The organism is Aquiflexum sp. TKW24L (assembly GCF_023502205.1).
GTDB lineage: Bacteria > Bacteroidota > Bacteroidia > Cytophagales > Cyclobacteriaceae > Cognataquiflexum.
Window position 1 is genome coordinate 1 of sequence record NZ_JAMFLG010000004.1, and the last position, 57671, is coordinate 57671.

Annotated in this window: 53 protein-coding genes (1 of these 53 running past the window's edge); 14 read left to right on the plus strand and 39 right to left on the minus strand. The window is 40.3% G+C overall.

What is annotated here, in order from left to right:
- Nucleotides 1-229: 229 nt before the first annotated feature.
- On the plus strand, nucleotides 230-1132 hold the full coding sequence (locus tag M3O96_RS03830; RefSeq protein ID WP_249718925.1) for a cation diffusion facilitator family transporter: 903 nt from the start codon (nucleotides 230-232) through the stop codon (nucleotides 1130-1132).
- Between the two features lie 371 nt (nucleotides 1133-1503).
- Nucleotides 1504-1983 (plus strand): thermonuclease family protein, encoded by a 480-nt coding sequence (locus M3O96_RS03835; protein ID WP_249718926.1) that lies wholly within the window; start codon nucleotides 1504-1506, stop codon nucleotides 1981-1983.
- A gap of 122 nt (nucleotides 1984-2105) precedes the next feature.
- Here M3O96_RS03835 and M3O96_RS03840 read toward each other — a convergent pair whose 3' ends face one another.
- The 23 genes from M3O96_RS03840 to M3O96_RS03950 form a co-directional block, all read right to left on the minus strand.
- Entirely contained in the window at nucleotides 2106-2573 is a 468-nt protein-coding gene (locus M3O96_RS03840; protein WP_249718927.1) for a ferritin-like domain-containing protein, read from the minus strand.
- 378 nt (nucleotides 2574-2951) lie between these two features.
- A complete protein-coding gene (locus tag M3O96_RS03845; RefSeq protein ID WP_349630831.1) occupies nucleotides 2952-3521 on the minus strand; it encodes a helix-turn-helix domain-containing protein in 570 nt (189 codons plus the stop codon).
- Between the two features lie 17 nt (nucleotides 3522-3538).
- Nucleotides 3539-3991 carry a response regulator gene (locus M3O96_RS03850; protein ID WP_249718928.1) on the minus strand — a complete coding sequence of 151 codons (453 nt, stop codon included), beginning with the start codon at nucleotides 3989-3991 and terminating at the stop codon, nucleotides 3539-3541.
- Complete coding sequence (locus M3O96_RS03855; RefSeq protein WP_249718929.1) at nucleotides 3991-7479, minus strand: CheR family methyltransferase; 3489 nt, start codon at nucleotides 7477-7479, stop codon at nucleotides 3991-3993. The genes M3O96_RS03850 and M3O96_RS03855 overlap by 1 nt, the downstream gene beginning before the upstream one ends.
- Nucleotides 7480-7668: 189 nt before the next feature.
- Nucleotides 7669-9462, minus strand: coding sequence for an alpha-amylase family glycosyl hydrolase (locus M3O96_RS03860; protein WP_249718930.1), 1794 nt, complete (start codon nucleotides 9460-9462; stop codon nucleotides 7669-7671).
- 110 nt (nucleotides 9463-9572) lie between these two features.
- Nucleotides 9573-10526 (minus strand): YihY/virulence factor BrkB family protein, encoded by a 954-nt coding sequence (locus M3O96_RS03865; protein WP_249718931.1) that lies wholly within the window; start codon nucleotides 10524-10526, stop codon nucleotides 9573-9575.
- Between the two features lie 295 nt (nucleotides 10527-10821).
- Nucleotides 10822-12081, minus strand: a complete 1260-nt coding sequence (locus M3O96_RS03870; protein WP_249718932.1) for a sensor histidine kinase — start codon at nucleotides 12079-12081, stop codon at nucleotides 10822-10824.
- Nucleotides 12082-12091: 10 nt separating this feature from the next.
- Entirely contained in the window at nucleotides 12092-12403 is a 312-nt protein-coding gene (locus M3O96_RS03875) for a circadian clock KaiB family protein (RefSeq protein WP_249718934.1), read from the minus strand.
- 10 nt (nucleotides 12404-12413) lie between these two features.
- The gene (locus M3O96_RS03880; protein ID WP_249718936.1) at nucleotides 12414-12704 is read right to left on the minus strand and encodes a circadian clock KaiB family protein; all 291 of its coding nucleotides are present in this window, start codon (nucleotides 12702-12704) and stop codon (nucleotides 12414-12416) included.
- 7 nt (nucleotides 12705-12711) lie between these two features.
- Complete coding sequence (gene kaiC / locus M3O96_RS03885; protein ID WP_249718938.1) at nucleotides 12712-14127, minus strand: circadian clock protein KaiC; 1416 nt, start codon at nucleotides 14125-14127, stop codon at nucleotides 12712-12714.
- A 256-nt stretch (nucleotides 14128-14383) separates the two neighbouring features.
- Nucleotides 14384-14881: a PEGA domain-containing protein gene (locus M3O96_RS03890; protein WP_249718940.1), complete on the minus strand. Its 498-nt coding sequence runs from the start codon at nucleotides 14879-14881 to the stop codon at nucleotides 14384-14386.
- A 102-nt stretch (nucleotides 14882-14983) separates the two neighbouring features.
- Complete coding sequence (locus M3O96_RS03895; protein ID WP_249718942.1) at nucleotides 14984-15547, minus strand: PIN domain-containing protein; 564 nt, start codon at nucleotides 15545-15547, stop codon at nucleotides 14984-14986.
- On the minus strand, nucleotides 15537-15992 hold the full coding sequence (locus M3O96_RS03900) for an excisionase family DNA-binding protein (protein WP_249718944.1): 456 nt from the start codon (nucleotides 15990-15992) through the stop codon (nucleotides 15537-15539). Before M3O96_RS03900 ends, M3O96_RS03895 begins: the two co-directional genes overlap by 11 nt.
- Nucleotides 15993-16204: 212 nt before the next feature.
- Nucleotides 16205-16963, minus strand: a complete 759-nt coding sequence (locus M3O96_RS03905) for a nuclear transport factor 2 family protein (RefSeq protein ID WP_249718946.1) — start codon at nucleotides 16961-16963, stop codon at nucleotides 16205-16207.
- Between the two features lie 334 nt (nucleotides 16964-17297).
- Nucleotides 17298-18218, minus strand: coding sequence for an NAD(P)-dependent alcohol dehydrogenase (locus tag M3O96_RS03910; RefSeq protein ID WP_249718948.1), 921 nt, complete (start codon nucleotides 18216-18218; stop codon nucleotides 17298-17300).
- A gap of 163 nt (nucleotides 18219-18381) precedes the next feature.
- Nucleotides 18382-19005 carry a hypothetical protein gene (locus M3O96_RS03915; RefSeq protein WP_249718950.1) on the minus strand — a complete coding sequence of 208 codons (624 nt, stop codon included), beginning with the start codon at nucleotides 19003-19005 and terminating at the stop codon, nucleotides 18382-18384.
- Between the two features lie 83 nt (nucleotides 19006-19088).
- Entirely contained in the window at nucleotides 19089-19670 is a 582-nt protein-coding gene (locus tag M3O96_RS03920) for a Crp/Fnr family transcriptional regulator (RefSeq protein ID WP_249718952.1), read from the minus strand.
- Nucleotides 19671-19871: 201 nt separating this feature from the next.
- Nucleotides 19872-20690: a hypothetical protein gene (locus tag M3O96_RS03925; RefSeq protein ID WP_249718953.1), complete on the minus strand. Its 819-nt coding sequence runs from the start codon at nucleotides 20688-20690 to the stop codon at nucleotides 19872-19874.
- A 131-nt stretch (nucleotides 20691-20821) separates the two neighbouring features.
- Complete coding sequence (locus M3O96_RS03930) at nucleotides 20822-21157, minus strand: hypothetical protein (protein ID WP_249718955.1); 336 nt, start codon at nucleotides 21155-21157, stop codon at nucleotides 20822-20824.
- Complete coding sequence (locus M3O96_RS03935; RefSeq protein ID WP_249718957.1) at nucleotides 21144-22217, minus strand: Fic family protein; 1074 nt, start codon at nucleotides 22215-22217, stop codon at nucleotides 21144-21146. Before M3O96_RS03935 ends, M3O96_RS03930 begins: the two co-directional genes overlap by 14 nt.
- 226 nt (nucleotides 22218-22443) lie before the next feature.
- Nucleotides 22444-23157 (minus strand): nuclear transport factor 2 family protein, encoded by a 714-nt coding sequence (locus M3O96_RS03940; RefSeq protein ID WP_249718959.1) that lies wholly within the window; start codon nucleotides 23155-23157, stop codon nucleotides 22444-22446.
- Nucleotides 23158-23368: 211 nt separating this feature from the next.
- Nucleotides 23369-24124 carry a DUF4184 family protein gene (locus M3O96_RS03945; RefSeq protein WP_249718960.1) on the minus strand — a complete coding sequence of 252 codons (756 nt, stop codon included), beginning with the start codon at nucleotides 24122-24124 and terminating at the stop codon, nucleotides 23369-23371.
- Nucleotides 24125-24557: 433 nt separating this feature from the next.
- Complete coding sequence (locus tag M3O96_RS03950; protein ID WP_249718962.1) at nucleotides 24558-25484, minus strand: phytanoyl-CoA dioxygenase family protein; 927 nt, start codon at nucleotides 25482-25484, stop codon at nucleotides 24558-24560.
- 52 nt (nucleotides 25485-25536) lie between these two features.
- Here M3O96_RS03950 and M3O96_RS03955 point away from each other — a divergent pair, with 52 nt between their 5' ends.
- Nucleotides 25537-26058 carry a YdeI/OmpD-associated family protein gene (locus tag M3O96_RS03955; protein WP_249718964.1) on the plus strand — a complete coding sequence of 174 codons (522 nt, stop codon included), beginning with the start codon at nucleotides 25537-25539 and terminating at the stop codon, nucleotides 26056-26058.
- A 333-nt stretch (nucleotides 26059-26391) separates the two neighbouring features.
- Complete coding sequence (locus tag M3O96_RS03960; protein ID WP_249718966.1) at nucleotides 26392-27162, plus strand: YdcF family protein; 771 nt, start codon at nucleotides 26392-26394, stop codon at nucleotides 27160-27162.
- Between the two features lie 500 nt (nucleotides 27163-27662).
- Here the strand turns inward: M3O96_RS03960 and M3O96_RS03965 are convergent, their stop codons facing one another.
- The 3 genes from M3O96_RS03965 to M3O96_RS03975 form a co-directional block, all read right to left on the minus strand.
- Nucleotides 27663-29180, minus strand: coding sequence for a M20/M25/M40 family metallo-hydrolase (locus M3O96_RS03965; protein ID WP_249718968.1), 1518 nt, complete (start codon nucleotides 29178-29180; stop codon nucleotides 27663-27665).
- A 312-nt stretch (nucleotides 29181-29492) separates the two neighbouring features.
- Nucleotides 29493-31217 (minus strand): thiamine pyrophosphate-binding protein, encoded by a 1725-nt coding sequence (locus tag M3O96_RS03970; RefSeq protein WP_249718970.1) that lies wholly within the window; start codon nucleotides 31215-31217, stop codon nucleotides 29493-29495.
- Between the two features lie 89 nt (nucleotides 31218-31306).
- Entirely contained in the window at nucleotides 31307-34006 is a 2700-nt protein-coding gene (locus M3O96_RS03975; RefSeq protein ID WP_249718972.1) for a putative LPS assembly protein LptD, read from the minus strand.
- Nucleotides 34007-34130: 124 nt separating this feature from the next.
- Here M3O96_RS03975 and M3O96_RS03980 point away from each other — a divergent pair, with 124 nt between their 5' ends.
- The 3 genes from M3O96_RS03980 to M3O96_RS03990 all read left to right on the plus strand — a co-directional run bounded on the left by M3O96_RS03980 (nucleotide 34131) and on the right by M3O96_RS03990 (nucleotide 38112).
- Entirely contained in the window at nucleotides 34131-34931 is an 801-nt protein-coding gene (locus tag M3O96_RS03980) for an N-acetylmuramoyl-L-alanine amidase family protein (protein WP_249718974.1), read from the plus strand.
- Between the two features lie 408 nt (nucleotides 34932-35339).
- Complete coding sequence (locus M3O96_RS03985) at nucleotides 35340-36968, plus strand: acyl-CoA carboxylase subunit beta (protein ID WP_249718976.1); 1629 nt, start codon at nucleotides 35340-35342, stop codon at nucleotides 36966-36968.
- A gap of 301 nt (nucleotides 36969-37269) precedes the next feature.
- Nucleotides 37270-38112 carry a transglutaminase-like domain-containing protein gene (locus M3O96_RS03990; protein WP_249718978.1) on the plus strand — a complete coding sequence of 281 codons (843 nt, stop codon included), beginning with the start codon at nucleotides 37270-37272 and terminating at the stop codon, nucleotides 38110-38112.
- Here the strand turns inward: M3O96_RS03990 and M3O96_RS03995 are convergent.
- Nucleotides 38109-38687: a redoxin domain-containing protein gene (locus tag M3O96_RS03995; RefSeq protein ID WP_249718980.1), complete on the minus strand. Its 579-nt coding sequence runs from the start codon at nucleotides 38685-38687 to the stop codon at nucleotides 38109-38111. The two genes, M3O96_RS03990 and M3O96_RS03995, sit on opposite strands and share 4 nt — an antisense overlap.
- Nucleotides 38688-38733: 46 nt before the next feature.
- Nucleotides 38734-39363 carry a 4'-phosphopantetheinyl transferase family protein gene (locus M3O96_RS04000; protein ID WP_249718982.1) on the minus strand — a complete coding sequence of 210 codons (630 nt, stop codon included), beginning with the start codon at nucleotides 39361-39363 and terminating at the stop codon, nucleotides 38734-38736.
- A gap of 38 nt (nucleotides 39364-39401) precedes the next feature.
- On the opposite strand from M3O96_RS04000, the gene M3O96_RS04005 reads away from it, so the two are divergent.
- From M3O96_RS04005 to M3O96_RS04025, 5 genes are read left to right on the plus strand one after another with little or no spacing between them, the layout of a single operon-like run.
- Nucleotides 39402-40310, plus strand: a complete 909-nt coding sequence (locus M3O96_RS04005) for a WD40 repeat domain-containing protein (protein WP_249718985.1) — start codon at nucleotides 39402-39404, stop codon at nucleotides 40308-40310.
- Between the two features lie 5 nt (nucleotides 40311-40315).
- Nucleotides 40316-41200, plus strand: coding sequence for a DivIVA domain-containing protein (locus tag M3O96_RS04010; protein ID WP_249718987.1), 885 nt, complete (start codon nucleotides 40316-40318; stop codon nucleotides 41198-41200).
- Nucleotides 41200-41565 (plus strand): dihydroneopterin aldolase, encoded by a 366-nt coding sequence (gene folB / locus M3O96_RS04015; RefSeq protein WP_249718989.1) that lies wholly within the window; start codon nucleotides 41200-41202, stop codon nucleotides 41563-41565. The genes M3O96_RS04010 and folB overlap by 1 nt, the downstream gene beginning before the upstream one ends.
- Complete coding sequence (locus M3O96_RS04020; RefSeq protein ID WP_249718991.1) at nucleotides 41558-42421, plus strand: ChaN family lipoprotein; 864 nt, start codon at nucleotides 41558-41560, stop codon at nucleotides 42419-42421. The genes folB and M3O96_RS04020 overlap by 8 nt, the downstream gene beginning before the upstream one ends.
- A 6-nt stretch (nucleotides 42422-42427) precedes the next feature.
- Nucleotides 42428-42886, plus strand: coding sequence for a DUF4268 domain-containing protein (locus tag M3O96_RS04025; RefSeq protein WP_249718993.1), 459 nt, complete (start codon nucleotides 42428-42430; stop codon nucleotides 42884-42886).
- 130 nt (nucleotides 42887-43016) lie between these two features.
- On the opposite strand, the gene M3O96_RS04030 is transcribed toward M3O96_RS04025, so the two are convergent.
- The 10 genes from M3O96_RS04030 to M3O96_RS04075 all read right to left on the minus strand — a co-directional run bounded on the left by M3O96_RS04030 (nucleotide 43017) and on the right by M3O96_RS04075 (nucleotide 53231).
- Entirely contained in the window at nucleotides 43017-44426 is a 1410-nt protein-coding gene (locus M3O96_RS04030; protein ID WP_249718995.1) for a Gfo/Idh/MocA family protein, read from the minus strand.
- Between the two features lie 148 nt (nucleotides 44427-44574).
- Nucleotides 44575-44781: a YgaP family membrane protein gene (locus M3O96_RS04035; RefSeq protein WP_249718997.1), complete on the minus strand. Its 207-nt coding sequence runs from the start codon at nucleotides 44779-44781 to the stop codon at nucleotides 44575-44577.
- Between the two features lie 149 nt (nucleotides 44782-44930).
- A complete protein-coding gene (egtD, locus tag M3O96_RS04040) occupies nucleotides 44931-45863 on the minus strand; it encodes an L-histidine N(alpha)-methyltransferase (protein ID WP_249718999.1) in 933 nt (310 codons plus the stop codon).
- 4 nt (nucleotides 45864-45867) lie between these two features.
- Nucleotides 45868-47019 (minus strand): ergothioneine biosynthesis protein EgtB, encoded by a 1152-nt coding sequence (egtB, locus tag M3O96_RS04045; protein WP_249719000.1) that lies wholly within the window; start codon nucleotides 47017-47019, stop codon nucleotides 45868-45870.
- Nucleotides 47020-47024: 5 nt separating this feature from the next.
- Nucleotides 47025-48515, minus strand: a complete 1491-nt coding sequence (locus M3O96_RS04050; protein WP_249719002.1) for a BCCT family transporter — start codon at nucleotides 48513-48515, stop codon at nucleotides 47025-47027.
- Nucleotides 48516-48527: 12 nt separating this feature from the next.
- Nucleotides 48528-49010 carry a DUF2062 domain-containing protein gene (locus M3O96_RS04055; protein ID WP_249719004.1) on the minus strand — a complete coding sequence of 161 codons (483 nt, stop codon included), beginning with the start codon at nucleotides 49008-49010 and terminating at the stop codon, nucleotides 48528-48530.
- Between the two features lie 40 nt (nucleotides 49011-49050).
- Nucleotides 49051-50082, minus strand: coding sequence for a glycoside hydrolase family 113 (locus M3O96_RS04060; protein ID WP_249719006.1), 1032 nt, complete (start codon nucleotides 50080-50082; stop codon nucleotides 49051-49053).
- A gap of 1 nt (nucleotide 50083) precedes the next feature.
- Nucleotides 50084-51295: a bifunctional alpha/beta hydrolase/OsmC family protein gene (locus M3O96_RS04065; RefSeq protein WP_249719008.1), complete on the minus strand. Its 1212-nt coding sequence runs from the start codon at nucleotides 51293-51295 to the stop codon at nucleotides 50084-50086.
- A 79-nt stretch (nucleotides 51296-51374) separates the two neighbouring features.
- Nucleotides 51375-52130: a DUF6503 family protein gene (locus tag M3O96_RS04070; protein WP_249719010.1), complete on the minus strand. Its 756-nt coding sequence runs from the start codon at nucleotides 52128-52130 to the stop codon at nucleotides 51375-51377.
- Between the two features lie 108 nt (nucleotides 52131-52238).
- Nucleotides 52239-53231 (minus strand): glycosyltransferase family 2 protein, encoded by a 993-nt coding sequence (locus M3O96_RS04075; protein WP_249719012.1) that lies wholly within the window; start codon nucleotides 53229-53231, stop codon nucleotides 52239-52241.
- 161 nt (nucleotides 53232-53392) lie between these two features.
- Here M3O96_RS04075 and M3O96_RS04080 point away from each other — a divergent pair, with 161 nt between their 5' ends.
- Both M3O96_RS04080 and M3O96_RS04085 read left to right on the plus strand, forming a co-directional pair.
- Nucleotides 53393-54172 (plus strand): capsular polysaccharide synthesis protein, encoded by a 780-nt coding sequence (locus M3O96_RS04080; protein WP_249719014.1) that lies wholly within the window; start codon nucleotides 53393-53395, stop codon nucleotides 54170-54172.
- A gap of 61 nt (nucleotides 54173-54233) precedes the next feature.
- A complete protein-coding gene (locus M3O96_RS04085; protein WP_249719015.1) occupies nucleotides 54234-55001 on the plus strand; it encodes a glycosyltransferase family 2 protein in 768 nt (255 codons plus the stop codon).
- Between the two features lie 105 nt (nucleotides 55002-55106).
- On the opposite strand, the gene M3O96_RS04090 is transcribed toward M3O96_RS04085, so the two are convergent.
- Nucleotides 55107-57671, minus strand: the 3' portion of a protein-coding gene (locus M3O96_RS04090; RefSeq protein ID WP_249719017.1) for a M14 family metallopeptidase. Its footprint extends 150 nt past the window's final position; only the last 2565 of its 2715 coding nucleotides appear in the window; its start codon lies off the right edge, out of view — the gene reads right to left on this strand; it ends in the stop codon at nucleotides 55107-55109.

Below are 57671 nucleotides of genomic sequence, written 5' to 3' on the forward strand. Positions count from 1 at the left end.
GAATATCTCAGGGATGGGTGCAGCCCATCCATAGAAAAATCGAACGAGTATGGAAAGCCCTGAAAGGGCGAAATAACCACATCGTCGAGGACAAAAAAAATTTCCAAAATCCAAAGCCATCATTTCTTCCTTTTTTAAAAATCTCCTATTGACTTCATTTTGTTAATACATACCTTTAAGAAATGAGATTTTTGATTTTTTTCACCATTTGGATGATAATCGAAAAAATATGAACACAGAAAAGCAACTTCTGAAATTCTCGGTTTATGGCGCTTTGCTTTCTGCACTCTTGGCTGTGGTTTGGGGTATTTTCGAAAACTCCAAAATCATCCTTTTTGACGGCATTTATTCCTTGATCAGTGTAGGGCTGTCCATGATTTCCCTCATCACTGCTTCCTTTATGGCTAGACAGGATTTTGACCGGTTTCCATATGGCAAAGAAATGATTGAACCCATCATTATCTTGGGCAAATTCCTTGTCATCACCATCCTTTGTCTTTTTGCTTTATTCTCCGGAATATCGACTTTACTTTCAGGAGGACAAGAGGTCAATGCCGGTTCGGGATCGATTTATGCCTTTATCGCCACTTTGAGTTGCTATCTGGTCCACTTGGTATTGAAAAAGAAACAAAAACACATCCCTTCCGGCCTGATCGAAGCTGAGTCGCAACAGTGGCTGATGGACACTTTTCTCAGCTTGGCTGTATTGCTTGGGTTTTTATTGTCCATCGGATTGGGCTATACCACTTACAGCCATTTGATGCCCTATATGGATCCTCTGATGGTCATTGTGGTATCAGGGTATTTTCTCAAAGTACCGATTACCAATATGGGTTTGCAGATCAGGGAAGTGCTGGATATGAAAGCCGATACCAAATACCTTGATCTATGTCAACAAATCGTGGAAAGTATTGAAAAGGAATACCAATTTCAGGAGTCGTTTTTGAGAGTTTCAAAGTCAGGGCCAAAACTTTTTATAGAAATAGACTTTGTGGTATCACCTGAAGGATGGCAACCTAGCCTTTCGGAACAGGATGGTATCAGGGAAGAAATCCTGACTAAGATGAAACCAATCTCCCTCAAAAAATGGCTGAACGTGGCGTTTACCAATGATAGGAAGTGGGCGGTGTAGACAGCAATCGTCACCCTGAGGAACGAAGGGTCTCCTTGTATTGGTTGTATTGGTTGTAGGGGTTGTAATGGTTGTAATTGTTGTAATTGTTGTCTGCTTCGCGTTGTCGGGTTGCTAGGATATTGGTTAATGGTTGGTTATTTGGTTATTTGGTTAACTGATTCCGTGAAGAATTAGCGGTTTCTCATAATCTTGAACCGATGTTAAAACAATTCTCGTTTCTCGCATCTCGCATCTCGCATCAAATCTCTCGTTTCTCGTTTCTTAGGTCCCTGAGCGAAGTCAAAGGGCTCACCTCTCGCCTCTTAGGTCCCTGAGCGAAGTCGAAGGGCTCGCCTCTTGATTCTTGAAAATTACTGCTACTTTAGCACATGCTCAAAACCCAACATTATCTATTACCCTTACTATTTCTGCTTTTTTCCCTACAGCAAGTCTCCGCTCAATCCAAAGTGAATTGGCACCAAGTTTCCAAAGTCGTGGACGGGGATACTTTTTGGATTGTCAATGAAAATCAGGAAAGAGAAAAAATCCGTCTGATTGGGGTGGATGCACCGGAATCTAGAAAAACTGGAAAAAAAGAAATTGGATACTACGGCAAAGAATCAAAAATCTTTCTTGAACAACTTTTGACAGGAAAAAGGGTGCGGCTGGAGTACGATGTCGGCAAATACGACCGATATAAACGCACCTTGGCTTATGTCTATCTTGAAGATGGCACCTTTCTCAATACCTACCTGATCAAAAACGGCTATGCCTCTGTGATGACTGTTCCTCCGAATGTCAAGCACGCAGATCAATTTGTCAAACTCCAAACAGAAGCAAGGGAGAAAAAACGAGGTTTGTGGAAGTGATTTATCTTAACCTTGATTATTATCAGTACTTTATCTCACTGGAAGTGAAGAGTAGATATAAAGTAACCATTTCAAAAAAAAAACCATCCCGATTTATGGGATGGTTTAGGTTGGTCTAGGAATTAGGCCAAATTCTGATGCAAATCTCTCAATTTTTTGATCTGATTGTGGTCTCCTTTGATAGAAACTCTTTGGTCCATCAGTGTCTGTCTGACATCTACACTCATCTCAGCATCTGAGGCAAAAGCCATATCATATGCTTTCAAAGCTGCATCTTCTCCTGATTCGCAAGATTCCAAAGCACTTGTCCTGTCATTTACCGTAAATACAGATTTGATACTCATCCATGAACGGAAGATTTTGCCTGAAGTCGTAGTCCCGTCTTCCACTTTTCCCCCTAATGACATGATCATGTCACCGAGAACCCTGATATGGTCTCTACTGTTGGAAATCATTTTGGCAAAAAGCATCTTCAAATCAGAATCCTGCACCTCTAATGATTCCATTGCATTTTGATAGCCTTCAACCCTGTCATTATTGATTAAAACAAGGTCATTGAGTGTGCTGATCAATTCTTCTGAATGTGTCATGATATTTTTATTTAATGTTAGAACTATTTATAATTCTATAAGTCCAACATTCAGACCAAGATTTCGATATTCCTTCAAACATGAAAATGCTGTAATATATAACTTGAACTATATAAAAACATCTGCCAAATGAGGTAAAAAGTCCATAGTCGACAGTCCACAGTCCACAGCCGGCAAATTCGGAATTCAATCCGAGAAATGTCGATAGTCGACAGTCCACAGATGCATAAATTGATACGGTTATCCTCTTCTTTGCTAGGGACCCAAAAGGTGTAAGCTTTAGATCAGCTGACAAAATTCAACCCGGATTGAGTTACCCTTGCAGTCGCGGTGAACCGTCGACCACGGTCTTTTGACAAAAAAATATGCCGCAAAACTTCAATCCATATTCAGATTTTTCTTCCTCATCTCTTTCATGTATTTATAAAATGAAGGCGTCAGTCCTGTCACTTTTTTAAACTGATTGGAAAGATGTGACACGCTGCTGTAGTCCAATTGGTACGAGATCTCCGTCAGATTGAATTCATTGTACAACAACATCTCCTTTACTTTTTCGATTTTATTAAAAATGATGAATTGCTGTATGGTGATTCCTTGGACCTCCGAAAAAATATTAGACAAATAGGTATAGTCATACCCTAGTTGTTCGCTGATAAAGTCTGAATAATTTATTCTTGGCAGAGATTCCGATTGGTGGATCATTTTGATGATTTCATTCTTGATCTTATCGATCAAAATGCTCTTTTTATCATCAAGGAGTTCGAGACCGATTTTTTTTAAATTGATCCTCAATGCATCCTTTTGGGAGGAGGTAATTTTTTCTGCAATTTCTACTTCTCCCAGATTGACACTTGAATAGCGGATACCCAATTTATTGAGTTCTTCTTTGACAACCATGATACAGCGCAGGCTGACCATGTATTTGATATGAATTCTAGGGTTTTCCACTTTTTAGAGTTATTTGATTATTCGGCCATCAATAGGAAATTGTCTTTATTGAAAGGCGGGTCTTGGTACACATTGGCATAAACGATGGCTTTTTCCAACACCTTTTTCAATTTTTGAAAATCGTTGGGCTTATGGATATAGACATTGGCACCATTGAGAAAAGTCGCCTCCATGTCATTTTCCGAAGAAGAGGTGGAATAGATAGCAACTGAAATCTCTTTGAATTTTTTGTCCGCCCGGATTTCCTTCAAGCATTCTATCCCGTTTTTTCTTGGCATATTGATGTCGAGAAAGAGGATATGTGGAAGGTTTTCGGTTTTGGCATTATGCAAAAGATGCATGAGTTCGTCACCGTCATTGACCGTATTGACGTAAGCACCGACTTTCAATTCGTCAAAAGCCTCTCTAAACAAGAGTCTATCTGCTTCATCATCGTCTGCTAGTAGTATTTTTATGGATTTTACACTCATTATTTCGCTGGTAAGTAAATATCAAAGATAGTTCCTTTATTTAATTCACTGGTGGCTTCAATGATTCCATTATGGTTTTCGACGATCTTTTTTACGATGGCAAGTCCTATTCCCGTTCCCGGGTAATCATCTTTGCTGTGTAGTTTTTCAAATACTTCAAAAATCTTCTTGCTGTAAACCTGGTCAAATCCTATCCCATCATCCGAAAACCTAATATGGCAATATACATCTTGTTCCAGTTCCTCAACTGTTTTTATTTTTTCTCTTTTAATAATTTTAGAAGAAATAGTGATTTTGACAGGCCTATCAGGTTTGGCAAACTTCAAAGAATTACTAATGAGGTTATTGAATAGTTGTCTGAATTGAAAGGGGATCACGCTTACCTTACACATCTTATTGATAGTAAGGGAGGCTTTTTTTCCCTCTATTACTTCTTTCATTTCCGTCTGTACATCCTTGATAATGTCTTCGAGGGGAAGAGATTCAAATTTCCTTTCAGCAGAATTGAGACTTGTAAAGGTCAACAATTCTTCTATCAGCCTTTGCATCCTATTGGCTGACTTCTGCATGTGCTGAAAATAAACCTTGCCGGAAGCCGATAGGTTTCCTTCCTCTTTTTCAAGTATCCGGTCGGCAAAAGTCTGGATCTTCCTGAGAGGCTCTTGGAGGTCATGACTGGAAACGTAGGCAAAGGCTTCGAGCTCTTTGTTCATTCTTCCGAGTTCATTGTTTTTTTCTGAAAGGGCTTTATTGGACAGGTGAAGTTGATCTGTTCTTTCCGAAACCGCTTTTTCTAGCTTAAGATTATAATTTTTTGTTGCCGCTATGTTCTTGGTATATTCTTCCAATTCCATTTTTTTGGTATGTTCGGCATCGGTGATATCATTGAAGGAAAGTAAGATCAATTGTTCATTATGGCTCTTTTGGATAAGTCGGCTGGCATTGAGCAAAAAGACTTTCTCGCCAATTCTGGGAAAGGTATGTGTGATTTTAAAGCTATTAAATGAAGAATTTTTTGGAATAATACGCTCCAATAGTTCCCTCAGACTTGGAATATTCCATTGTTGCTCTTCCAATTCAAGTAACTTTCTGCCATTAATCTGATCCTCTTTCATCTGGAAAAACCTAAAAAATGAATTGTTAGCTGTCTTTATCCGCAGGTTTTTGTCCAAGATGATCATCGGCTCATGCAGCGTGGCTATAATGGCATTGGAATACTCATAGGATTCATTGAGCAGGTCATTCCTGGTCTGTAGTTCTTGGTTGGTAGTGACGAGCTCCTCGTTGGAAGATTCCAGTTCTTCTTTGGATGTCTCCAGTTCTTCATTTACCGTCTGTAGTTCCTCATTGCTGGATACCACTTCCTCGTTGGCACTTTGAAGTTCCTCGATGAATCCCTCCTGCTCTTGGGCCAGTTCCATGGCATCTTGCTGTGCCGAAACCAGATCTTCCTCGAGCTGAGTGATTTTTTGTTCTTTGAATTCTAAAATTGGTTCCTGACCTGTATCTACACCTTTCTTATGAGGCATTCTTGCCGCCTGATCATGCTGGGAAAAAATCACCAGCATCAAGTTTTCTTCATAATCAAAATGAAGCGGTGCCACCTCGATGCTGATTACAAAATCAATATCATTGATCTTCATTTCAATGCCGCTTTTACGTACAGCTTGATCGGTTTTGATGGATTTTGAAATCAGACTTCTTAAGTGAAATGCCAGTTCTTTTCTTACCAGCTTCAGGATATTCAATGAAGCTTTTCCTGAAAAATGGCTAAAGTATAGATCGGTTTTTCCCCGAAACTGGATGATTTCCATCTGTTGATTGATGATAGCACAGGGAGGAAGATAATTATTGACAAGCAATGCATCAATTGCCTGATCCAGACTCTTACTGGTCTGCAATGAGGTCATTTTGGCAATACCTGATTTGAAATCAGTACTCGCGGGTGGACTAATAGGTGGTGTATCTCCTTTTGGCATTCGGGAAGTCGGTAACGGTAGCGTGCGTCCATCGGCGCTGTTTAATTTTGAATATATTCTATACTTTTTATTGACTTCTGAGAATAGGTTAGGAGAAGCACTGACTGTCTCTGCTTTGCCCAACATCAAATATCCTGTATCATTCAATGCGTAATGGAAAGTATATAAAACCCTTTTTTGCGCTGCTGAATCAAGGTAGATGAAAAGATTCCTGCAGCTGATAAAATCGATCCTCGAAAAAGGCGGATCCTTCAGCACATTATGAGGCGCATAGACACAGATGTCTCGGATTGTTTTGGAAACCCTGAAATTACTGCCTGATTTGGAAAAAAAGCGCTGTAACCTTTTGGGGGACACAGATTCCAATTCACTTTTGGTGTATATCCCAACCCGTGCTTTTTGAATTGCTTTTTCGCTCAGGTCAGTAGCAAACATCTGAATGGGGATATGTTTTTCGGTATTTTCTTGAATTTCAAGAAGCATCATCGCAATCGACAGCGCTTCCTCGCCCGAAGAGCAAGCAGGAACCCATACACGAAAGGTGTCTACATCATTTTTTGATTGTAGGAGCTTGGGAAGAAGGGTGTCTTTCAGGTACTTGTAGGTGTCTGAATCCCGAAAAAAGCTGGTCACATTGATCAGTAAATCCTGATAGAGGATATCCAATTCTTCATTTTTTTCGGCTATAAGGTTGATGTAGCCTTTGAGATCGGTTATTTTATTGAGGAGCATCCTTCTGAGTATCCTTCTTTTGATGGTTCTCATTTTGTAAACCGAAAAATCAACTCCTGTGAATGTTTGAAGGCTTTGGATGATGGCTGCCAAATCCGGATCTTCATCGTCAATCAGGTCTTCTTCCCGTGTCTTGGCAACTGAAATTTTGACAAGAGGATTTTGGCTAAGCCTGTTCAACTCAAGCGCGATGTCTTTGGGAGACAATATAAAATCGACAAAACCGGCAGTAATGGCTGATTTTGGCATGCTGTCAAATTTGGCTGAACCATCCTGGGCAAAAGTAAGTCCTCCTTCCTGCTTGACAGACCTCATGCCATTGGTACCGTCGGTGGCACTTCCGCTTAGGATAATCCCAATTACATTTTCCTTGTGCGTCTTAGACAGAGATGTAAACAGGATGTCGATAGGGAAATTAAATTTTGGACTTTCAGGTCTTGGGGATAAAATAATATGGTCATTCTCTACAGTAATTTCCTTATCGGGTGGAATGATGTAAAACGTATCCGGCTTGATCTGAACCTGATTTTTGACTTCGCCAACCTCCATTGTGGTAATCTTTGCTAATAATGGGGTCAGCATACTCTTATGATCCGGACTGAGATGCTGTACAAAAATAAAAGCCATTCCGGTGTCGGGGGCCAGATACTTCAACAATTCAGAAATGGCTTCCAGACCTCCTGCCGAAGCACCAATGGCTACAATCGGAAATTCATTCTTTCGATTAGTTTCTGATACTGCATCCTTTTCAATTGTCGTTTTTTTGAAATTTCCCATGCCTTTTTGTTTTGAAGAATGAAGCATTGATGCTTAAGCGAGACGTAATTTATATTAGGGAGACTCTACAGGATTAAGGTACTATTTAAATGGTCTAAATCCGAATGAAGATTACTATTGGGAGAAAATACTCAATTCCTTTAGTATAGATTGAGTTTTTATAGCTGATAATCAATTAAATATACGCCATTACCTGATCAAAATAATTCCTCCAAAAGCCGGGATATCCAGCTTTACAGATCTTGGCTTTTTTTCAAATGGACCTTGGGCCGAAACAGACATATTCTCTGTCCCAGCGAAATCTTCATCATAACCTTTCCAACCACTGTTAAATTTCACATTCCAACTGCCCTCTAGGGGAACACCGAGTTGGTAATCAGTGTATGTCTCATGTGAAAAATTAAGTACCACGATCACGGGACGGTCTTGATGATCGATATGCGTCCTGCTGTATGCCAAAACCAAAGTATCTTGGTTGAAATGCAATGTTTCTGTCTGCTGACCTGTCAATCCTACTGTAGCTTCATCCCGGCCATTACGCATCCGGATGAGATCTTGGTACATCCTTGATATGCCGTTGAATTCAGCCTGTCGCCCCCAATCCAAAGGCTCCGTATCTGTAAAAGATCCATAAGTGATAAATTCCTGTCCTTGAAATATCATGGGAATCCCCGGGGCCGTCATGAGCGTGATGGCACCCAAAGTGGATTTCTTCTTGGCAAATTCGCCATCCGCCTCTCCGGGTTGAATTTCCTCAGGCAGTCTCGCGGATCCATTAGCCACTTCGTCATGGGATTCGGTGAATATCACCCTTTGGAAGACGTCATTGTTGAAGGAAAGGAACAATGATTCGACCACCAACTGGAGGTTTCGGTGCTTGTCTTCTATTTCAAGTAGAACACGTCGAATGTGGTTGACAAATCCCAAACCCCATTGGGTATGGAATCCAAGTCCATTCAGCTTGATATCCGAAGTGACAATAGGATCTGCTTTGAGGTCCTCAGCGATCAGGATTTTGCCTGGAAATTTAGATCTGAGCTCCCCGTTAAGTTGCTGCAGAAAACGATATCCTTCCTCTAAAGTGGCATTATTTTGTGGGTCCTCATTTTGCATAAAACGGATGACCGCGGTGGCATCAAATCGTAACCCATCACATTGGTAGTCGTCAAGCCACATCAGTGCGTTGTCCCTGATGTAGTTTCTTACCTCCTTCCTTCCATAATCAGGTCGGTTTTCACCCCAAGGGGTTTTGGCTTTGTAATCATTGTAAAAATATATTCCCCCAAGGTCATTTTCCTGCCAACCGTCAAACTGCCAAAGATCGATATCAGATGGTCCAAAATGGTTGTACACCACATCCATAATGATGGCGATACCCCTGGTATGTGCTTCAAAGATAAAATGCTTCAGCCCATCCGGTCCACCATAGGCAGATTCTACTGCAAAAGGATGGGCAGGATTATACCCCCAAGATTGGTCTCCTGCAAATTCCATCACGGGCATGATTTCTATGGCGGTGATACCAAGGTCTCGCAGGTAATCTAACCTTTTGGCTGCCGTAAAAAAATCACCTACCTCCCCTTCATTAAGCCCTTCCCTATTGAATGTCCCGATGTGCATCTCATAGATCACCAATTTATTGAAAGAAGGAAGCTGAAAGTTGTGGTTTTCCCAATCTTTTCTGAGGTTGATCACCACAGAATTGCCAACACTGTTGGTTACTTTCCTGGCATAGGGATCGTTTTTGGTGATTTTATTATCGCCGTTGTAGATGACATATTTATACTCGGCACCTTCTCCTGCCTCATCCACATGGACAGCCCAATAGCCCCCGTTTTCATGTTCTAATGGGTATTCATCCTCTTTCCAATCATTGAAACTGCCCATCACAAAAACACTGTTGGCATTGGGAGCCCAAACTCTAAAAGTCACACCATTATCTCCAACAATGGCGCCCATCCCCAGATTGCCTATCCTATCCATACCTTAATTTTTTGTAAAATATTTAGAAAAAATGTTTTTACTTGATGAAAATACTAAAATAAGATAAATTAACTCATTGTAAAATATTTTTCAATGGCTGGCTTCAATTATCAATCTTCGGTGGGAATATCCTCATTTCCCTTTTCTACGATGATTTCTTTATCGACGACTTTCATCGCAAAATCCGAAGGATGAACTGTATCCTCATATTTCTCCGCATAGACTCTTGTAAATGAAGCACCATAAAATAAAATCAAACAGGAATAGGACACCCAAAGTAAAATCAATACCACCGAACCCGCAGCACCATAGGTCGAACCCGGATCTGCTGCACCAAAATATAAGCTAAGCAAAATCTTACCCAGATTGAACAATATCGCTGTCAAAAAACCTCCCAACCACACCGACCTCCACTTGATCTTCATGTCAGGCATAAACCTGAATATCAACACAAACAAAAGTCCGATCACAAAAGTGGACAAAGCAAGCTCGAAAAATTGAGCTATATACACATATGACGGCTCCCAAAGTCTAGAAAGAAATCTAGTCAAAACCGTCAGCGCTGTGGACACTACAAAGCTGATCAACAGCAAAAAAGCAATGACCATCACAAAAGCAAGGCTTAAAGCCCTGTCTTTGACCAATTTCCACCATCCGGCATCAGGGTCTACTTTGACGCTCCAGATTTCATTCATTGAGATCTGAAGCTGGTAAAATACTCCTGTCGCACCAAAAACCAATATGGCAATTCCCATGATGGTGGCAAAAACTGTCCTTTTATCCTCACTTGAATTTTCGATGATCGCGACTACAGACTCTGCAGCACCAGGGCCTATTGCCTCTGAAATCTGATCTGTGATTTCGCCCTGTACGATCTCCTCTCCCCAAAATGCCCCAACAGCATTGATGATCAAGATAAGCAACCCGGGCATGGACAATACTGCATAGTATGCCACTACTGCACCCAATCTCCAAGGATTATTGGCATTCCAAAGTTTGGCCGCATCCCATAATAGCATGGGGAGGTCTTTAATCTTAAAATTTTTTGCTAATAGTTTTACCACTGTAGGTCTTGATTTTAAAGGCCAAAAAAATATATTCCGGCCATCGGCTTCTAATAGCCGCATCTTTTTAATGCATTAACCGTGCCTTTATGGAAATTTGGGTGAATAGTAGTGTGAGGTAGCTAAAATGAAAAATCCCGTAATTAGTATATTGTTTCGACTCTTTACCAATTACCAAATATTCTATCTCAAATTAGAAGCCTAGGTATGCTTCTCATAATGAGAATCTCAATGGACTTTTATTGTAAGTTTTCAAAAAAATTTATCTGCGCTACATGTGCAGTGATAGTGTGAATTAGTCTTCTAATGCTGTAGGAATAAAAATATCAAATGTGGTGCCTATGTTTAATTTACTGTTGGCTGTAATAATTCCGCCATGGTTTTCAACAATTTTCTTCACGATGGCAAGTCCAATGCCTGTGCCCTTAAATTCAGCTTGTTCATGAAGTCGGAAGAATATTTCAAATATTTTTTCACTGTATTCCGGTTCAAAACCGATGCCGTTATCAGAAATAGAAATGTGACAATAACTTACTTGAGGTGAAAGTTTGGCATTGTCAAATGCCATGCCTTTGGCTATTTTACTTTTGATTATGATTAACGGCCTTTGCGCAGGATTAGAAAATTTCAATGCGTTGCCAATCAAATTGTACATGAGTTGACGAAACTGGAAAGGGATAATATGGACACTACTGAGTTTCTTTGCCTCAATGATAGCTTTTTTATCCTTTATTTCATCTTTGAGTTGATCCTTTACTTCATCAATGATTTCTTTTAGGTGGGTGTATTCCAATTTGCCTTCCGTAGAATTGGTGCGTGAGTAGTCAAGTAAATCCTGAATAAGTACCTGCATTGAATTTGCGGCATACTGCACCCTGTTCAAATAGTCTTTTCCCTTATCTGATAATTGAATTCTTTCTTTGTCGATGATGTAGGAGATCAAAAGTTGGATTTTGCGCAGCGGCCCCTGTAAATCATGACTGGTAATGTAAGCGAATGTGTGAAGTTCACTGTTCAATTTTTCTAATTCAGCGTTTTTAATCTTTAATATTTCTTCTTCTTTCTTTTTTTCGGTTAAGTCGGTGATTATCATACCGACCGTTGGGATTGTTGGAAATAAGGATGTGAGCGATATATAAACAGGAACTTTCAAATCGGCAATCGATAAGAATATTTCACCTTTCGCTTGTGCGGTTAAGGCTGTTTTAAAAAGCTCATTGAATGTTTCTATTGATTCAGGATGTATATATTGATAAAAAGAATTTCCAATTACGTCTTCATAGGAAAGGTTTAAAAGCTGGGGAAAAAAATTGTTGGTGTAAACAATCAATCCCTCTTCCGTTAAGTTAAGTGCACCTTCACCAAAATTTTCAACCAACAATCTATAAGCATAGTCTACTGTTCGAAGTGTAAAAATTTCGGATTGGTTATTGGTCTTCAATGCAAAGGCATCTACTTCACCTCCTTTGATGGCTTCAATTAGCTGCTCGTATTCATCCAATCGGCTTTGTAACTCTTCGATTTTTAATGCTGATTGCTTGGCGGATAATTTCATTTCTAAAAAGTTATTTCTTGATTTTAATGCCTAATGATTGCAATACCTTTTTGGTATCGGATAATGTTCCTATCAAAGTTTTTTTAGGCAACGGTGATTTTTTCAGAAGTGAAGGACTAAACACGATATGTTGTTCTGAAGCAAGCTTTGGGTCTTTGTATATATCTACAATCTCCAGTTCAAAAGAATCTTTTAAATATTTGTCACACAGCCACTTAAGGTTATCAATAGCCTCCATGGATTTCTGGGACATGCCTGAAATATAGAGTGTCAACACCAAATTCTCTTCGACAATAAATTCATCCGCTGTGGGTTCTTTCATGGTAAGATAATTAAAGTGTTACCGGACGGATATTTAAGCCAACCAAAACTTTCTCCTCATTGGAAAGGTCTCCTATTATCTTTCTTAAGGGTACAGGAACTTTTCGCACCAAAGTGGGTATGGCAAAAATCTGATCCCCTTCAGCCAACTGTGGATTTTTCAAGAGGTCAACCACCTCGATGATATATTTGCCTTTCAAATGATTCTCACAATATTTAGAGATATTCTTCAAGGCAAGTACTGAATTGGGCGTTTGTCCTGCTATATACAAACGCAATTCCCATTTTTCTTCTTTTGGCATGTGCTTTTTATTTTTTGTTTGGAGAAGTAAATTGGAATCCTTTCCCTGAAATAATAAAATCATGTTGGTTGTTTGAGTGGCCCATACCCCTCGATTTTACGATACGCAGGCTCCGTACCCTTTCATTGTTAAGTGCTTCGTTCCTCAGATCTATCCATGTGTCTGCAAGAGAAGAAACAGTGTCAATGGTAGAATTATTGAATTCTGATTGACCATCATAGGTGAGCGAAGTAAACAATGCGTTGACCTGCTTTTTTTTGAGTGTATCCATTAACCTCACTAACATTGCCCGTACTTCATTGGTATTACCGATTGTGATCAAGCTGCTGATGGGGTCAATGATTACAGTACGTGGTTTTAGCTCGTCCAATAAATTATGAAGAACCATCAGGTGCAATTCCAAACCTTGGAGCGAAGGCCGTGACGCTTGAATGTGGAGTAGTTTTGATTTGATAGCTTGCTCAAAATCAATTCCGATTGTAGCCATATTCCTTACCAATTGGTCAGGCGATTCTTCAAAGGAAAAAAAGAGCGTGGGTTCATTTCGTTTGCAACTGCTCATCGCAAAATGACCTGCAAGAATTGTTTTTGAAGTGCCAGCATTGCCGGTAATGAGTGTGCTGCTTGCACGATAAATTCCCCCAGTCGAAAATAACTTGTCCAATCGAGGTAATCCTGAAGAGATAATTTCTGTTGGTGATTTATAATCTAATTTGAGTGATGTAACCGGGAGAACTGAAATTCCATTTTCGTCTATGAGAAAGGGGTATTCATTTGTACCGTGTGTGCTGCCCCTATATTTGACGATACGCAATCTGCGTGTGGCAATCTGTTCTATCACCCGAAAATCAAGAAGTATCACGCAATCGGATACATATTCTTCCAAACCCTGTCTCGTCAAAGAATTATCACCTCTTTCACCTGTGATTACGGTCGTTACGCCTTTGTCTTTGAGCCAGGTGAATAACCTGCGGATTTCAGAACGGAGCAATATCATGTTTTCCATGCCTGAAAACAGGGATTCGATGGTATCAAGCACTACCCTTTTGGCACCAATGGAATCAATGGCATAATTGAGCCGGATAAATATCCCTTCCAAATCATACTCACCGGTTTCTTCTATCTCTGATCGTTCAATGCGCACATGGTCAATGCGTAGTTTTTTTTCTGCCTGTAATTTTTCAAAATCAAAACCCAATGACTCAAAATTCTGTGTGAGGTCTTTTGCGGATTCCTCGAAAGTCATGAATACGCCCGGCTCGTTATACTCGGTAATCCCTTTCACAAGAAACTGCGCAGCAAATAACGTTTTACCACAACCGGCACTCCCGCAAATAAGTACAGGGCGCCCTTTGGGGAATCCGCCATTTGTGATTTCATCAAGTCCGCTTATTCCAGTGGGAGTTTTAAGCAATGTTTCCATTTTGTATGGCAATGAGAAAATATAATTCTTCTTAAGTAAAAAATATTAACTGAAAGGTAATATAAAAAGGTGAGATTAAGTGAAACCTAGATTTAAATTGTAAAGCCTAATGTTTTATTTATCAATAAGTTGCAAAGACTATACAATCACATTCTTGGGGCTCCAAAAAAGCGGGGGAGTATTGGAATGTTAGGATTCATGTTATCCTTGGATGATCCGCTTCCAAAATCAAAAATTTACTGCAATTGATCGGTCCTTAACTTTCGAGGATTTTCTTTTTTTCTATTTCAAATTCTTCTTGGGTGATCACACCTTCATCTAGCAATTTTTTTAATTCCCTCAGTTTATCAGCTTTGGTTTTATCCAGACCACTTGGGATGGAATAGTAGTTAGTATCAAGCCCTCCGACAGCAGGCTGAAGCGTATAGGTCCTAAATGGCTTGTACTTCATGATCCAAAGGAAAGGAACCAACAAAAATAATCCTCCGATCAAAGCGCCCACATCCAACTCCTCATCCCTTGAAAAAGAAGTATTGAAAGGGTTATATCCTTCTTTTTCCAATTTGACCAAGGTCGAACTGCCGACTACTTTGGTATCGCGGTAGGCATAAGGAGTATTCCCCATGTACTCCCCATTCATATACAGCTTGGCATCAGATGGATTAGATTGGATCATGGTCGTGCTGGCACAACTCGCAAAGAAAATAGCAACAGCCAAGAAAAGGGCAACTGATCTGAGATAGGTGAACCTCATAATAAATTAAAATTTAGTTTTACAATATTAAGGTGTATTTTTAAAAGTACAAGGGAAGGAGGGCAAAAAGTTTGGGGTACGTAGGACTTCAGTTTGCCTATTTCACAACAAAGCATGTAGATAGTTTGCAGAATCAATCAACCCATTTTTTCTCAATCTTTCTAATATTTCAAATACATCAAGATTCGGGTTTGTCCTATTCAATACCATAGTTCTAAAAGCTTCCAATGCAAGGTTATTATTAAGATCAATAGTATCTGTAATAAAGTCATCAGCAGTCTTTGCTGTTATGCCAAAGCTTGCCAAGTATGCTGCGGGGAAGTCCTTTATGTTATTCGTAACAATGATGTTGGCATTTGTTTTTATGGCTGCGGCTAATACATGTCTGTCTTTTTCATCAGGCAATTCCAAAGAGTTAACCAGAGGTTCATAATTATCAACCAATGCATCCGGAAAAGCAAGTTGCGCTTTTTTCAATCTTTTTTTGATCTCTTCGTCAGGAATCCCCTTTCGTAGCATTACGTTTTCCCATTCATTAAAAATATGATTACTCCATTTTGGTGTAAAAAGGTCGTAAGAGGCAAACCAAAACAGAAGATCCCTGATATCAATAGGATAAATTACATTGGTATCAAGAACACAAGTAAATCGAACGCTATGAATCATATATCCCAGCTTCTTCGTCAGCCTTCATGATTTCTATAAGCAACTGCCGTTGTTCGGCTTTCATTTTTCTTTTATAATCAAGGATATCTTGGTATTTGATTCTTCGATGTCTGCCAATTTTCGTAAAGTTGATTTCTCCGTTTTCAAGTAGCTTTACCAAATGTGGTCTCGAACATCCAACCATTTCGGCCGCTGCCTGAGTAGTAATTTCAGTTGCGATAGGAACGATAGATACCGGTTTACCTTGACTGGTTTCTTTTAGGATTTTAGCTAGCAATCGCAATGCTTTCAGAGGAATCTTAATTCTCTGGCTATTTTCTTCAATTTCAATCTCAAGGTAATCAGAATGGATTTGGTCCAATAAAAGGGCAAGAGAGCCATAGGATTCCAAGGCTACTTTTTGCTCTTCTTTAGAAGGTCTTTCAATGTTATAAATTTCGTTCATGGCATTTGCTTTAATGGGTAAATATACGAAATATTCGAAACCGTGTTCGTTTGTTTTGATTAATTAAATAAAAGAGAACGTTTTTCCGTATTCTGCTGTGGGGGATTTCGGAGCACAAAACTGTCAAAACATCTCAAAAGTTGATGCGAGATAGGAAGTTTAATTAACCACGTCACCTGCCATTGAGCAAAACGCCTGTAACCACACGTTTTTTATTTTTCTTTTATAGCTTCTTCTATTAATTCTCCATTTTCATAAACGGCCATTTTTTCGACTTTCCCTCTATTTTTTATAAACTTGATTTGAACATTATTCTGGTTTAAATAGAATGTGTCCTCAGTTTCTGCAAGCATATCATTGCTCCACACTTCTTTTTCATCCACCAAATCCATTATTTTAAGAGTTTTTCCTTCTTGTTTGATGTTAATCATTCTGTCAGAGGCTTGATAGTTTCCCTCGTATTGTTCAAGAATTTCATCATCAAGCTGAATTTTACCGTATGGAATATGATTATAACTTATTGTTCTTGCCAGTTTCCATTCATTATTGTCAAACCTCCAGATACATGTGAATTTAGCTTTTGAAATAGGTTTACTGGTATTCTCATCTATTACGAGGTGAAAAATATGTTCTCCATTTTCAATAGCTCCATAATTATTAATAGGGTATATTTCAAGACTCTCATTTAGGATTACCCTTTTAATTTGCTGTCTTTCTCTTTGTTCTCCACAAAACAAGCTCATTGACTCCATTTCGCTTGCTTTAGAAACTGTTAAGCCTTGTTTGTCGTGATAGAATTCATAGTCAAAGGCTAAAAAAGATTCGTACTTCTTAAGGTCACATTCATTCAGGGCTTTAAAAAAGGTATAGTCAAGCTTTGAAATAGTATCAAATAATTCTCCACTTTTTTGAGCAAAGCTTTCTACGCAAATTATGAAGGTGAATATAGCTATTAGTCTTAATCGCATCATTTTTCAAATGTGTGGTAACGATTGTATATCAACTTGACTTGTTGATATCTACCCAAATCCGGCTGCTATCAACAAAATTATTTCTATTTTTAAAATACCTAAACTTAATTTCTTTTAGTTAGATATCCTAAGAGTCATGTTCGGGAAAAAGTCGGAATTTATGCCTTTACCCCAATCCTTTATTTGCTGACCTTACCCGCACCTTCGTCCAAAGCGAGGAAACAATCAGTCCGATCATAAAGGCGGAAATGTTAGCTTCAAACTTAAAAAAAATGAAATTTGAAACACTGAACCTCCAATATTGAAAATCCCGCTTCTGTGGATGGTGTTCTTGTCATTCACCTATTTTAATCACGACATTTCCTTTCTTTCTCCCGATATCGACATACCTGTGGGCAGCTACTATTTCATTTATGGAATAGGTCTTGTCAATAGTTGCTTTGTATTTTCCTTTTTCGAATAGCTCCCGTAAAAATTCCAATTGTTTGATATCTTCTGATGCCATATCAAAACCTTCAACCGACTTAAAAATCCCTCCATGGTTTAACAAATGTCCACACTGCCTTTTCGTGATTTTGCCCACTGCATCAAAAATAACATCAAATTTTTCAGCAGTTTTTGTAAAATCTTCTTTGTTGTACAAGATGATTTTATCAGCACCAAGGTCTTTGACAACTTCTTGACCTTGTTCGCTGCAGACGGCAGTAACTTCGGCTTGATGGTATTTTGCTATTTGTATAGCCGCTGTTCCTACAGCCCCTGTTGCCCCGTAAATCAATATTTTTGAGTTTGCTTTTTTTGAAACATTTGCTTTTTCTAAAAAGTAATAGGCAGTCTGACCTCCGAAACAAATTGCCGCTGCCTCTTCAAATGTGGCGTTGGTTGGCTTTTTGACAACAACACTTTTATCTGACACCGCTATATAAGCTGCATAGGTGCCAAATTTAAATCCTGTGACACCATACACTTCATCAGCAATTTTAAAACTGCTTACATTTTTTCCTGTTTGCTCCACAATGCCGGCAAACACAGTCCCCAAAATAGGTTTACGTGGTTTGGAAAAACCAAGAACCAAACGCATGACTGTTTTCATAAAGCCTTTCACATCAAGCGCTCTAACCCTTACATCTCCGGAGTTGACGGCAGTGGCCACTATTTTGACAAGGATCTGATTGTCTTTGGGTATCGGTTTAGGAACATCCTGAATTTGCAAAACTTCAGGGGGTCCGTATTTGGTGCATATGACTGCTTTCATTTGATCATGATAATTTTAAAGGTCATTTATGTAGGCAATTATACAATAAGATTTGACAACCATGATAATTCTTGTCTGAGGACTGAAATGCCCGGCACATCGTTCTTCCATCCCGATTGAAGAAGAATAATGGATTACAGGCAAAGAAGCTTATATCCACATATTAAAGATTATACCCAAAATGCAGTCCAAATTCAAACGTGTATTTTGGCCACTTGTCATCTTGTTGTTTAAACCCATCAGGCATTTCAGTATGATAAGGACGGCCGGCAAACCCAAGTGATGGTTCTATAAAAAACCTATCTTTAAAGAGTTTGATGTGATAGCCAACCCGATTCGTATTGAATATTTGGAAACCGTTGTCAATTTTTACTCCGTTATCATTCACAAATGTTTGCCACATTGGCATGACATGTACTGCCATGTATAGACCTTTCCAAAAAAACCGTTGATAAGCAAGGCCAATCCCATAATCTCTTATGTATCCGGGAAATTGTTCTTCAGGTGTCCCGTAGGCCTGATTAAATATTGGGTTGATACCAAGTGGCCAGGCATATTTCCAGGTGATGAGTTCAAGGGAAATTACATCCTTTCCTGTAATGCGATAGCCTAGATTAAGTTGAACGAATTCAGGGCTGTTTGTACTCGCAAAATTGCCCAACAAAAACAAGGTACTTCCCACAAAATGCTTTTTGTAAGTACTGTCCTGTTTGTCATACTGTGCTTTGACCTGTTGGCTGCCTGCTAAAATTAAGGCAAGTCCAATCCATAAAATTTTCTTTTGCATATCTTTTAAATTGAGGTTAATCGATAATGCAAAGGTGGATGGACAATAGACTTCAAATCGTTCACTTAAGTGAAGAAATGAAGCTACGCTTTACTTTTTTCTAAGATTCTTGCTCTTAATCTACTCAGTGATTGTGGTTTTATACCTAAGTAACTTGCCAATTGGTTTTGTGGCACTCGTTGGATCAGGTCCGGTCTGTTTTTCAGTAGGTTCAGGTATCGTTGTTCAGGTGATGAAGTCTTAAACTCGTCAAAATTGATTTGGTGTTTGGCCAAGGTTTCTTCTGACAATATCCTACACATCAAATCAAATTTTGGGGATTTGGTAAAAATTTCAACATTCCTATTTGGGTTTCCAACCGTCAGGATGGTATTCTCTTCACAACTTATAAAATATTCAGATGGAGCATTATTGATGACACAATGGGGTGTCAGAGATTCCATTTCTGTAAAAAAGGCGGTGGTTTTTTCTTCACCATTGATGATGTAATATTTCCGTAAACATCCTTTTAGGATAAAATAAACATCTTGCGATTTCTGTCCTTCTTTAAGTAAAATAGTCCCCTTCTTGACAGTGCGGAATATGTCCAAGGAAAGCATTGCCTCCTTTTCATCCTCAGTCAGAGAAATGTATTTTGATATAAAGTCAAATAGTAGATCCTGCATTGTTGTATGATGATGTTATTGTCGTCTGATACGCTTTTCATCAATGGACTGAACTATATGCAGTTACCGACTGCGAGCGGTTTTCCTGTCGAGCCGCACTTCCATTGTTGCGGACTACACGGCTTGTTGTCAGCACGGAAACGGCAATTGACATATAGTTTTTGTTAACTCCATGCTTTTCTCTGTCAACAGGTTTGAAATTTATTCTGGCTGTTTGCCATAGTTCAAAAGTTTAATATGAGGTACATTTCCAAAATTATATGTTTTTGATTTTAATTCCTTTTGAAGTTTTTCTCGTGTCAATCCAAAAACATTTGAGAGATAATGAAAATGAGGCTGATTCTTTCCTAACCAAATTTCATCTCCATTTAAACTTTTATAAGTTGCAAAGAAACAATGCCAAATATCTCCTTTCTCAATTATTTTACCAACAGTGACTTTTCTATGCTGTATTACTTGTTTAATTTGGCCTTTAGTCAATTCTGTATTGCCATATATTTCAACATCACCATCTTCTTTAATTAAACTTGCATACGGCATTTTTGTGGCGTCAATCCCATTAGGAGAGAATTCTGATTTATACTGACTATAATTGAATCCATGTTTCCCATGTGCTTCAAAAATAAAAGCAAGTAAAATCATAGGGGTTATTTCAATCCCTTTTAGTAATTGAACTTGGTCATTTTTTTTATTGGTTTCCAAGAGTTTTAAAAGATTTACAGGAATTTGTGTTTTTAATATTTCATCTTTTTTTTTAACCCATAAATCGATTGATTTATTATATATCTCCATACTAGATTCAGATGGGGTTTTTTCTCCTTTTATCTCGTCCAAAGGAATTCCTCCAAGAACCATTTTGTTAACGATAAAGAAGTCGCCAAAATATTTGATTGGATTTACAGATTCAATATCATCATCTTCGCTGAAACGAAACAATAACTGTCCTGTCTTTTTGTCTAATATTTGTTGAAATCGCATTGTCTGTTTTTCAAGTTTGGAGGTAACGATTAGTATCAACATGACTTCTTGATATCTACCCAAATCCGGCTGCTATCAAACCTATTATTACTATTTTTTATTACCTAAACTTAATTCCTTTTAGTTGGATATCCAAAGGATCATGTTCGGGAAAACAGTCGGAAAATATGCCATTACTCCGATCCTGTGTTTGTTGACCTCACCCGCATCTTCGCCCAAAGCGAAGTAACAATCAGTCCAATCATAAATGCTGAAATTCCGGTGATAAGTAGGTCCCACTTATCCGTGATGGCTCCAATGGATAACCTCAGGTAAACCACCACAGCACTGACCAAAAGGCAAACAGTCCAATGGACCATTTTATTGAAAAGGCTTTTACCCGGTACAGTTACCTTTGGCAGCCTTAGTATAAAATAATACACCAACATCAATCCAATCACCCCACTCAAAACTTCGATGAGAAGCGAAAAAGACAGATAACGGCCGGTACTCAGATTACTCTTTATCATTCAAAACATAAATGGTTCCTTTTCCTTTTCCAATCATAGTCAGGACTTGTTCATCTCGCAAATATTGTAAATCCTTTTTCAAAGTACTCAAACCTATTTCGGGGAATTCCTTTGCCAAATCGCTTACTTTGACAGGCATACTGTCTTTAACAAAATCTTTTATCATTTTTTGTCTATCGTTCAGATAACCACCTTTGGATTTGAATACGTCATATTTCTGTTCCAATTTTTCGGTAAGTGTTTTCAAACTTTCTAAGAAGAAAATCAACCATTTGTCAATACTTTCCTGTTCTGTTCCCCTGTTTTTTTGCCCTGTCATTAAGACCTCATAATAAGCTTTTTTATTTTGCTCGATATGATTTTCAAATGAAATATATTGAATAAAAACATAATCGTTTTTTAACAGACAAAGCGTGGTAAGTAATCGGGACAACCTGCCGTTTCCGTCCTGAAACGGGTGTATACTCAAAAAATCGTAAATAAAACTACCGATAACAATAAGTTGATGAATGCTTTTTTGTTCTAATTGTTCGTTTGTCCATTCAACTAATCCCTGCATTTCTCCTGATACCAATGCGGGTTCGGTGGTTGAAAAAATTGTTCGCTGTTCACCTGTCGGATAGGTAGCTACAACTTGGTTTGAAAGAAACTTGTAAGAACCTCTATGGCGTTCGTCCTTATTACTGTATTTGAGCAACATTTGGTGCAGTTGCTTGATATAGCTTTCTGAAAGTTTTATATCAGGATAGTTGTCATAAATGAGTTCCAAAACTTCATAATACCCGACTACTTCCTGTTCATCACGGCTCTTCAGTTTTGTTATTTTAATGTCTTTTAGAAGTTCTTGCACTTCTTTGTCAGTAAGTGCTGCCCCCTCAATCCTTGTAGAAGAACCAATACTTTCAATGGTGGCAATTTTTCGTAATTCTTTCAGATAACGGTTTTCCTGTTTTTCGGCAATATTCCATTTGCCTTTAAAACCGTCAATGTAACCAATAAGCTGTATGACCCTTTGGGTTGTGGTAAAATCAAAATTGAGCTTTTGAATAAACTTATCCATATTATATCTGTATTTTATCTATAAAAGCGTTTTACAAAAATATGGATTATCTGTATTTTATCCATATTTTATCCATAAAAACAGATTGGGAGAATGGGGTGGAAATCGAAGTACTAGTATTCAGTATTGGATAATTTGTGAATGCATCAAAAGTTTATGCAGGGTTGAATGTTCAATTAACCACGTCACCTGCCATTGAAGCCAAACGCCTGTTACCACACGTTTTTTATTTTTCTCTTATAGCTTCTTCTATTAATTCTCCATTTTCATAAACGGCCATTTTTTCGACTTTCCCTCTATTTTTTATAAACTTGATTTGAACATTATTCTGGTTTAAATAGAATGTATCCTCAGTTTCTGCAAGCATATCATTGCTCCACACTTCTTTTTCATCCACCAAATCCATTATTTTAAGAGTTTTTCCTTCTTGTTTGATGTTAATCATTCTGTCAGAGGCTTGATAGTTTCCCTCGTATTGTTCAAGAATTTCATCATCAAGCTGAATTTTACCGTATGGAATATGATTATAACTTATTGTTCTTGCCAGTTTCCATTCATTATTGTCAAACCTCCAGATACATGTGAATTTAGCTTTTGAAATAGGTTTACTGGTATTCTCATCTATTACGAGGTGAAAAATATGTTCTCCATTTTCAATAGCTCCAAAATTATTAATAGGGTATATTTCAAGACTCTCATTTAGGATTACCCTTTTAATTTGCTGTCTTTCTCTTTGTTCTCCACAAAACAAGCTCATTGACTCCATTTCACTTGCTTTAGAAACTGTTAAGCCTTGTTTGTCGTGATAGAATTCATAGTCAAAGGCTAAAAAAGATTCGTACTTCTTAAGGTCACATTCATTCAGGGCTTTAAAAAAGGTATAGTCAAGCTTTGAAATAGTGTTATAAAGTTCTCCACTTCTTTGTGCAAAACTTTTCACACAAATTAGGAATGTAAATATTACTATTAGTTTTATTCGCATCGCTTTTTAAATGTGTGGTAACAATTGTATATCAACATGACTTGTTGATATCTATCCAAATCCGGCTGCTATCAACCCTATTATTGCTATTTTTTATTACCTAAACTTAATTTCTTTTAGTTTGATATCCAAAGGATCATGTTCGGGAAAACAGTCGGAAAAAATGCCATTACTCCGATCCTGTATTTGTTGACCTCACCCGCATCTTCGTCCAAAGCGAGGAAACAATCAATCCGATCATAAAGGCTGAAATTCCGGTGATAAGTAGGTCCCACTTATCCGTGATGGCCCCAATGGATAACCTCAGGTATATCACCACAGCAGTGACTAAGAAGCAAACAACCCAATAGACCATCTTATTGAAAAGGCTTTGACCTGGTACAGTTACCTTTGGCAGCCTCAGTACAAAAAAATACACCAACATCAATCCAATCACCCCACTCAAAACTTCGATCATAACCGAAAAGGGCAAATATATAGAATCACTTAGGTTGATGCCATTTCCCGTCAGGGGAGAATACCTGACCAACCTTTCATGGTCTTTGGTAATGCCATCCAAAACAATATGAGAAAAAGCTCCTATCATGATGGAAATACATATGAGGAGATAATGCTTTTTAAAATGCGAAAGCCAATTGACACCTTTATACACATGAAGCCGCTTTCTGATATGTCCGGGTAGGTTATCAATCAAAGGGTTTCTGACCAAGAGGTGAAAGATAAAACAGAGCAATAAACCCACCGGAAGACTGAACAAAAAAATACCCTCCCAAGTGTGGCTGATGGTATTTCCCGGTCTCATGTTGATGAATTTTTCGAAGTCAGGAACCATGCTGCCTATGATCAGGCCTGTCATGGAAGTCCATTTTTTGAAACCCCAATTGATGGGAAAAACTAGGGCCGCGTGGGAAAAGGTAAATGGCATTGATTAAGAATTTGAGGTAAAAATACCAATCGTTCCCAAATTTACACCTTCAAAAATTTCATGGCACCAAAAAGTCTGATTTGATCCTACTTATTTCTGATATTCCAAGGATTAAATTCTGACCCAAGGCTAAGGATCTCCTAAGGCATATCCCTAGTCCCGGCACGGTCTACCCCACCTTCTCCTAGGGATACTCCGTGTCTTAGCTATAGATACTCCGTGTCTTAGCTATAGATACTCCGTGTCTGAGGTATAGATACTCCGCCTCCGGGTTACCCCTTAGCTACCTTATTCCCTAGGTTCTTTTGGTCCTGAAGTTACCTTCTTTTTAGCCTCTGCCCACTTCGGTCATACCTCCTATGAATAAAACCTCTTACTTCAAGCCAATTTCATTCATCATTATAAATTCAGAATTCCTTATCTCATTTTTCAGTCACCAATCCTCCAACCCCAATAACCTCTTCCCCAAATCTGTCAATTCCGCCACAGGTTGCTGCTTCTCCCGTTGCAAAGGATCTCCGGGAAATGCATAACCTTTTAGCGCTTCGCGGCTTTGCCAACTGTTGATGCGCCACTGACGGAGGGATTCATTTTCGGGTTCGACGGGCATCATGGAGAGGTATTGGGCAATACGGACTTTGCCCTTGCTCCTGTTGGCACGGATTCCATGCGGCAAAAGTGAATTGAAGATCAGCAAGTCCCCTGCTTCCAGTTTGACTTTGGTCAATTCAAATCCGGTAGTGTCAGGTTGGAAATAATTGCGGTCGGTGGATTGGGTAAGTTTCCAGGTGTCGTAGGTACGGTAGAGTTCGGGGATACATTGGAAGCCGCCCATGGCTTCATCGGTTTGGTCTGCAAGGGCAAGGACACCTTGCACATTTTGGGGTTTGGTTTCGGGGTCATAATCCCAATGGATAAAACCCTTGTACTCAAATCCGGGCCGGATGGGAAAGTTCAGATTGGCCCGGTCGATGGTCACCCAAAGTTTTTCGGTGCCCCAGATATCCGAAAAAGCCTGATGGACTTTGGGCGTCTGTCTGTTGTCCCAAAGGTATTGGTGGTGGTAGACTTCGACCATTCCGGTATTGACAAGTTCCTTCATTTCCATATCGGGGTTGGTTTTTCGGTACCAGGTTTCCGGATTTTTCGGATCTTTTCCTTCGTATTCCCATAGGAAATCCGCCAACTTTCTTGCCTGAGATTTGGGAACAGCATTTTTGATAATCACATAGCCGTTATACATCCAAAAATCCCAATCCGATTCAGACATTACCTCTAATGGCTTTCCTTTGCTGCGGTCATTGAGCTTGGTAGTGGCAGTCTTGGAGACCGAATAATTGGATTTGGGGTCATTTGTCATGCTGTTAATTTAATCGAAAAACTGCGATATTTAGAAAAAATTATTCCCTGAGATGATTTCATTTTTATCGACTTTGGAAGATTTCCATACCAATCTTTGGAGGTTTCACCTGCCCGTGCCGGAGGATATTGCGTCACAGTTTATCCAAGGAGACAACAGGCGGGTTAGGGTTCATTTGGAAGGAATCCCCGTCTTCCCTGCTGCCTTGATGAAAACGAAGGAATATTGGTATATCCTGCTCAATAAACCCAACCGGGAAAAGCTTAAAATCGCCGAAGGTGACAAAACCACTATGACCTTGGAAAAGGACCTGTCGGAATATGGGCACGACATGCCGGAGGAAATGCAGGTTCTCCTCGATCAGGATGAGGTGGGAAGCGGGTATTTCTATGCCCTGACCAAAGGCAAGCAACGTGGTCTGATATACATCGTAACCAAAGTCAAAAACACCAACTCACGTCTCAACAAGTCCCTTGCCATCATCGAACACCTGAAGGATGTGAAAGGGAAATTGGATTACAAACTCCTCAATGAAAAAATCAAGTACTATAATAATCTGGATAAGGGGTGGTGATTGGTCCCGAGCTATCGGGATGGTTAATGGGTTATTTGGTTAATGGTTATTTGGTTATTTGGTTAATGGAGATTGGTTATTAGGTTATTGCCAACAAATCAGCCCTGAAAGGGCGAAATACCCCAACGATGGGTGAAGCCCATCGGAATAAGGCAAAATGAAAGCCCATCAGCCCTGAAAGGGCGAAATAATATGAAAGATTCCTAATCAAAGATTCTCCCAATCCTTTTCCAATTAATTTTCATTTTAAAACCATTGAATTCTTAAATTCGGCAATCCAAATCAGCTAACCCTAGGTTTTGGATAAATCCTTTTCCCAAAAAACCCATCCGCATGTTCTTCTACCTTTCCCAGTTCCTGAGTTTCTTGGCCATGCCACTGACCATCATCCTGATTTTATTGATTGCAGGGTTTTGGCTCCGCAAAAAAAAATACGGCAAGAAATTGATGATTGGTGGAATCATTCTGATGCTAATCTTTTCCAATCAGTTTTTGGCAAACCTCGCCATGCAAACTTGGGAACCGGATTTCAAAGCCTTTGATACACTTCCTGAGTATGAAGTTGGCATTGTCCTGACCGGAGTGACCAACTTAAACAAAACTGCCTCGGACCGTACTTTTTTCAACAAAGGCGCCGACCGCGCCACGCATACAGTACAACTTTACAAATTGGGCAAAATCAAAAAAATCCTGATCACCGGCGGACAAGGCCTTGACCCCACCAATTCCAATACAGAAGCGGAAATGCTACGGGATTTTATGGTCATGACAGGTGTACCAAATGAGGATATTTTGGTAGAAAGTAAAGCAAAAAACACAAGGGAAAACGCAACTTTTTCCAAAGATGTTCTTACTCAAAAAGAATTCAATCTTGACCAAAAATTTTTACTGATCACATCTGCTTTTCACATGTACCGCTCCAAAGGTTGCTTTGACAAAGTAGGATTGCAGACAGAGACTTTTCCCGTGGATTATTATTCTGAAGATATCCGCTTCAGCATTCCCCAATTGCTCCAACCGGAACCTTATTCCATCTTTATGTGGCATAGACTTTTTAAAGAATGGATAGGGATTACGGTCTATTGGTTAGTGGGGTATATTTAGGGGGTCGTCTCCCTGAGGAACGAAGGGTCTCAGTCTAATTGGTTGTAATTGTTCTAGTTGTTGTAATTGTTTTCTGCTTCGCGTTGTCGGGGTGTCTGCTCCGCGTTGTCAGGTTGACGAATCCGTCATTCTGAGTGAAGCGAAGAATCTCTCTGGATTGGTTGTAATTGTTCTAGTTGTTGTAATTGTTTTCTGCTTCGCGTTGTCGGGGTGCCTGCTTCGCGTTGTCTGTTTATCACATTCTGAATCATGGTACTCGGTACTTGGTACACCATACTTGGTTTCAATCTAACCGTACGTCTCGCCTATTTTCTTTTACCTCTCGCCCCTACTTTTTCACTAAGTAACTGAAAACTGCCAACTGCTACTGCCTACTAAGGTACTTGGTACACCATACTTGGTTCACAATCATTACCGCACCTCTCACCTTTAACCTTTTACTTCTCACCTACTTTTTCACTAACTAGCTGAAAACTGCCTACTGAGACTGCCTACTCTTATCAAAGTTCCTGAGTAAAAATCGCCAACGCCGTCTTGATGCCTTCTTTGTAATTTCCCAAACGGATATTTTCATTTGGGCCATGTTGGTTGTTATCGGAGTTGACGGTCACCACGGTTACAGCAGGGATTTGCAATGCATCAACAAAAGGAGCGATTGGAAGTGAACCTCCACTGATGCGGATTTTGATCGGATCTTTGCCAAAAGCCCTGACCATGGCTTTGTTCAGAAAAATACCGGGCTCGGAATCAAACGGAGTCCGGAATGCTTTGTAGGAAATGGTACCTTCCCACCTGACCAATTTCGGGTATTTCAACCTTTCCTCATCAGTGGGAATATTGTCCAGAATGTGATAACCTTGGCTTTCGATATGTTTCCTGACCAAGGCAAAAAGCCGCTCAGGATCACTTTCGGGCACCAATCGGACGTCAATCTCTGCAATGGCTTCGGCAGGCACGATGGTCGTTGCCATTTCCCTGACACCTCCCGCAGCCAATCCACGGATGTTGAGCGAGGGATACTGCAATGATTCCTGATAAGTACCGGCCACTTTGTCCGTGGAACCAATTCCAAGTTTTTTCTTAATCGCATCTTCATTATCAGGAACCTTTGTCAGAATCGCTTTTTCAGTTTCGGTCAAGTTGATCCCGTCATAAAATCCCGGTATGGTCACTCTGCCTTCATCATCCTTCATGGAGGCCAACAATTGAGATAACCTAAAAGCTGGATTTGGGGCATAATTTCCATAATGACCGCTGTGTTGGGCAGCTCTTGGTCCAAAGACCGTCAAAGTAATTTCAGAAATTCCTCTTGCACCAAAACTCAAAGTTGGTTCATTACTTAGGTGTCTCGGCCCGTCCATAATCAGCATCATGTCAGCCGCCAACTTTTCTTTGTGTATCAGGACGGCAGCCGGAAGATTCGGAGAACCTATTTCTTCTTCGAAATCGAGAATGACTTTGATATTGTAATTGGGGGATTTTCCTTCCTGAATTAAAGCATCCCAAGCTGTCAAAAACATCGCCAAGGGACCTTTGTCATCAGAGGAGGATCGGGCAAAAATTCTCCATTCAGCATCATAGGAGGAGTCCAGTGTTTCCATCGGGATGATTTCCCACTTGCCGTTTTCCATTTTCTTCAACACCGGTTTGAATGGATCTTCCTGATCCCAACGCTTCTTTTCCACAGGTTGACCATCCACATGGAAGTAGAATAAAACTGTCTTTTGGGCTCTAGGAATCGTCTTTTCTGCCAAAAGCATAGGAAAACCTTTCGTCTCCAAGCGTTCTATTTTCCAACCTCTTTTCTCAAAGTTATTCTCGCACCACTCAATATTAGGAACAAGCTCTTCCTTGTTATTGGAGTTATTGGGGATGGAAACCAGGTCATTGAGAATGGCGATACCGGACAAAAAATGCTTTTCAGTGACAGCATCGAGGTCGATTGCTTTTTTTCCTTGTGCCAAAAGGATTGTATGTAATGTCAAAAGAAGTACGAATAAGGAGAAGGATTTTTTCATAATGAATGGAATCAATGAATACAATTTTCAAAAGGTAAAACAAAGGAGGAATATAAAAAAGTGGTTTTTTGTTAATGAATTTTTACTCCTGAGGATTTTTGGAAATTTGCGAATTGGAGGATTTTTAGTGATTGGAGTTGTAATGGTTTTATTGGTTGTAATTGTTGTCTGCTTCGCGTTGTCGGGTTTTCTGCTTCGCGTTGTCAAGTTATTGGGTTGCCGAATTAGTAAGCTTGCTGCTTGGTACACAATACTTGTTCTAACCATACCCCATCTGCCGACTTCCCACTTCCTGACTTCCCAACCTCGCCCTCAAACTGAAATCGACCCTTTCCTAAAGTCCGTCTTCCCAATAATGGCATTGATCAAATAGGATTTACCCTGTTGGTTTGAAGCTATGGCCTGTTTCACTGCCGATACAAAAGCTTCTAAACTCTCGGTTTTTTGACCCTCCACGCCAAAAGCCAAGGGAATCTTTTCGTAGTCGGAAGCATCCAATGTCACGGCGCAGTCCGAACCCAAAAACTCTACCTGATCTCTCGCAATCTGCGTCCAGCAGGCATCATTTCCGATAAGGGCAGTGATAGCCAATCCATGTCTTTGGAAGGTATCAAATTCTATCAGGCTATAACCCGCACTCCCATCTCCATATAAGATCCAAACAGGCCGGTCAGGATATACCAAGGCCGCAGCTATGGCAAATCCTGCACCGACTCCCAAGGTTCCATAGGCACCCGGATCCAACCATGACACAGGTTGTCGTGCTCTCAAAGTATAGGAAGCAGTCGCTACAAAATCACCTCCATCTGCCACGAGAACCGCTTTTTCGGGCAATAGATGCTCCAATTCGCAGAGTAACTTTAAAGGATTCAAACCCTTAATATTTTCTTCCGACTGTTTGCCGATCTCCTCATCTCTCATCGAATCCCTCTTCTGCAAAGTATCAAGCCATTCCTGTGAGTTGACTTTCAAATGATCAGAAAGGGCTATTAAAAACCCACAAGGATCGGCTTGGATGGCGATTGTGGGTTTTTTGTTGAGAAAAAGTTCTGCCTTACTCCTGTTGATGGAAATTAATTTTCTGCCGCCGATATGGCTACCATAATCCAACCTGAAATCATTTGGCACTCCCGCCAAAATAATCAGGTCAGCTTCCTTGATGGCTTCTTTTCTTTTGTGCCGGACGTGTAGCCTGCCAGAGCTCCCGAGCAAACCTCTTCCCATACCACTGAGGAAAACAGGGATTCCCATTTTGTCAATGGCAACGGCCAGTTGCACCGCCAAATCTGGCTGCAGCATGGCCCCACTTCCCAAAATCATGAGCGGGCGTTTGGCTGCGTGGATCATTGAGGCTGAATTGGCCAATTGTGAATCAGAATGAACCGGAAATTTTGATTTTGAAGGATGAATATTGAACACGGTTTTTTCCTTGTCTTCAAATAGTTTTTTGGCATGTCTTTCAATGTACCATTGGATCGCCTTGTCCTTCAGGGATCGGGTTCCTGATTTGCTTTTGGCACCATACCACTCCCTGACCATGGCTTCGGGATAGAGGGTGTCGATGGGGCATTCGATAAACACCGGTCCGGGCACACCCTCGCAAGCAATCTGAAATGCTTTTTCCATTGCCGGACCAATGTCCTTCACTTTCTTGATGCTGACCGCCCACTTGACGATGGGTTTGATGATGCTGATCTGATCGATATCCTGCAGCGCTCCCCTGCCTTTGAGCATGGTGGCGGCAGCGCCTCCCAACAATATCAAAGGTGATTGGGCCATTTGAGCGTTTTTGATGGCAGTGATGGTATTGGTCAGCCCGGGTCCTGCGGTCACAGCAACGACTCCGGGAATTCCCGTCAATCTCCCCACCGCGTCTGCAGCAAAAACCGCCGTGGCTTCATGCCTCGTATCGATGACTCTGATTCCGGCTTTCTCAGCACCAACAAAAATTGGTGAAATATGTCCTCCACAGAGCGTAAACAGGAATTCGACTCCGTGGTTTAGGAGTACTTGGGCGATGATTTCTCCTCCGTTCATAGGAAGGAAGTTAATAAAAATAAGGAGTAAAGTGAAGAAATCGAAACAGCAAAAAATACATATAGCCGAAAATCAATTTCCAATAAATCTTAATCAAAGAATGACCTTCTTCTCGACACTTTCAGATCCTGAAGGATGGACGATTTGACACGGATATCAAGGTTGTAGGAGGTAAAGCGGCCAAAGGGAATCCAACTGACGTTCATTTGCCAGCAATGGAGGTCTCTCGCCAAACCGATCATGGATTGGGTAAGCTGCGCTGTCATAAAATCATAGCCTCCGCTGTAGGTAATTTTCCATTTTTCGGAGATACTCAAGTCACCGTTGATATTGACCGCTGAGGTAATATTGGACTCCCGGCCCGGCTGTTGGTTGTAAGCGATATTGAAACCGAATCCGAAAGACCATGGGATATTCCATTCTATATACTGCGAAGGGTCATTGATGATCCGGTTAATTTCCTCATCCACAAATTCATTCAGCTGACCACCTTGTTGCAAAAAGTCATCAGTCATTTGATCCCGCATTTCTCCGGCTTGACCACCCTGTTTGGAGGGATTAAGGTTACCGTTGATATTCATGGTGACGTTTCTGAATTTACCAATGCCCTGACCGCTTCTCCACGCATATTGGTTGACCCGGCGGCCTGTGACAGCCCCTGTTTCAGAATCGGTCTTGATCAATTCTGCATATGGATCCAAGGTGGCTGCTAAGTTGACAGACAATTTATTGTCAAAAAATGAAGTCCTTGTATCCATTCTAATCGGTGCCAATTGAAATGAATCAGCTGCGAAGTTGTAATTGGTACCAATATTCAGGGTTTGAAGCAGGGGAATTTTCTTCGTCTCGGATTCTCCTGAATCCGTCAATTTCTTCAACTTAGCCTCTAAGGTATTTCGTATGTTCAAATTCAGGGATTTAGATTCGCCCAAAGGCGCTCCACCAAATACAAAACCCTGATGTCTTGAGAAAAATTGGGATCTTCCCATGGAGTCAGTTTGCACAATTTGGTAATACCCAAATGATGGATTAGAAAAATCAGGATTGAATGTAAATCCAAAAGAAGGCTGCATGTGGTGCCTGATGGTTTCTATTTTTTTGCTCCCTTTGAAATTATAAAAACCATATACGTTGGTATTCATTGCAAAGGAAGAATTGTAGGTGGTCACCCTGTTGAAGCCTTGTTCTAAGATTTTATCCACCCTCTGTTCTACAGGGTTGTAGAAAAAATTGGTTTTTTCCAAGTACCAAAGCTCAGTAAAGTTTGCAGATGCAGTTCCTGTGAAATACTTGAACAACCGGAAATTGGATGAAATCGGAATGGTGTTTTTGGCCCCGCTGTTTGCATCCTTCAGAAGCAAAGGGAGGTTGGCGAGGTTAAAGGGAATAACATCAGGAGTTGGACTAATTCCCTGCCCCTGATTCACGACTTCACTTGAAACACCTAAAGGAGGAGTAACCCTATTGGAAATGGTGTTTTGAAGGTTAAAATTCCAGGCAACGTTCAGGGTTTTGATCGGTTCAAAGTTGATATTTTGAAAAGGGTTCTGCCTGTTCATGTTGACAGCTATATCGGGTAAAATCAGATTGACCTCTCCCGATTGGATGTTTTGCGAATGCCTCAGGTTGGCGGACATACTGAAAGGCGTTCCTGAAAAAGTCTTGCTGTAAGCCACGTTCGAAGAAAATTCAGACTTCACATTTTGGACAAAGTTATTCGGGTTCACCACGACGTTGTTGTAATTGGACGTACCTGCATTGACCGATGCCGAGAAGCGGGAATTTCCCCGAGACTCGGGTGAATGACTCCAATTGACCCAAATCGTGTTGTAATCGAGAGGGTTCAGTTCAGTTTCAGGACTTTTGAATTTCTGGTAATCAATATTGAAACCCCCACTGAACCTGTATCTCTTTTTGTACATCGTAGATGCTTTGGCGCCCCAACCTCCATTAGAGAAAACATCTCCGGTGACACGGGTATGAACATAGTCATTGAAAGCAAAATAGTAACCGAAGTTCCTCAAAAAAAATCCCCTTACCTGCTCCTGTCCATACGAAGGGAAGACAATCCCTGAGGCCTTTTCTTCAGGCGTATCAGGAATAATCCCGAAAGGCAATCCCAAAGGCGTCGGAATATCATTGAAATAGAGATTGAAAGGACCTGTCACGACCTGTTTACCTCGGATGGATTTGATTTTGCTCGAGTTGATATGCCAATGTGGTTCAGATAGATTACAGGTGGTATAAAATCCATGGTCAAGATAGATACTGCCGTCCCTGTCTTTTTTGATTGTCTGCCCGCGAAGCAATCCATCCTGTTGTTCGGTGACGACGTCCTTGATGATGGCCTTTTGACTTTTAAAATTGTACCGCATTTCCTTGCGGATTTCGTAGGAAGTAGCGCCTTCTTTAAAAACAGGATTTCCTTCAATCGCTCCCAAAGAATCGATAACGCCGGAGGCAAAAATCTCACTTTTGTCCCAATCAATAATGATGAGGTCAGCATCAAGCCTGATCAATCCATATTCAAACCATGCTCCTTTATGAAGGAATACTTTTTGGGTCTCAAAATCCGTGATGATACTATCTTCTGCGTAATACTTTATTTCCGTTTGGATATCCCCTTGGGGTACTATATTTGTGCTGTCGCTTTTGGGGATGGTATCGCTTTTTATTGCGGGCAAAGTATCCAAAACGGAAGGATTCAACGTTGGAGTATTGAGAACTGAATCTGGAGTATTGATCCTGTTCTCTACATTTCTTTGGCTTCTTTTTTGTGAATAGACCATTTGGGGTGAAACCCATAAAAACAAAAAGAGAAGCAAAAGGAAGTAAGTATTCCGCACTTAGTGATTTTGATTTATTTAAAAATTTGTAAAATTTGCTCCGGCAAAGTTAATGGTATTAACACGCATGAAACGCCCTAAAGTTAAAAATATTCTTATTATTTCGTTCCTGACGGTTTCTTTCTTGTTTTCAGGATTCCTGGCTTCTGGGCCTAAAGCTCCGGAATTCAAACTCAAACGTATTATTATTGACGCCGGTCACGGCGGCAAAGACCCTGGTACAGTTGGCTCTATGTCCAAAGAAAAAGACATCGCTTTGAAGGTGGCCCTTCAGGTCGGTCAATATATCAAAGAAAACCTCCCTGATGTGGAGGTGATTTATACCCGAAAAACGGACACTTTTATCGAGCTTAAAGAAAGGGCAAATATTGCCAATAGAAATAAAGCAGACCTGTTTATCTCGATCCATTGTAACGCCGCCCCTAACAGGTCAGCATATGGTACTGAGACATTTGTGATGGGGACCAAAAACTTTGAAGCAAACTTTGATATCGTAAAAAGAGAAAACTCAGTGATCCTCTTGGAAGATAATTTCGAGGAGAAATACGAAGGCTTCGATCCCTCTTCCCCTGAATCCTACATGATGTTCAACCTGATGCAAAAAGCATTTTTGTCAAACAGCCTTTCACTCGCTTCTAAAGTCGAAGATGATTTTAGCAACCGGGTCAATAGGTTTTCAAGAGGTGTAAAGCAGGCTCCTTTGTATGTGCTTTGGACTACAAGTATGCCAAGCGTACTGATCGAATTGGGCTTCCTTTCCAATGCCAATGAGGAAAAATACCTCAACACCAAAGATGGACAAACCTACCTCTCTTCTGCGATCTACAGGTCAGTAAAGGCTTATAAGGAAGAGATTGAGGCTTTGTAGGATGGTTATTGGGTTAATGGGTTATTTGGTTAATGGGTTATTTGATTATTTGTTTATTGAAATATTAAACACTGTAGTTCTAATTTTGTGTTTTCCGCTTAAGCTAAATATTCCAAGGTTTGTCTTTTAAATCAATTAAAATTTATTTAGCATCCAAGGATTTTAATATCAAATACCTTTTTTCCATTTTTCAAAGGCAATAGTTACCCATATTTTCCATTTTTCAAAGTCAATAAGTAAGTTCCTATTCCCTTTTATCAAAGTCAATCATGTAAAAACCACCGAAGAATTATTTTCCAATAAGTCGATACCACCAATTTCTAAGGTGGCAAAAAGACTTCATTTTTTAGGAAATTGGATGTTTTACCCTATTTTAGCATCCTAAGAAAACTAAACCCAAGTGCCTTTATGAATATCGAATTGAATAAAAATGAAGATGAATTAAAGCTCTTACTTTTTCAACTACAGAAAAAACAAGAAAGTGTCAAGCTTGGCGGCGGCAAATCCCGGATTGCCAAAGAACACGAAAAAGGAAAGCTAACCGCAAGAGAAAGAATCGATTATTTGATAGACAAAGAAACTGACTTTTTAGAAATCGGTGCTTTTGCTGCAGATGGCATGTACGAGGATGAAGGCGGATGTCCTTCGGCTGGGGTAGTGACTGGGATAGGTTATGTCAGCGGTAGGATGTGCATGATCGTCGCCAATGATGCAACAGTAAAGGCAGGAGCATGGTTTCCCATGACTGCCAAAAAGAATCTCCGTGCACAGGAAATCGCTATGGAAAACAGGCTTCCAATCATTTATCTCGTGGACAGCGCAGGCGTTTTTCTTCCATTACAAAATGAAATATTCCCTGACAAAGAACACTTTGGACGTCAGTTCCGCAACAATGCGCGTATGTCCTCCATGGGAATCATCCAAGTGGCTGCGATCATGGGGAGTTGTGTGGCAGGTGGAGCATATCTCCCGATCATGTCCGACGAGGCAATGATCGTGGACAAAACAGGCTCGATATTTTTGGCAGGATCTTACCTTGTCAAAGCTGCCATCGGGGAAACAGTTGACAATGAAACTCTAGGCGGGGCAAGTACGCACTGTGAAATCTCGGGAGTCACGGACAACAAATACGCCAATGACCAAGAATGCCTCGATGCCATCCGAAAGATCTTTTCAAAATTAGGAGCAAATGAAAAAGCAGGTTTTGATAGAATTGAACCTCAAAAACCCGGAAAACAGGAAGCTGATATTTACCGGATTTTGCCTTCGGACAGGGCAAAACCCTATGATATGCTGGACATCATTTCAAGAATTGTAGATGGCTCAGAGATTGAAGAATACAAAAAAGATTATGGTAAAACGCTGATCTGCGCGACAGCGAGAGTCGATGGATGGGCAGTTGGCATCATCGCCAATCAGCGCAAAATCGTCAAAACCAGCAAGGGAGAAATGCAGATGGGTGGAGTGATCTATTCCGATTCGGCTGACAAGGCAGCGAGATTTATCATGAACTGCAACCAACGAAAAATTCCTTTGGTTTTCCTGCAGGATGTCAGTGGATTTATGGTAGGTAGCAAGGCTGAACACGGCGGAATCATCAAAGACGGCGCAAAGATGGTCAATGCCATGGCCAACTCTGTGGTACCGAAGTTCACCTTTATCATTGGGAATTCTTATGGCGCCGGAAACTATGCCATGTGTGGCAAAGCCTATGATCCAAGACTGATCTATTCTTGGCCTACTGCACAGATGGCAGTCATGAGCGGGGCGGCAGCTGCCAAAACATTGCTTCAGATCAAAGTATCCACCCTTCAAAAATCAGGAAAAGAGATCAAACCTGAAGACGAGGCACAATTGCTCCAAGAAATCACCGACAAATACAACGAAGAACTGAGTCCTTATTATGCTGCTGCACGACTTTGGGTGGATGGGATCATAGATCCCCTAGAAACCCGAAAGGTTATAAGTATGGGAATCGAGGCAGCCAACCATGCGCCTATTACCGAGCGGTATAATGTGGGAGTGATACAGACATAAGTCTTGAAATATGAGATATGAGACTTGAGACATGAGATTTGAGATTTGAGATTTTTTTGGCATGTTTAGAAAAGTCATAATTGAAAAGAGGCTATAATGTAAATACGCAATTATGCCAGTTGATTGGATATCCATTTTAATTCTTGGCTCCGGACTAAAATGCCCGGTACCTCGTCCCGACTGAAGAGGATTATAGGGTTATTGGCAAAGAAGCGCATATCCATCAAGTCTTAATTATAAAACATCCATTTCTATTTTCCATTCATGCTAAATTTCATTAAATTGGATATCAATTTTGCTTATGGATAACCTCAGTGAAAATGAACTTCATGCCCTAGTTTCCTTGCTGGATGATACAGACTGGGAGGTCAAAAACCATGTACTCGACAAACTGATTTCCATTGGCCATCCTGTGATTCCGTTTTTAGAAAAGAAGTGGGAAGAGAGTTTCAATCCTTCTATCCAAAAAGAAATCGAGGATTTAGTCCACCGGCTTCAGTTTTTGCAATTAAAAGACAGACTTCACGATTGGAAAAATTCTCCGGAACAAGACCTGCTGACTGGGCTATGGATTATCAATACCTACCAATATCCTGACCTTGAATTCGAAAAACTGAACGCAGACATGCATCAGATTTATTTTGAGGTTTGGACAGCCTTCCAAAACGACCTTCTCCCCTACGAACAAGTCAGAATTATAAACAGTGTTTTGTTTAATTCCCTCCGGTTCTCGGCCAATACCAAAAACTTTCACTCTCCCGGAAACAGCATGCTGAGCAATGTCCTTGAAACAAAAAAAGGCAACCCGATCAGCCTGTGTGCTATCTATTTTTTGGTTGCAAAAAAGCTCGGACTTCCCATCTACGGCGTCAATTTGCCCAACCTGTTTGTACTGACATACAAATCTTCTGACGCCTCATTTTATATCAATGCCTTTAACAAAGGACTGATTTTTTCACGCAAGGATATTGTAAATTACCTTGAGCACCTCAATATTGAATCGAGGGAAGTTTTTTTTGAACCTTGTTCCAATCTAGACATCGTCACTAGGGTGCTCAGAAACCTGATCGTGGCTTTTGAAAAATTGGGGGAAGTAGAAAAGTCTGATGAAATAAAAGAACTTCTTGAAATTGTAGGGAGTTAACGCAGTTTGACATTACAGCCAACCGCTCTGCTTGATGCAGGACTTGGTGTACGTCTATTTTGGATCGCAGTCAAAGCACTTTCAAGGTACTTGATATTAGCATTTTCGGCCATTTGCGGATTATTATCTATTGCTCCCCTATACGCCACGGCAAATCCTGTGGGACTTGGGGTGATTACCACTACTTCGGGTAATTTGGTAATACCAAACTGTTTGGTCACAGATTGATTTATATCTTCAAGAAATGGAAATGGCATCTTTTTTTCGCTGGCTCTAGCTTTCATTCCGGCAGAAGTTTCCTCTTCTTCGGTACCTATATGCGGATTGATCAATGCAAAGACAAAACCATCCGAAGCAAATTGGCCTGAGAGGTTGACTAGCCTTTCTTCATAAAGTTTGGAAAATGGGCAATTGAGGCTTGTAAATACCAAAATGACGGCTTTGGCATCTCCATGTGAATCGAGGGAAAATTCTTGTCCTAACACCGCATCGTTCAACTTGAAGTTTTCTACCCTTTGAGCAAAGGTGCCAGAAACCAATATAAATGACAGAAGAATTAGAAATGTATTTTTCATTTTCGGGTATGAATTGCTTGGTTCAATAAATATACATACAAAGAACCTACCAGATTGTATAAGTCAGCACAATATCATTTTGCCACTCAATCTTGACCTGATAATGGTGGTCCGAAAATTCTGTGTTTTCGATCCTTCCAAAGATAACTTTGTCTTCCAAGGTGAATGGAGAAAGTCGGATGTTATTTTTGAGGCTGACTCCTCTCCTGCCCTGACATTTGAAAATAGATTCCTTGGCCGACCAAGCAATGGTATTTATGAGTGGTTCATTGCCAAGAAAATCAATTTCATTGCGATTAAGGAACTTTGGCCCAAGTCTCACTACCTTTTCCCTTACATAATCGAGGTCTATTCCGACCGGCATTTCTTTATGAAAAATGGCTGCTGCAAGTCCTTTGGTGTGGGTCATGGACACATGACCAAAGCCATCCATGGGGTGTGATTTGCCGTTCTCGTCTTTATAAAAACCCGGGTAAGGCAAAGAAATGCAGTCAAGTGCTTCTTTGATGGCTATTCTAGCTCCTTTCCATTCCTTTTTTTTATCCGGGTGGGAAATATTGGAAAAAGAAAGTTTTTCGCGAAAGCTTAAAAAATCAGTCCCATTGTGGGAAACTTCCTCAATATTCTTTACCGCCAAGGCAGATAAAGGACTTATTTTTTCTATTTTTGTTTGCATATACCCATTATGGGATGAAGCGCTAATCACAGCAAAATATGGTAAAAATCCAAGTAAATAAACTGCATACATTGACCGGCCACAACGATTGTATTTATGCCTTGGCAGAAGCTCCTGACCCAAGGTATTTTTTTACAGGATCCGGTGATGGAATGGTTGTTTTATGGGATTTGGATGATCCGAAGGATGGTAAACTCATCGCCAAGGTAAATCATTCTGTCTATGCGCTCGAGGTAGATCCCCAAAGGAACCAACTGATTATCGGGCATAATTTTGAAGGAATCCACGTGATTGACTTGGTGAATCAAAAGGAACTTTGGTCTTTGAATATTACCAATCAGTCCATATTTGACATCAAAGTTTCAGATAAAAATATTTTTGTAGGGACAGCAGACGGCATGATTATCGTCATCGACACGGAAATGAGGGTTGTTAAAAGACATTTAAAAATATCCGAAAAAAGCGTCCGTGTACTTGCTCTCAGTCCTACGGGCCATACAATTACTGCCGGATTGAGTGACCACAGCATCAAGGTTTTTGACCTAAAAACACTCGATCCAATCCACAATCTTACCGCACATACCAATTCCGTTTTTGCGCTAGGTTATAATCCCAACCTTCCTGTAATGGTCAGCGGAGGCAGGGATGCAAGTCTCAAAATCTGGGATACCAGAGATTATTCTTTGAAGCAGACAATTATAGCCCATCTGTATGCGATAAATTACTTGGCTTACCGGGAAGATGGCAGATATTTTGTAACTTGTAGTATGGACAAATCCATCAAAGTCTGGGATGCAGAGTCCTATAAACTTCTCAAAGTCATAGACAAAGCAAGGTATGCAGGTCATGGCACATCAATCAATAAAGTAGCATGGAGCCGGTATAACCAAAATATCATTTCCATCAGCGACGATAGGAAAATCTCTATCTGGAATCTAGAATTTTAAAAAACATGAATATAACTTCTAAAGAAATTAGCCAAAAATCCTTTGAGAAAAACTTCCGGGGATATGACAAGGATGAAGTATCTGCATTTTTGGGTGTGTTAGCAGATGAATGGGACAAATTGCAGGGAGAGAAAAAAGACCTCGAAAGAGCACTTGAAACCAGTCTACGGGAAGCTAAAAAACTCAAAGACGTCGAGGAATCACTCTTCAGAACTTTGAAAACCGCAGAGGACACCGGCGCAAGTATCATCGAAGAGGCAAGCATTGCCGCTTCCGAGATAATGGCAGATGCCCATCAAAATGCGGATTCGATGGTGAATGAGGCAAAAAGAAATTCCCAAAGCCTGATCGAAACTGCTGAAACAAAGGCAAAACAGATCATGGAGGAGCTGAAGGGAAATGTAAAAAGCCTGGTAGACAGCTACGAGAAATTGATCAGAGAAAGGGAATTGATCATTAAAAACATGAAACGCCTGTCTGAGGATCTGGATGACAAAATCACCACTTCCAATGAATCTTTCAAGAAGGTAAATATTCAGGCACATGCCAAAGTAGTCGAGGAGCTTAGTAGGGCAAAGGCATTTACTTTTGCAAATATCGGTGCAGTTCAAGTGGATGAGGCTCCAATGACCAAGCAAACCTTATCGGAGGAACCCCGAGAAATAACCTCAGAAAATATAGAAGAGACTGTCACTGAAAATCTTGAAGAAGAAGTAGAGAACATCCAATCAGAAATTGTCGAATTGGAAGAAGAACCCAAAGTCAAAGCCATCGCTGAGGTGGAGGAACCCAAAGGTGAAGTTCAAGAAGAAGTGAAGGAGGAAGAAAAGTCTGTTGAGCCAAAAGCTAAACCCGATAAAGGAAGCTCATTTTTTGACCAGTTTGATTGATGGGAAAAGTATCACTTGAAGGAATTGAATTCCATGCTTATCATGGGGTTTTTTCAGAAGAAACCAAATTAGGCAATAGGTTCACAGTAGACATCCATGTTCAGACAGATTTTCGAAAAGCCATGTTGGATGATGACTTGCGGTCAACGGTAGATTATGCCAAGCTGTACAAGATCGCCAAAGCCCACATGTTGGAACCCGTCAGACTGTTAGAACATCTATCCCATTTGATGATTCAGGATATTTTGAAAGAATATCCTTCTCTTAAATCCGTCACTGTTACAATCAAAAAACACAATCCGGCACTCGGTGGTGTAGTCAATTTCTCCGTGGTAACTGTGACTTATCCTGAAGATTATGTGTAAAAATCGTTTACTCTTAATACTTTTCATTCTTGTTTTCCAAGTTTCTTTCGCCCAAACTGAGCCCTACAAAATCTTTGATGGCAAGGGTAAAGAAGTCGCTTTTGATAAACTTACAAAAGAATCCCAGAAGTCCGAGGTGATTTTTTTCGGGGAACTCCATAACAACAGCCTAGCCCACTGGCTTCAATTGCAGCTTCTGAAAAATCTCCATGAAAATGAAAATAAGGTAATTCTTGCCGGTGAATTCTTTGAAAGGGATGACCAATTGAATATTGAGGAATGGTTTGCGGGCAAAATGACAGATAAGAATTTTGAAGCTGAGACCAAACTTTGGAACAATTATCAGGTGGATTACAAGCCGATGATGCTCTATACGAAGAAAAACAATATCCCATTTGTAGCATCCAATGTTCCGAGAAAATACGCTTCATTGGTCAGCAGAAAAGGGCTTTCGGTATTGGACAGCCTTTCTGATGAAGCAAAGCAATCTATTTCACCTTTGCCAATCGAAGTAGATAAAACCCTTCCGGGATATGTGGGCATGAAAGACATGATGCACGGATCGGGGATGAATGTCGACTTTATGGTCGAGGCCCAAGCCGTCAAAGACGCTACCATGGCTTATTCACTTTTTGATTATTTGGAAAAAGGAAATTCCATTCTCCATATCAATGGTTCTTACCATTCCAACAATTACGAAGGAATCATCTGGTACCTGAAAAGAGCATATCCAAAAACCAAGATCCTGACTATATCCACTGTAGAGCAGGAAAGTATCAAAGAATTGGAAGAAAAATCGAAAGGCATCGCCGATTTCATCATCGTGTTGCCAATGGATAGTCCCAAAAGTTACTGATCATCAATGTACTCTGCTGCCGAATCCTCAAAAATCCGACAAGATTTTTGGACTACCTTTGGCCAATACATGAAGCCCGTACCTTCCGCCCAAGGGTATCGGATCAATTGGCAGAATTATAAGACCGGGGTCAAGGAAGTGTATTTCAGAATGAAAACCGAGCGGGATTTCATTTCCATTGGTATAGAAATCTGCCACAAGGATGAAGAAATGCAACAGCTTTACTTTGAGCAGTTTGAGGAATTCCGCAAACTGCTGGAAGCTGAACTTGAAGAAGCTTGGGATTGGGAACTGCACCAATTTGATGAGTTGGGAAAAATCGTTTCCCGCATCCAAAAAGTCAAAAATGGATTAAATGTCTTTAACCAAAATGATTGGCCCGCGATCATCAGCTTTTTAAAGCCAAGAATTATCGACTTGGATGCCTTTTGGGCGAACATCAAACCGGCTTTTGAGGATTTGTAAAAACCTATTTTACCACATAGTTCATATAGAGCACATAGGATAATTAATCCCTCTTTCGCTATCAAAAGTAATTGAAAAGAAAAACTATGTGTTCTATGTGTCTATTCTATAGGTAAATTACATTCAAATATTACACGATCACCTTGGTTGTTCCGCCGCCTTTGAGGGTGATGTCAACAGGTTTGTTGGATTTCCAACTTCCTCCAGTGAAGTCAGGAACATCGATGGAGTTGGAACGGTGGGCAACTGACCATTCACTCAGCGGCGAAACCGCCGACCAAAGCGCAGCGTCATATACGTCCTGATCCAAAGGCAACCCATTTCTCAGGCAGTCAATCAACCTCCAATCCATCATAAAGTCCATGCCACCATGTCCTCCGATCTGCTTGGCTAGTTCCCCTACTTTCTTGACAATCTCCGGCGTATATTTTTCTTCCAAAGCTTTCATTTCCTCAGCCTTCATCCAACTGTGTCCCTGTGCGACTTTTGGCTCCGGGTATTTTTGAGCGTAAGCTTTTGTGCCACTGACAGTATGCAGACGGGAATATGGCCTAGGCGAAGTTACATCGTGTTGGATCATGATGGAACGTCCTTTTTGGGTTTTGATGATGGTGGTATTCATATTTCCTCCAAATTTCTTTTCTGCAAATGGCGCAAAAAAATCATCCTTTTCTGCCAATTCTTTGGCCTTGGCTCCCATATGAAAATCAGCACTAGACAAAGATGTCAAGTAATCCATACGGTCTCCCCTATTGATATCCATAATCTGGCAAACAGGACCAAGTCCATGCGTAGCATATAGGTTTCCATCACGGTAGTTTTCCTTCAGCCTCCACATATCCTGATAGCCACCTTCACTTGTTTTCATAAAATTCAACCAAAGCAAATCATGGATATATGCACCTTCGGTATGGATAATTTCCCCAAAAAAACCATCTCTTTTCATATTGAGAGTCATCAATTCAAAAAAGTCGTAGCAACAGTTTTCTAATTGCATGCAATGTTTTTTGGTGCGCTCGGAAGTTTCGACTAGCTGCCAGCATTCTTCCAAAGTCTTGGCTGCAGGAACTTCTATGGCGGTATGCTTACCTCCTTCCATAGCATAGACAGCCATCGGAGTATGCCATTCCCATGGTGTAGTGATGTAGATCAGGTCCAAATCCTGTCTGTCGACCATTTTTTTCCAGGCATAGGCCGAACCAGAATACCCTTCAGGTTTGTGTTTGGTACCCTCAAGTTCCTTTTTCATCTTGTCCACCCTCTCCGGCATCAAGTCACATAGTGCTTTGATTTCGACCCCTTCGATTTTGCTCAATCGATCCACTGCACCAGGTCCTCTCTGTCCCAATCCTACAATTCCTATCCTGACTGTTGGGAGCTTTGGGGCGGCAAAGCCCGACATATTGAATAGTTGCAAATGGTTTCTTTGGCTTTGAAAAAGAACCTGCTCTGGCGTTTCGGCTTGGGCAAAATTTGGAATCGCCGAACCTACTATTCCTAGTCCTGCCAACTTGAGGAAATCTCTACGGTTATTACTCATGGGGTTTTTTGATTGGTGGTAAAGGTTAGAAAATCTGAATTTAAGATTTATTCCCTTTTGGAAAAGAACCGAAGGTATAATTTGAAAAAAATTCAATAAAAAAAACAACCCTATCAGGATTGCTTTAAAATTTAGACGTTAACATTTTCTATTTTTTTACCTGGCAGGTATTGAGACCAACGATAGTGTAAAGTGGACAGAAACTCACCAGACTTGTCAACAAGAAAATGGCTGCAACTACCATAAGCACGATTCCCAAAGTACCCGTCACAATACCTCCAAAATATAGATATGCTGCAATTAGTGCAATAATCGTACGGATAATTCTATCCGTGGTTCCCATGTTTGTTTTCATGATTTTGTGTGTTTAGGAGTGAAATAAAAAAACCAAACCAAAAATTATTGACAGGCAAATGGCACAAACAGCAATCAATTTTAAAGCGGTTTTCATTGGATTAAATATAATTCAATTACTTGCAACTTTCTTATGACTTTTGTCACATACTACTTCCTAAACAAGCTCAAAGAATAATAACCTTTGCTATCTGTAAAATGTCTGTCCCAAGAAAAATTGGTCAGTTTGGCCAATTGATCCAATTCTTTGAGACTGTACTTTTGGGAGACTTCAGTATGGATGGTTTCAAATTTTTCGAATGAAAACTTCCTTCCACCAATACTGACTTCTTGATCTTCAAGACTGACCAAAAAACTGAGAGCAGCCCCATCCTTGGGATTATACACACCATAATGATCAAAGGCTGCTAGGTCAAAATCAGCTGACAACTCTCTGTTGATCCGTTCCAAGAGATTGAGGTTAAACCTCTTTGTAATACCATCTTTATCATTGTATGCGGCACGGATGATGTGAGGATTTTTTTTCAAATCCACACCCATCAAAAAGAAATCACCATCCTGTAAATACCCATTGATCAGCCTGATGAATTCAATGGCCCTTTCTCCGTGAAAGTTTCCAATATTGCTACCCATAAACATCAAAAGTCGGGGATTTTTTCTTTCCTCTAAACTAGACATTGTCAAAAAATAATCGCCAACCAATGGCACAACAGGTACCTCAGGCAATCGGGAAGCGATGTTTTCTTCATTAAATTTTAAAATATCAGCCGAAATATCCATTGGAACGTAGGTTGGCTTTTTTCCTAAGCGGATCATCTCCTCCAAAAAAACAATTGTCTTGGTTCCATCTCCGGCACCAAGTTCGATCACGTCGATTTCCTCTGAAAGAATCTCTCCAATAATATCTTTGGATTGGTTTTGGAGGATTTCGACTTCACATCCAGGCAGGTAATACTCTTCCATTTCCATGATTTCCTGAAAAATGGCAGAGCCCTTGTCATCATAGAAATATTTGGAAGGAAGGTGTTTTTTGGAATCGCTCAATCCCCGAAGGACTTCTTCTCTGAATTCTTGATTATCCATTTTTTTATTTTGCTAGGCGAATTCCTGAAAAAAGCCATCTTGAAGCTGCAGGAAAAAAATTTCTGTAAGTGATCCTGCTATGTCCCTCAGGAGTGGCTACAGAACCACCGCGAAGGACATTTTGATTGATCATAAATTTCCCATTGTACTCTCCCAAAGCTCCAGGAGCTTTTTGGAAACCCGGATATGGCAGATAAGCACTGTAAGTCCATTCCCAAAGTTGTCCCCAAGAAAATTTCCCAGCAGCTATTTCCCACTCAAATTCCGTCGGCAGCCTCATGCCCTTCCATGTCGCAAAAGCAAGTGCCTCATAAAAACTCACATGTTGGACAGGAAGCTCTTCCCGCACTTTTTCGTATCCATTGAGTGTGTAATAAAACCACTCAGATCCTTGGCTGTGCCAATAAAGAGGTGCTAATATTTTTTGGTTGTTGATAAAATCCCAACCTTCTGAAAGCCAAAGATTGAAATCTGAATATCCTCCGGCTTCTATGAATTCGAGGTATTCCCCATTGCTGACAAGCCTGTTTGAAATCTCAAAATCCTGTATATAGACTTTATGCCTGCCACATTCATTGTCAAAGCAAAAAGCATCACCGTATGCTCCGATTTCATAAACTCCCTCAGAGATCTTCACAAATTCCGCATTATGTTCCTCTTTTTTCACTCCAAAATATTCACCATAGACAGGAAAGGTGGGTTGATTTCCAAGGATATACTTGATGTCATAGACCAAAAGCTCCTGATGCTGCTGTTCATGGTTGATGCCAAGGACGATTACTTCGTGCATTTCTTTTGAAAAATCCGAACGATCCATCAGTTTCAATACCAATTCGGTTACATATTTACGGTAAGCCATGACCTCCCGGACAGGCGGCCTACTCATCAGTCCCCGATTAGGACGAAGGACTCTGTCTCCTGCATTGTTGTAGTAGCTATTAAAGAGAAAAGCAAAGTCAGTGTTGAAAATCTTATAATTAGGATCAAAAGGAATCAAAACAAACTGTTCAAAAAACCATGTTGAATGGGAAAGATGCCACTTTGGCGGGGAGACATCCGGCATAGGCTGCGGTACATAATCTTCTAAATCGAGGGGTTGGCAAATTTTCTCCGAAAGCTCCCTTGTCTTCAAAAAATGCTTTTTTAATTCTTCCATTTAATTTATTTCTTTTTCTCCAAACTGATTAGCTGAAACACTAAATACATGACCATTCCTACAAACATAAAGCCAAAAGGCAGGGCAAAAAGGATGAGCAACTGACTGATTGACTGGAGTAGTTGATCCTTGCCAAACAAAATCACCACAATAGTCACTAAGCCGATTGCGATACCCCAAAACAACCGATACCTCCGCTTTGGATCAGGTTTTCCTTCATCCGTGAACATACTCAACACATATATGGCCGAATCCACGGAGGTTATCAGAAAAGTAAAAACCAATATCGTCGATATGGTATTGCCGAATCCGGAGTAAGGAAACAATTCGAAGAAATTAAAGATAGCACTGTAGATCGAATTAAAATTCTCGGAAGTGGCTTCTCCTAATTCGATCAATCGAAAAGCATTGGATCCAAAGACAGAAAACCATATAAAGGTTCCCAAAGCAGGGATAATCATCGTACCGAAAACAAATTGCCTGATCGTCCTCCCTTTGGAAATCCGGGCAATAAACACGCCTGTAAACGGAGCCCAAGCCAGCCAAAACGCCCAATAGAAGTATGTCCAATCTGTTAGAAATGAATGGGAAACTTTCTGATCACCGATGTTGAGGCTCATGGGAATAAATTCCCAGAGGTAGGTTCCCAAAGCATTGAAAAACATCCCAAACACAATCCATTCACTCCCCAATATCCAAGTAAAAATCAGGAGAAGAGTAGCCAATGCGATATTGAGATTGGATATTATCTTAATCCCCCGATTGACTCCCAAAAAAGCTGAGAAAGTGGAAATCACACACACGAGCACCACAAGCCAAATGGATTGGCTAACTGTAAAACTATCAATACCTGTCCAAAATGAAAGTGCATCTAACAATTGTCTGCTTCCGAGTCCAACCCCAGCTACTACTGCGATGACCGTACATATAATTGTAATAAAGTCAAGCAATGTCGCCAAAACCGACTTTTGGTAAATACCCGTCAATATGGAAGAGCTTAGGATGCTACCATTTCTTTGGTAAAGATTATACCCGATCACAAGTCCAAACAACGCATAAATCGCCCACGGCGTAAATCCCCAATGAAAAAAGGTATATTCCAAAGCGAATTCCCCTGCGGAAAGTGAAGTTGCTCGGGGAGGATTGCTGTAGTAAAAAACAGGTTCTTGAACTGCTCTAAGCAATAATCCTCCACCCATTCCGGTGCTGTATAGCATGGCTATCCATGAAATCCATGAATATTCGGCCTTCTCCTTTCCTAGTTTAACACTTCCAAATCTGGAAAATGCCAATACCAATAACACCCCAACTGATCCTAATCCTAATATCAAGTAGGAGCTCCCAAAAACGTCCAGAACCTGATAAGTCCACTCACTTAGGATTTGACCAAAAAATTCAGGAAATAAAAATGCGATTACCAAAAAACCTGCAACAAACAGGATTGACCCATAAAGGGTATGTTTCTGCGTGTCAGTTTCTTTTTTAAAAATATTCAAATTAGATCAAATTTAATCCGAACTCATATTGACTTCATCTCTCTTGCGGATTTGTCTCATAGCTCTAAATATCTGAAACAAAATAATGTAAATGACTACTGAAAGTGGAATCGATACAATTGCCCATCCACCGACTGCTAAAACCAAGCGTCCTGAATATTGGGAGAGAGCCGTTACAATACCTTCCGAAAAAGCACGCTGCAGACTTTCCAGATCCATTCCTATGCTTTCATATCCAAATAAAAATTCACCTACCCTTGCGAAAGGAATGATTAAGAATATTTGGACAGGCGTCAGTATGTAACTGATTGCTATCATTATGGGCAGATTCAACTTCAAGCGTAAAGCCAAAAAAGCCAGAAGAACAGTAGTGCTTCCATATATAGGAAAAATGCCGATCAGGATGGCAACAGAAATACTGAATGCTAGTTCTTTGGGAGCAAGTCCTTGTTTGAGGAGCCCCTTGAATTTCTGATCAAGATTTCTTAACCGCATTGCAATCCATGTTTGTTATTTCTCTTCTGGAATTCTGGCTTTATCCTAAGAAATAATTCTTCATAACCATTTGGGCTTTCTTGTTTTGTGGAGTAAAATCCGGATCCCTTTCCCTTGGCTGCGGATACCATTTCCAGAAATATACTCCAGCAAGCCAATCCTTTTGCCAAGCAGTCTGAAAGAAAGCCTCATAACACAGGGCCTGAACATCCTCAGAAAGCGGTATTTCCTTCCTTTCATTTGGCCAAATCCAAGGCTGAATGGCTGCATCCTCTGTATTGCAATAGCCGATTTCTGTAAAAATCACAGGCTTTCGATATTGCCTAACAGTCTTTTCTATTTCCTTACTTTTCTTTTCCCAAGAAGAAATCAATTCCTCAAGATCAGGATTCGTCTTGTTGCTCAGGGGAAAATATGCCTGAATGCCGATATAATCCAAAGCATCCCAAAATTTGATCTGTTGGTATTCTGTGAAATTGGCTGCATAAACCAATTCCCCTCTGTAAACAGATTTGATTTCAGCAATCACTTTCCTCCAATCTTCCTCACGGTTACTTGTCATCTCTAGTTCTGTTCCAATACACAATATCGGAATCTTGTTTTCTTCCGCAAATCTGGCAAAATATAGAATGAATTCTGTGTATTGTTCAAACCACTTTTCCCAGTCTGCTTCGGTCTTCATACTGATAGTTCCGGGCCAACTTCCCCTCACCCAAAGGTGCGGCTTTAAGATACTTTCTATTCCTTTTTCCCTTCCTATGGAAGTTGTTGTATTCATTCCCTTGAGAGATTCTCCCCACCACATTTTATCGGAATGTTCCTCCCATTTGATATCCGGAAGGTTTGGATCGGATTGCCATCCAAAAGGCGTCTGTGAAATATGACTCACACCAAAACTACCTAAGGTGTCAAGTTCCCATCCATCTAATGGATTTCTGCTTCCAACCCAACATACCCCTTTGTGTTTGTCGGCGATGACAATGCCGATGCTTTCTTCTGCAGCCTGATTTTGATAAGTCCATATTGCAAGACTGGCCAAGATCAAAACAAGGAGAATAAGCGGTCTTTTCATGTCAACTTTTAAATTTCGTTTCTATGATAATTTCCTCATGTAGCGTTCTATGAACCGGACATTTGTCAGCTATTTCAAGAAGCTTGGCTTTCATACTTTCATCGAGTTCGCCTTCTATTTCCAAACTTCTGGTAAACCTGCTTATTTTGGAGCCTTTCTTTTCAAAATCGACGCTGTCTTCCTTATGAACTTTGTCGTGATCTAGGTACACGTTGATTTCTTTTAAGTCCCAACCCTTGCGGTCCGCATACATTTTCAATGTCATCGCAGTACATGTCCCCAAAGACGCCATTAACAAATCGTAGGGTGTTGGGCCAAGATTATCCCCTCCTACTGCTGCGGGTTCGTCAGCTAGCAAGCGGTGATATGGTGTTTTGATTTCGGAAGTATAGCCCTCCCCAAACAGCCTGACTTTGACCTGATGACCTTTGGTTTCATTTTCTGGTTTTTCTTCAGGAAGGTATTTTTTGGACCAAACGCTGATCAACTCTCCCACATACCTGCTTTCGTGTTCTTCGGACAAAAGGTGATCTGCGCCGTCAAGTGTAATAAAACTTTTGGGATGGAAAGCATTTTGGAATAGCGTCGCTGCATTTGAAATGTCCACGATCTGATCTTGGGGAGAATGCAAAAACAAAAAAGCTTTCCTCATCTTGGAAAGGGTATCCGGAAGGTTTTTATTTTCAAGATCATCGATAAAATCCTTTCTGAGATAAAAACTTCTGCCACCAATATTCACTTTTGCTGAGCCTTGTTTTTTGATGGTTTCGACGTCATCTTTAAAAAGCCTTTTCACATGTTCGGGATCGGATGGTGCCCCGATAGTGACAACAGCAACAGTTTCGTCCAATTGCTCAGCCGCAAAAATCACCGCAGTACCACCGAGAGAATGTCCTATCAGGAGTTTTGGCGCTTCATAATTATCTTTCAAAAAATCAGAAGCTGCCACCAAATCGGCGACATTTGATGTAAAATGAGTATCCTCAAAGACGCCTTCACTGCTCCCCAGTCCCGTAAAATCAAAACTCAATACCGCCACTCCAAGCTGAGAAAGTGTGTTGCTGATGTTATTGACTGCCTTAAGATTTTTGGTGCAAGTAAAACAATGCGCAAAAACAGCGAAAAACCGCGGCTTTTCATCCAAGGGTAAGAAAAGGCTTCCTGAAAGCTGATTGCCTTGGGGATTCAAAAACTTAACTCGTTCGATTTTCATGCCCAGGTTTTTAAATAAAGTATTTAAAGAAAAATAAATTGAAAGTTTTTTGACTCAAATATATCCAAGGTTTTTTTGATCAATCCTTTAATGGCGTTTCAACAGTAACATTTTCCAACCTGATTTCAGAAAGTAACTCCAACTTACCTTCCTTAAAAAGACTCTCCATTTCTTCCACAGGAGTATTTTTATCCACCGGTTGGTAATTTTCATAATCCTGCAAAATCAGTCCGCCGACTTCATGTTTTTTGATTGCCTTTCGGAATCTCACTCCGCCACCATCTGTGTGGTACGAATAGGCGAGGTAATCGATGAGGTTGGTTTGTTGATTGATCCAATAAATGAACTCATCATCAAAATCCTCTCCTCCCCCATCCTCAGAAAATGTCACCTTGATCTTATGGTAATTTTTCCCTTCCAATTCTCCTTCACCCAAATAGGTTTTATAAACCGCTTCGTCATTCAATCCATATGGCAAAAAAGTGAAATAGGCCACTGAATTGACTGAATTGGTAAATGCCTTGATTCGGTCTCCGGGGAGAGAAACTGTTTCACCATTGACAGTTCGGACAAATCCGGAATTGTTCAAGACATCACGGACAAATCCGGTTGAATCTGAGAATTCCCTTAAATATTGAAATTTGGAAGGGTTCTTAGAGATTTCATAATACCTGTTTCTGAAATCAAAACTGATATTGCTTGCTTCAAAAACCTTCCCTCCGTGGGCTTCTATGGATTTATCAATGATTCGCTGAGCTTCTGAATCTTCCTTGCAGGAAAATAAAAAAGCCAATGAAAACAAAAGAAGTATCGCAGTAAGAAAATTCGATTTCATATTTGGAAGTTGGATTTTAAATGAAAATTTCAATTTAACCCTTTTATGGTTGAAACTATTTCCAACTACTCAAAAAAATCAATTTATCAGGGAAAGGCATATGCTTATTTAAAGAAATGTCGGATTTTGAAGGAAAAGTGATTTTTCGAAATATTCTTCTAGGTCCAAAATAGAAATTTTTCTTTCATGCTTGTCCATGAGAATTTGAAGCGATTTTCTGGAATCTTCGATATTTTTAATTTGCTTTCTGTAATCCAAAAAACTTTTGAAGATCCAAAAATCTCCAATCAATAATTTGGGCAAAATCTCTAACAATAAAAGCTGGATTTTCCAGAGTGGAAGATCTTTTCTTTCAACATGAATTCCGTGGAGAATCATTCTATTTCTATAATATATAGATTTTATCTTCTTTTTTTGACACGAGTTTTTGATGGTATGGCTTCCTAGGTGATAGCAAATCGATTGGTGCTCATAGTAGGATTTCCAACCAACCCGCCATGACTTTAGTCCCAAATCTACATCTTCAGAATAAAATGGTGAAAAAATCTCATTGAAACCCCCAATCTCTCTCGCCTTTTCAGTGACAACAAGGCTGTTGGCTCCAGAAAGAAAAATAGTAGGCGTGGATTTCTGGTTTAGATTATTGGAATAATATTGTTTGTTTACCTTAAGTTTTAATCCACTCAGAATTGGTATTTTAGCTGCACCTTCGATCCTGTTTCCCTCGGGTGTCAACATTCTTCCCATCACCCCAAAAGTATCTTCAAACTCAAAATATTTCCACTGTTTGCTAAAGTAAGAAACATCCAATTTGACGTCGGAATTCAAAAAGAAACTCAATTCATACTTTGCGGCTTCCAGTCCTATGTTGCAGGAATAAGAAAAGCCTTTGTTAAGTTTGTTTTGAATAACAAGCACTTGTGGGAAAAATTGCTTCAAAAATTCAACAGAGCCATCTGATGAAGCATCGTCCACTACAATAATTTCAAATGGAGCATTTTCCGCTTCAATTGCTGTTATCGTACAAGGCAAATACTGCTCAAGTAATTTTTTCCCATTGTAATTTGGGATAATAATTGAAACTGATTTTTTTAAATCCATGGATTACCCTCCTCTGATTGAAGAATTTATTTAACAATGAAACCGCAGCAATTATTTTATGAAGAAACTTTGATTGGAAATTGGATATTTGGGTTTCAAATTGTTGGTAAAATTCTGTAATTTAAAAATTAGAGCCGTTACCCAAATACACTATAAATTCTATGCCAAAACAAATTAATAGCAAAAAAGAATTCGAACTTTTAGAAGTCCAAAATGGCGTGCCTAAGGTAATATGGGGCTATTGGGCAGGAGGGTCAATGAATGCATCTAGATCAAAGAGTTTCGAAATTTTACTCGCAAATATCGGGGTAACTGTTTGTTTGGTGAATAAGGAAAATGTGACAGATTTTGTGGATAAAAAGTATCCATTACATCCGGCATTTGAATATTTGAGTGCAGTACATCAGTCTGACTATCTTAGGGCTTACCTGCTTCATCATTACGGAGGGGGATGGCATGACATCAAGGCTACTTTGATGAATTATGAAAAAGTTTGGGGACATTTTTCAGACCCGAATATTTATTTGGTAGGGAAACCTGAAGTCAAAGGCGGTCCTGCTAAGGTTTTTGACAAAGACGGGAGATGGATGCCGGATTATTGGAGCGATCTTGTGTCCGCAATAGCTTGGGTAGGAAGGCCGAATACTCCACTCAGCCATGATCTCATCAAAAATATGGAAGCCCACTTGGATGCAAATTTTGAATTGTTGAAGCAAAATCCGGGAGTTCATCCAAGGGAAAAAAAACTTGAGGCGAGCAACCCCATCACAAAATTATTTAAAACTATAGATTTTCGATTCAAAGGCAAAAATCCAAATTATCCCTTAGTGTGGACTTTTTTTGGAGATTTTTTCCATCCCCTCAATTATTTGTATAAAAATCATATATCAAATCAACTTCCAGTGGACGAAAAGAAAAATGCAGGAATTTATCATAGATAATCTGCTTACTTACCGCAAAAAACTTGAATTTTGACATCTCAAATAGATAATTAATAATCACATGATTCCAAAAGTAAGCATTGTAATTCCAGTTTATAACCAAGCAAATTTTTTGACTGAAACTTTTGATTCAGTCATCAAAAGCACTTTTAAGGAGATTGAAATTATAATCGTAGACGACGGCAGTGTAGATGATTCCGCAAAAATTGCCTTACAGTTTATGCAGAATTATCCAGAAAAAGTAACAGTCATCAATCAGGAGAATGCAGGACCCGCCAAAGCTAGAAATGAAGGAATCAAAAAAGCGATCGGAAAATACATTCTCCCTTTGGATGGAGATGACCTGATCTCTTCGACATACATCGAGAATGCGGTAAAGGTGTTGGATCAAAATCCGGCAGTCAAAGTTATTTACTCTGAAGCTGAAAAATTTGGAGATAAAGTAGGAAAGTGGAAACTCAAACCCTTTTCTTTAAAAGCATTAGCGCTCGACAATATGATTTTTGTGTCTGCTTTCTTTAGAAAAAAGGATTGGGAATTGGCAGGTGGGTACGACGAAAGAATGACATGGGGATGGGAGGATTGGGAGTTTTGGATCAACATGCTCAAATCAGGTGGGAAAGTGGTGAAGCTTTCGGAAACAGGGTTTTACTATCGGATCCGAAAAAATTCAAGAAGAAAGTCCACCAATCAAGAATCCAAACAAAAAACAATTGACCTCATCAACTCGAAGCATTTGGAATTTTTAAAATCTCAGATTAAAGGACCATTACATTATCAAAGGTCATTGTCGCCTTTGATCAATTTCATCCAAGGTCTTTTCAGATAAAAATCAAAATGAAACTGCCATCCTGATTCAATTGAAAAGGGTAATAAAAAAAGGGAACAGGCCTAAAAACCTATTCCCTTTTTAAAAAGAATCTCTAGGTAAATCCTATTTCACATATAATTGATTAAACAACAATTTGAAGGTATTGTGTGCCTGTGCCCTGAAAGTAATCTCAGGTCCGAAAGCGACAAGTTTACCCTTCCCGATAGGTGCTTCAAAAGCCACTACACCATTTCTCAGGTAAGATTGTCCCCAAGCCCAACCGGATTTAAGCGGTGACTCTGTGCCAAACCAAGCCAAAGGCTTGATGCCTTTCATTAAAGCGTCAGGTGCGAGATTGAAAACGGGGCTATTGTTAAATACCATATTGGCAGACTCTCCCATTCCCCAGTTTGCAGGAGATGAGGAATCGAGATTAGCTTTCAAAATACTTCCGGGAATGTAATATTTTTCACCTGTCAAGGCTCGCTCCCTTCCGTCAGGAAGTTTTTCAAGCAAGGCATTTGTGACAGGGAGTCCAAGGTCATAAGCGAGTGATGTGCTCGCTCCTACAGCAACTACACTGCCTCCTGCCTCCATGAATTTTTTCAATTCAGGGACAGATTTATCTTTTGTCACATTGCCAAGGAGTTTGTGATATTGTGCATCGATGTCTTCTGCCTTTGGCATGCCGCCCCAGCTTCTGATTGTTCCCGGTGCACCCGGACCGATGAATAAGATGACATCATATTTGGCTTTCAGATCTCCATTGTCAATGTCCTGTGGATAGATGACTTGGAAAGGAAAATGGTATTGCTCCATCATCCACCTTACCCAACCTGAAGGCATGGAACCACCATAATGGTCAAATAAGGCTATTCTAGCAGGTTTGATTTTCACTGCTCCAGAAGGTTTGGAACTTGAAACAAGCTTTACTCCAAATTCACTTGCGGCTTTTTCCAAAATTGCTTTGCCACCGGAAACATAGAAACTACCAGCCGGTAATCCTGATACAGTAGACGTTGTTCTTGAAACTTCTGCACCAGATTTCAACAAATCATTGACAGCAATAAAGGCATTGTTTGCCCTAGCGTCAATCAAGAATCCTGAACCTGAAGGTACTTTCATGGCAGGGAAACTTTGGATTTCACCATAGGCGATTCTCTCAAATGGCCCATCAAAGCCCTCCATAATTCTGTCAAATTCTACTCCCATCTGAAATGCCAATGTCCAGCCCGCAGCATCGTAAGGACGCTTTGGAGGGCCTCCCGGAAATTCGAAATCATTGGGGTGATCCTGAGGCTCAAACATGTCCAAGACGTGCGGACGGAATGCCTGAGCTGATTTCACTATATAAGAACCTGTGGGATATTTTTTGCCATTCACGGTAAATTCCGCAGTGGCTTTGTGAACCAAAATACCGGATTTGATCAATGCATTGATAAATCTAACGGCAGTCGGGAAGTCTGCCTGATCAGCAGGAAGGATAAATCCTCTAGGATCACGAAGTTCCATATCCTGAAAAACCGAATCGAAATACTGCTTTGGCAATCCGCTTCTCATGCCATAATAGGCCATTTCAGGATCATCTGCAGCTTTCTTTTCTTTGGCTTTGTCGTAGGCAGCCTGCACAGCAGCTGATCTTTTTGGATATTTGGTCCAATAATCCATATTGCCACGGTCGATGCTGTTTTTACCCATCTTGTAGATGTTGTAAAGGATGGCATCATCATTTCGGCTGGCGAAATCCAAGATCGCAAAGTTCAGAGAAACTGAATAGTCGATTGATTTTTTGAAGTTCCAAGCCTGAGGCTCGATCGGAAATGGTGTCGCATGTGTCGGGATCAATCTCTCCGGAACCAAAGGAATCTCTGAAGGTGTTGGTCCGCCGGTTATTTCTGTTAAGATACCAATCATGTTATGGAAGTAAGGCGTGGTACGCAAGCCACCATTCCACCAAGAAGAAAATACCGAACCACCAAGACGTGTATAGCCGGGTCTTCCTTCTAAATTGAGTCTGTTGATCATCGCAGCGCCGACTCCATCCAGACTTGTCATGATCAATGGATCAAAAACATGGTTGAATGGATCTCTGTAAGGAGGTCCTGCCACTACGGTTCCCGCGGGCGAGGTCTGATGGTGATTGTAGATGATTTGGGGAAGCCACTCCACATATTGCTGTAGGGAAGTGTTGGTGGTTTCCTTCATGTTCATCATGAAAAAATCCCTGTTGTTGTCATGTCCCACATATTTTTGGTACATGTAGGGTGAGGACATATTTCTCTTTTTGACATCTGAAGGACCCATGTACCAATTGGTAACAATCTCCTGTCCGTCAGGATTGACCTGAACCATCAGGATAATCAGGTCATCGAGGAAACGGAGGATTTCAGGGTCATTGCTGGCGACCAATTCATAGTAAGTTGGAATCAACTGATGCGAACCAACTGTCTCTGTAGAGTGCAGTCCACCATCGATCCAAACCACAGGTTTTCCCTCCACGGATAGCTTCTTGGCTTCTTCTTCGGTGATTTCAGCCCTTGCAAGCAGTTGAGAAATTTCTTTATATCGGTCTAATTTTTTATGGTTTTCGGGTGAGGTGATGATCATCATCGGCATTTGCCTTCCTTCCTCGGTCGGTCCGATTTCAACGAACTTTACACGGTCGGATAATGCTGCCAGCTTCCTGAA

Excerpts from the sequence above, each read along its gene's own strand:
- M3O96_RS03830 (WP_249718925.1), top strand. The coding sequence starts at position 230 with ATGAACACAGAAAAGCAACTTCTGAAATTCTCGGTTTATGGCGCTTTG.
- M3O96_RS03835 (WP_249718926.1), top strand. The coding sequence starts at position 1,504 with ATGCTCAAAACCCAACATTATCTATTACCCTTACTATTTCTGCTTTTT.
- M3O96_RS03840 (WP_249718927.1), bottom strand. The coding sequence starts at position 2,573 with ATGACACATTCAGAAGAATTGATCAGCACACTCAATGACCTTGTTTTA.
- M3O96_RS03850 (WP_249718928.1), bottom strand. The coding sequence starts at position 3,991 with ATGAGTGTAAAATCCATAAAAATACTACTAGCAGACGATGATGAAGCA.
- M3O96_RS03855 (WP_249718929.1), bottom strand. The coding sequence starts at position 7,479 with ATGGGAAATTTCAAAAAAACGACAATTGAAAAGGATGCAGTATCAGAA.
- M3O96_RS03860 (WP_249718930.1), bottom strand. The coding sequence starts at position 9,462 with ATGGATAGGATAGGCAATCTGGGGATGGGCGCCATTGTTGGAGATAAT.
- M3O96_RS03870 (WP_249718932.1), bottom strand. The coding sequence starts at position 12,081 with ATGAAATTATCCGCCAAGCAATCAGCATTAAAAATCGAAGAGTTACAA.
- M3O96_RS03875 (WP_249718934.1), bottom strand. The coding sequence starts at position 12,403 with ATGAAAGAACCCACAGCGGATGAATTTATTGTCGAAGAGAATTTGGTG.
- M3O96_RS03880 (WP_249718936.1), bottom strand. The coding sequence starts at position 12,704 with ATGCCAAAAGAAGAAAAATGGGAATTGCGTTTGTATATAGCAGGACAA.
- kaiC (WP_249718938.1), bottom strand. The coding sequence starts at position 14,127 with ATGGAAACATTGCTTAAAACTCCCACTGGAATAAGCGGACTTGATGAA.
- M3O96_RS03890 (WP_249718940.1), bottom strand. The coding sequence starts at position 14,881 with ATGAGGTTCACCTATCTCAGATCAGTTGCCCTTTTCTTGGCTGTTGCT.
- M3O96_RS03895 (WP_249718942.1), bottom strand. The coding sequence starts at position 15,547 with ATGATTCATAGCGTTCGATTTACTTGTGTTCTTGATACCAATGTAATT.
- M3O96_RS03900 (WP_249718944.1), bottom strand. The coding sequence starts at position 15,992 with ATGAACGAAATTTATAACATTGAAAGACCTTCTAAAGAAGAGCAAAAA.
- M3O96_RS03905 (WP_249718946.1), bottom strand. The coding sequence starts at position 16,963 with ATGATGCGATTAAGACTAATAGCTATATTCACCTTCATAATTTGCGTA.
- M3O96_RS03910 (WP_249718948.1), bottom strand. The coding sequence starts at position 18,218 with ATGAAAGCAGTCATATGCACCAAATACGGACCCCCTGAAGTTTTGCAA.
- M3O96_RS03915 (WP_249718950.1), bottom strand. The coding sequence starts at position 19,005 with ATGCAAAAGAAAATTTTATGGATTGGACTTGCCTTAATTTTAGCAGGC.
- M3O96_RS03920 (WP_249718952.1), bottom strand. The coding sequence starts at position 19,670 with ATGCAGGATCTACTATTTGACTTTATATCAAAATACATTTCTCTGACT.
- M3O96_RS03925 (WP_249718953.1), bottom strand. The coding sequence starts at position 20,690 with ATGTTGATACTAATCGTTACCTCCAAACTTGAAAAACAGACAATGCGA.
- M3O96_RS03930 (WP_249718955.1), bottom strand. The coding sequence starts at position 21,157 with ATGATAAAGAGTAATCTGAGTACCGGCCGTTATCTGTCTTTTTCGCTT.
- M3O96_RS03935 (WP_249718957.1), bottom strand. The coding sequence starts at position 22,217 with ATGGATAAGTTTATTCAAAAGCTCAATTTTGATTTTACCACAACCCAA.
- M3O96_RS03945 (WP_249718960.1), bottom strand. The coding sequence starts at position 24,124 with ATGCCATTTACCTTTTCCCACGCGGCCCTAGTTTTTCCCATCAATTGG.
- M3O96_RS03950 (WP_249718962.1), bottom strand. The coding sequence starts at position 25,484 with ATGACAAATGACCCCAAATCCAATTATTCGGTCTCCAAGACTGCCACT.
- M3O96_RS03955 (WP_249718964.1), top strand. The coding sequence starts at position 25,537 with ATGATTTCATTTTTATCGACTTTGGAAGATTTCCATACCAATCTTTGG.
- M3O96_RS03960 (WP_249718966.1), top strand. The coding sequence starts at position 26,392 with ATGTTCTTCTACCTTTCCCAGTTCCTGAGTTTCTTGGCCATGCCACTG.
- M3O96_RS03965 (WP_249718968.1), bottom strand. The coding sequence starts at position 29,180 with ATGAAAAAATCCTTCTCCTTATTCGTACTTCTTTTGACATTACATACA.
- M3O96_RS03970 (WP_249718970.1), bottom strand. The coding sequence starts at position 31,217 with ATGAACGGAGGAGAAATCATCGCCCAAGTACTCCTAAACCACGGAGTC.
- M3O96_RS03975 (WP_249718972.1), bottom strand. The coding sequence starts at position 34,006 with ATGGTCTATTCACAAAAAAGAAGCCAAAGAAATGTAGAGAACAGGATC.
- M3O96_RS03980 (WP_249718974.1), top strand. The coding sequence starts at position 34,131 with ATGAAACGCCCTAAAGTTAAAAATATTCTTATTATTTCGTTCCTGACG.
- M3O96_RS03985 (WP_249718976.1), top strand. The coding sequence starts at position 35,340 with ATGAATATCGAATTGAATAAAAATGAAGATGAATTAAAGCTCTTACTT.
- M3O96_RS03990 (WP_249718978.1), top strand. The coding sequence starts at position 37,270 with ATGGATAACCTCAGTGAAAATGAACTTCATGCCCTAGTTTCCTTGCTG.
- M3O96_RS03995 (WP_249718980.1), bottom strand. The coding sequence starts at position 38,687 with ATGAAAAATACATTTCTAATTCTTCTGTCATTTATATTGGTTTCTGGC.
- M3O96_RS04000 (WP_249718982.1), bottom strand. The coding sequence starts at position 39,363 with ATGCAAACAAAAATAGAAAAAATAAGTCCTTTATCTGCCTTGGCGGTA.
- M3O96_RS04005 (WP_249718985.1), top strand. The coding sequence starts at position 39,402 with ATGGTAAAAATCCAAGTAAATAAACTGCATACATTGACCGGCCACAAC.
- M3O96_RS04010 (WP_249718987.1), top strand. The coding sequence starts at position 40,316 with ATGAATATAACTTCTAAAGAAATTAGCCAAAAATCCTTTGAGAAAAAC.
- folB (WP_249718989.1), top strand. The coding sequence starts at position 41,200 with ATGGGAAAAGTATCACTTGAAGGAATTGAATTCCATGCTTATCATGGG.
- M3O96_RS04020 (WP_249718991.1), top strand. The coding sequence starts at position 41,558 with ATGTGTAAAAATCGTTTACTCTTAATACTTTTCATTCTTGTTTTCCAA.
- M3O96_RS04025 (WP_249718993.1), top strand. The coding sequence starts at position 42,428 with ATGTACTCTGCTGCCGAATCCTCAAAAATCCGACAAGATTTTTGGACT.
- M3O96_RS04030 (WP_249718995.1), bottom strand. The coding sequence starts at position 44,426 with ATGAGTAATAACCGTAGAGATTTCCTCAAGTTGGCAGGACTAGGAATA.
- M3O96_RS04035 (WP_249718997.1), bottom strand. The coding sequence starts at position 44,781 with ATGAAAACAAACATGGGAACCACGGATAGAATTATCCGTACGATTATT.
- egtD (WP_249718999.1), bottom strand. The coding sequence starts at position 45,863 with ATGGATAATCAAGAATTCAGAGAAGAAGTCCTTCGGGGATTGAGCGAT.
- egtB (WP_249719000.1), bottom strand. The coding sequence starts at position 47,019 with ATGGAAGAATTAAAAAAGCATTTTTTGAAGACAAGGGAGCTTTCGGAG.
- M3O96_RS04055 (WP_249719004.1), bottom strand. The coding sequence starts at position 49,010 with ATGCGGTTAAGAAATCTTGATCAGAAATTCAAGGGGCTCCTCAAACAA.
- M3O96_RS04060 (WP_249719006.1), bottom strand. The coding sequence starts at position 50,082 with ATGAAAAGACCGCTTATTCTCCTTGTTTTGATCTTGGCCAGTCTTGCA.
- M3O96_RS04065 (WP_249719008.1), bottom strand. The coding sequence starts at position 51,295 with ATGAAAATCGAACGAGTTAAGTTTTTGAATCCCCAAGGCAATCAGCTT.
- M3O96_RS04070 (WP_249719010.1), bottom strand. The coding sequence starts at position 52,130 with ATGAAATCGAATTTTCTTACTGCGATACTTCTTTTGTTTTCATTGGCT.
- M3O96_RS04075 (WP_249719012.1), bottom strand. The coding sequence starts at position 53,231 with ATGGATTTAAAAAAATCAGTTTCAATTATTATCCCAAATTACAATGGG.
- M3O96_RS04080 (WP_249719014.1), top strand. The coding sequence starts at position 53,393 with ATGCCAAAACAAATTAATAGCAAAAAAGAATTCGAACTTTTAGAAGTC.
- M3O96_RS04085 (WP_249719015.1), top strand. The coding sequence starts at position 54,234 with ATGATTCCAAAAGTAAGCATTGTAATTCCAGTTTATAACCAAGCAAAT.